This window comes from Ruegeria sp. YTSA105, from assembly GCF_059610225.1.
Genome location: NZ_JBXWNE010000020.1, coordinates 1 through 55,041, shown reverse-complemented (window position 1 = coordinate 55,041; position 55,041 = coordinate 1). Strand labels below are relative to the sequence as shown.

58 protein-coding genes (1 of these 58 only partly in view) are annotated in these 55,041 nt (G+C 58.9%); 25 read left to right on the top strand and 33 right to left on the bottom strand.

Going from position 1 to position 55,041, the window contains the following annotated elements; translation table 11 throughout:
• Positions 1-816 carry the 5' portion of a LysR family transcriptional regulator gene (locus tag AC2FH2_RS18750; protein ID WP_271952071.1) on the bottom strand. Its footprint begins 90 nt before the window's first position, so 816 of the gene's 906 nt are visible here — the first part of the coding sequence; it begins with the start codon at positions 814-816; its stop codon lies beyond the left edge, outside the window.
• 228 nt (positions 817-1,044) lie between these two features.
• Here AC2FH2_RS18750 and AC2FH2_RS18745 point away from each other — a divergent pair, with 228 nt between their 5' ends.
• Both AC2FH2_RS18745 and AC2FH2_RS18740 read left to right on the top strand, forming a co-directional pair.
• Positions 1,045-1,485 carry a DUF4399 domain-containing protein gene (locus AC2FH2_RS18745; RefSeq protein WP_496824804.1) on the top strand — a complete coding sequence of 147 codons (441 nt, stop codon included), beginning with the start codon at positions 1,045-1,047 and terminating at the stop codon, positions 1,483-1,485.
• 127 nt (positions 1,486-1,612) lie between these two features.
• The gene (locus tag AC2FH2_RS18740) at positions 1,613-2,221 is read left to right on the top strand and encodes a LysE family translocator (protein ID WP_496824802.1); all 609 of its coding nucleotides are present in this window, start codon (positions 1,613-1,615) and stop codon (positions 2,219-2,221) included.
• Between the two features lie 51 nt (positions 2,222-2,272).
• Here AC2FH2_RS18740 and AC2FH2_RS18735 read toward each other — a convergent pair whose 3' ends face one another.
• Positions 2,273-4,300: an FAD-dependent oxidoreductase gene (locus tag AC2FH2_RS18735; RefSeq protein ID WP_496707039.1), complete on the bottom strand. Its 2,028-nt coding sequence runs from the start codon at positions 4,298-4,300 to the stop codon at positions 2,273-2,275.
• A 138-nt stretch (positions 4,301-4,438) separates the two neighbouring features.
• Here AC2FH2_RS18735 and AC2FH2_RS18730 point away from each other — a divergent pair, with 138 nt between their 5' ends.
• Together AC2FH2_RS18730 and trhA are read left to right on the top strand one after the other, a co-directional pair.
• On the top strand, positions 4,439-4,924 hold the full coding sequence (locus tag AC2FH2_RS18730) for an RNA pyrophosphohydrolase (RefSeq protein WP_496702564.1): 486 nt from the start codon (positions 4,439-4,441) through the stop codon (positions 4,922-4,924).
• 1 nt (position 4,925) lies between these two features.
• Positions 4,926-5,573 (top strand): PAQR family membrane homeostasis protein TrhA, encoded by a 648-nt coding sequence (trhA, locus tag AC2FH2_RS18725; RefSeq protein ID WP_496707041.1) that lies wholly within the window; start codon positions 4,926-4,928, stop codon positions 5,571-5,573.
• Between the two features lie 55 nt (positions 5,574-5,628).
• Here the strand turns inward: trhA and AC2FH2_RS18720 are convergent, their stop codons facing one another.
• Both AC2FH2_RS18720 and nth read right to left on the bottom strand, forming a co-directional pair.
• Entirely contained in the window at positions 5,629-6,618 is a 990-nt protein-coding gene (locus AC2FH2_RS18720) for an adenosine kinase (RefSeq protein ID WP_142639987.1), read from the bottom strand.
• A complete protein-coding gene (gene nth, locus AC2FH2_RS18715; RefSeq protein ID WP_271952085.1) occupies positions 6,615-7,259 on the bottom strand; it encodes an endonuclease III in 645 nt (214 codons plus the stop codon). The genes AC2FH2_RS18720 and nth overlap by 4 nt, the downstream gene beginning before the upstream one ends.
• A 210-nt stretch (positions 7,260-7,469) precedes the next feature.
• Here nth and AC2FH2_RS18710 point away from each other — a divergent pair, with 210 nt between their 5' ends.
• From AC2FH2_RS18710 to AC2FH2_RS18700, 3 genes are all read left to right on the top strand, one after another.
• Positions 7,470-8,513: a heme-binding protein gene (locus AC2FH2_RS18710; RefSeq protein WP_496824799.1), complete on the top strand. Its 1,044-nt coding sequence runs from the start codon at positions 7,470-7,472 to the stop codon at positions 8,511-8,513.
• Positions 8,514-8,590: 77 nt separating this feature from the next.
• On the top strand, positions 8,591-9,442 hold the full coding sequence (locus AC2FH2_RS18705) for a bifunctional helix-turn-helix domain-containing protein/methylated-DNA--[protein]-cysteine S-methyltransferase (protein ID WP_496714236.1): 852 nt from the start codon (positions 8,591-8,593) through the stop codon (positions 9,440-9,442).
• Positions 9,443-9,518: 76 nt separating this feature from the next.
• On the top strand, positions 9,519-10,418 hold the full coding sequence (locus tag AC2FH2_RS18700) for a cation diffusion facilitator family transporter (protein WP_142639994.1): 900 nt from the start codon (positions 9,519-9,521) through the stop codon (positions 10,416-10,418).
• Between the two features lie 12 nt (positions 10,419-10,430).
• Here AC2FH2_RS18700 and AC2FH2_RS18695 read toward each other — a convergent pair whose 3' ends face one another.
• Complete coding sequence (locus tag AC2FH2_RS18695) at positions 10,431-11,870, bottom strand: aldehyde dehydrogenase family protein (protein ID WP_142639996.1); 1,440 nt, start codon at positions 11,868-11,870, stop codon at positions 10,431-10,433.
• Between the two features lie 207 nt (positions 11,871-12,077).
• Between AC2FH2_RS18695 and AC2FH2_RS18690 the strand changes: the two genes are divergently transcribed.
• Entirely contained in the window at positions 12,078-12,728 is a 651-nt protein-coding gene (locus tag AC2FH2_RS18690) for a peroxiredoxin (RefSeq protein WP_142639998.1), read from the top strand.
• 71 nt (positions 12,729-12,799) lie between these two features.
• On the opposite strand, the gene AC2FH2_RS18685 is transcribed toward AC2FH2_RS18690, so the two are convergent.
• From AC2FH2_RS18685 to rbfA, 14 genes are all read right to left on the bottom strand, one after another.
• Positions 12,800-13,531 (bottom strand): glycosyltransferase family 25 protein, encoded by a 732-nt coding sequence (locus tag AC2FH2_RS18685; protein ID WP_271952096.1) that lies wholly within the window; start codon positions 13,529-13,531, stop codon positions 12,800-12,802.
• A 48-nt stretch (positions 13,532-13,579) separates the two neighbouring features.
• Positions 13,580-14,110 (bottom strand): helix-turn-helix transcriptional regulator, encoded by a 531-nt coding sequence (locus tag AC2FH2_RS18680; RefSeq protein ID WP_271952098.1) that lies wholly within the window; start codon positions 14,108-14,110, stop codon positions 13,580-13,582.
• 23 nt (positions 14,111-14,133) lie between these two features.
• Positions 14,134-14,406, bottom strand: coding sequence for a PepSY domain-containing protein (locus AC2FH2_RS18675; RefSeq protein WP_142640003.1), 273 nt, complete (start codon positions 14,404-14,406; stop codon positions 14,134-14,136).
• A 173-nt stretch (positions 14,407-14,579) separates the two neighbouring features.
• Positions 14,580-16,730: a polyribonucleotide nucleotidyltransferase gene (gene pnp, locus AC2FH2_RS18670; RefSeq protein WP_281973783.1), complete on the bottom strand. Its 2,151-nt coding sequence runs from the start codon at positions 16,728-16,730 to the stop codon at positions 14,580-14,582.
• A gap of 236 nt (positions 16,731-16,966) precedes the next feature.
• A complete protein-coding gene (locus tag AC2FH2_RS18665) occupies positions 16,967-17,335 on the bottom strand; it encodes a DUF1761 family protein (protein WP_142640007.1) in 369 nt (122 codons plus the stop codon).
• Entirely contained in the window at positions 17,332-17,754 is a 423-nt protein-coding gene (locus AC2FH2_RS18660) for an SRPBCC family protein (protein WP_281973782.1), read from the bottom strand. The genes AC2FH2_RS18665 and AC2FH2_RS18660 overlap by 4 nt, the downstream gene beginning before the upstream one ends.
• The gene (locus AC2FH2_RS18655) at positions 17,735-18,088 is read right to left on the bottom strand and encodes an ArsR/SmtB family transcription factor (RefSeq protein ID WP_142640011.1); all 354 of its coding nucleotides are present in this window, start codon (positions 18,086-18,088) and stop codon (positions 17,735-17,737) included. The genes AC2FH2_RS18660 and AC2FH2_RS18655 overlap by 20 nt, the downstream gene beginning before the upstream one ends.
• 316 nt (positions 18,089-18,404) lie before the next feature.
• Positions 18,405-18,614, bottom strand: coding sequence for a hypothetical protein (locus tag AC2FH2_RS18650; protein ID WP_496703542.1), 210 nt, complete (start codon positions 18,612-18,614; stop codon positions 18,405-18,407).
• A 686-nt stretch (positions 18,615-19,300) separates the two neighbouring features.
• Positions 19,301-19,570, bottom strand: coding sequence for a 30S ribosomal protein S15 (gene rpsO, locus AC2FH2_RS18645; RefSeq protein ID WP_142640015.1), 270 nt, complete (start codon positions 19,568-19,570; stop codon positions 19,301-19,303).
• A gap of 145 nt (positions 19,571-19,715) precedes the next feature.
• Positions 19,716-20,729 carry a calcium-binding protein gene (locus AC2FH2_RS18640; RefSeq protein ID WP_496824795.1) on the bottom strand — a complete coding sequence of 338 codons (1,014 nt, stop codon included), beginning with the start codon at positions 20,727-20,729 and terminating at the stop codon, positions 19,716-19,718.
• A 94-nt stretch (positions 20,730-20,823) separates the two neighbouring features.
• Positions 20,824-21,327 carry a DUF1643 domain-containing protein gene (locus AC2FH2_RS18635; protein WP_496824793.1) on the bottom strand — a complete coding sequence of 168 codons (504 nt, stop codon included), beginning with the start codon at positions 21,325-21,327 and terminating at the stop codon, positions 20,824-20,826.
• Between the two features lie 21 nt (positions 21,328-21,348).
• Complete coding sequence (gene truB / locus AC2FH2_RS18630) at positions 21,349-22,254, bottom strand: tRNA pseudouridine(55) synthase TruB (protein ID WP_496824791.1); 906 nt, start codon at positions 22,252-22,254, stop codon at positions 21,349-21,351.
• 60 nt (positions 22,255-22,314) lie between these two features.
• Positions 22,315-23,052, bottom strand: a complete 738-nt coding sequence (locus AC2FH2_RS18625; RefSeq protein ID WP_496824789.1) for a phosphodiester glycosidase family protein — start codon at positions 23,050-23,052, stop codon at positions 22,315-22,317.
• Positions 23,049-23,444: a 30S ribosome-binding factor RbfA gene (gene rbfA / locus AC2FH2_RS18620; protein WP_142640024.1), complete on the bottom strand. Its 396-nt coding sequence runs from the start codon at positions 23,442-23,444 to the stop codon at positions 23,049-23,051. The genes AC2FH2_RS18625 and rbfA overlap by 4 nt, the downstream gene beginning before the upstream one ends.
• Before the next feature lie 91 nt (positions 23,445-23,535).
• On the opposite strand from rbfA, the gene dapB reads away from it, so the two are divergent.
• Entirely contained in the window at positions 23,536-24,345 is an 810-nt protein-coding gene (dapB, locus tag AC2FH2_RS18615; RefSeq protein ID WP_142640026.1) for a 4-hydroxy-tetrahydrodipicolinate reductase, read from the top strand.
• 25 nt (positions 24,346-24,370) lie between these two features.
• Here the strand turns inward: dapB and AC2FH2_RS18610 are convergent, their stop codons facing one another.
• From AC2FH2_RS18610 to tmpA, 3 genes are read right to left on the bottom strand one after another with little or no spacing between them, the layout of a single operon-like run.
• Positions 24,371-25,039, bottom strand: coding sequence for an ureidoglycolate lyase (locus tag AC2FH2_RS18610; RefSeq protein ID WP_496789853.1), 669 nt, complete (start codon positions 25,037-25,039; stop codon positions 24,371-24,373).
• Entirely contained in the window at positions 25,036-25,626 is a 591-nt protein-coding gene (gene tmpB, locus AC2FH2_RS18605; RefSeq protein WP_142640030.1) for a (R)-1-hydroxy-2-trimethylaminoethylphosphonate oxygenase, read from the bottom strand. Before tmpB ends, AC2FH2_RS18610 begins: the two co-directional genes overlap by 4 nt.
• The gene (gene tmpA, locus AC2FH2_RS18600; RefSeq protein WP_496824787.1) at positions 25,623-26,759 is read right to left on the bottom strand and encodes a 2-trimethylaminoethylphosphonate dioxygenase; all 1,137 of its coding nucleotides are present in this window, start codon (positions 26,757-26,759) and stop codon (positions 25,623-25,625) included. Before tmpA ends, tmpB begins: the two co-directional genes overlap by 4 nt.
• Positions 26,760-26,857: 98 nt before the next feature.
• Between tmpA and AC2FH2_RS18595 the strand changes: the two genes are divergently transcribed.
• On the top strand, positions 26,858-27,715 hold the full coding sequence (locus tag AC2FH2_RS18595) for a LysR family transcriptional regulator (RefSeq protein ID WP_496824785.1): 858 nt from the start codon (positions 26,858-26,860) through the stop codon (positions 27,713-27,715).
• Here the strand turns inward: AC2FH2_RS18595 and AC2FH2_RS18590 are convergent, their stop codons facing one another.
• Entirely contained in the window at positions 27,716-27,898 is a 183-nt protein-coding gene (locus AC2FH2_RS18590; RefSeq protein ID WP_142640036.1) for a DUF1674 domain-containing protein, read from the bottom strand.
• An 89-nt stretch (positions 27,899-27,987) separates the two neighbouring features.
• Here AC2FH2_RS18590 and AC2FH2_RS18585 point away from each other — a divergent pair, with 89 nt between their 5' ends.
• From AC2FH2_RS18585 to AC2FH2_RS18555, 7 genes are all read left to right on the top strand, one after another.
• The gene (locus AC2FH2_RS18585) at positions 27,988-29,244 is read left to right on the top strand and encodes an RsmB/NOP family class I SAM-dependent RNA methyltransferase (protein WP_271952129.1); all 1,257 of its coding nucleotides are present in this window, start codon (positions 27,988-27,990) and stop codon (positions 29,242-29,244) included.
• A gap of 90 nt (positions 29,245-29,334) precedes the next feature.
• On the top strand, positions 29,335-31,074 hold the full coding sequence (locus tag AC2FH2_RS18580) for a heparinase II/III family protein (protein WP_281973772.1): 1,740 nt from the start codon (positions 29,335-29,337) through the stop codon (positions 31,072-31,074).
• A gap of 22 nt (positions 31,075-31,096) precedes the next feature.
• A complete protein-coding gene (gene purH / locus AC2FH2_RS18575) occupies positions 31,097-32,686 on the top strand; it encodes a bifunctional phosphoribosylaminoimidazolecarboxamide formyltransferase/IMP cyclohydrolase (RefSeq protein WP_496824782.1) in 1,590 nt (529 codons plus the stop codon).
• Positions 32,686-33,156: a signal peptidase II gene (gene lspA, locus AC2FH2_RS18570; protein WP_281973770.1), complete on the top strand. Its 471-nt coding sequence runs from the start codon at positions 32,686-32,688 to the stop codon at positions 33,154-33,156. Before purH ends, lspA begins: the two co-directional genes overlap by 1 nt.
• A 50-nt stretch (positions 33,157-33,206) precedes the next feature.
• Positions 33,207-33,725: a DUF3035 domain-containing protein gene (locus AC2FH2_RS18565; RefSeq protein WP_271952136.1), complete on the top strand. Its 519-nt coding sequence runs from the start codon at positions 33,207-33,209 to the stop codon at positions 33,723-33,725.
• 81 nt (positions 33,726-33,806) lie between these two features.
• Positions 33,807-35,147, top strand: a complete 1,341-nt coding sequence (locus AC2FH2_RS18560; protein ID WP_496824779.1) for a M16 family metallopeptidase — start codon at positions 33,807-33,809, stop codon at positions 35,145-35,147.
• Positions 35,144-36,448: a M16 family metallopeptidase gene (locus AC2FH2_RS18555; protein ID WP_142640051.1), complete on the top strand. Its 1,305-nt coding sequence runs from the start codon at positions 35,144-35,146 to the stop codon at positions 36,446-36,448. The genes AC2FH2_RS18560 and AC2FH2_RS18555 overlap by 4 nt, the downstream gene beginning before the upstream one ends.
• Before the next feature lie 3 nt (positions 36,449-36,451).
• On the opposite strand, the gene AC2FH2_RS18550 is transcribed toward AC2FH2_RS18555, so the two are convergent.
• From AC2FH2_RS18550 to deoC, 3 genes are all read right to left on the bottom strand, one after another.
• Entirely contained in the window at positions 36,452-37,183 is a 732-nt protein-coding gene (locus AC2FH2_RS18550) for a Crp/Fnr family transcriptional regulator (RefSeq protein ID WP_142640052.1), read from the bottom strand.
• 177 nt (positions 37,184-37,360) lie between these two features.
• Entirely contained in the window at positions 37,361-39,694 is a 2,334-nt protein-coding gene (locus AC2FH2_RS18545) for an aldehyde dehydrogenase family protein (RefSeq protein ID WP_496824777.1), read from the bottom strand.
• Between the two features lie 11 nt (positions 39,695-39,705).
• The gene (gene deoC, locus AC2FH2_RS18540) at positions 39,706-40,704 is read right to left on the bottom strand and encodes a deoxyribose-phosphate aldolase (RefSeq protein WP_496824775.1); all 999 of its coding nucleotides are present in this window, start codon (positions 40,702-40,704) and stop codon (positions 39,706-39,708) included.
• Positions 40,705-40,902: 198 nt separating this feature from the next.
• Between deoC and AC2FH2_RS18535 the strand changes: the two genes are divergently transcribed.
• The 6 genes from AC2FH2_RS18535 (at position 40,903) to AC2FH2_RS18510 (ending at position 48,213) form a co-directional block, all read left to right on the top strand.
• On the top strand, positions 40,903-41,856 hold the full coding sequence (locus tag AC2FH2_RS18535; RefSeq protein WP_496824773.1) for a metal ABC transporter solute-binding protein, Zn/Mn family: 954 nt from the start codon (positions 40,903-40,905) through the stop codon (positions 41,854-41,856).
• A 3-nt stretch (positions 41,857-41,859) separates the two neighbouring features.
• Complete coding sequence (locus AC2FH2_RS18530; protein WP_496824771.1) at positions 41,860-42,663, top strand: metal ABC transporter ATP-binding protein; 804 nt, start codon at positions 41,860-41,862, stop codon at positions 42,661-42,663.
• Positions 42,664-42,666: 3 nt separating this feature from the next.
• Positions 42,667-43,872 carry a metal ABC transporter permease gene (locus AC2FH2_RS18525; RefSeq protein WP_281973767.1) on the top strand — a complete coding sequence of 402 codons (1,206 nt, stop codon included), beginning with the start codon at positions 42,667-42,669 and terminating at the stop codon, positions 43,870-43,872.
• On the top strand, positions 43,869-44,798 hold the full coding sequence (locus AC2FH2_RS18520; protein WP_496750590.1) for a metal ABC transporter permease: 930 nt from the start codon (positions 43,869-43,871) through the stop codon (positions 44,796-44,798). The genes AC2FH2_RS18525 and AC2FH2_RS18520 overlap by 4 nt, the downstream gene beginning before the upstream one ends.
• 282 nt (positions 44,799-45,080) lie before the next feature.
• Positions 45,081-46,931 carry a DNA mismatch repair endonuclease MutL gene (mutL, locus tag AC2FH2_RS18515; protein ID WP_496824768.1) on the top strand — a complete coding sequence of 617 codons (1,851 nt, stop codon included), beginning with the start codon at positions 45,081-45,083 and terminating at the stop codon, positions 46,929-46,931.
• Positions 46,932-46,983: 52 nt separating this feature from the next.
• Positions 46,984-48,213, top strand: a complete 1,230-nt coding sequence (locus AC2FH2_RS18510; RefSeq protein WP_496690444.1) for a DNA recombination protein RmuC — start codon at positions 46,984-46,986, stop codon at positions 48,211-48,213.
• Positions 48,214-48,273: 60 nt separating this feature from the next.
• Here AC2FH2_RS18510 and AC2FH2_RS18505 read toward each other — a convergent pair whose 3' ends face one another.
• Both AC2FH2_RS18505 and AC2FH2_RS18500 read right to left on the bottom strand, forming a co-directional pair.
• The gene (locus AC2FH2_RS18505) at positions 48,274-48,924 is read right to left on the bottom strand and encodes a ChrR family anti-sigma-E factor (RefSeq protein ID WP_142640070.1); all 651 of its coding nucleotides are present in this window, start codon (positions 48,922-48,924) and stop codon (positions 48,274-48,276) included.
• 10 nt (positions 48,925-48,934) lie between these two features.
• Positions 48,935-49,591, bottom strand: a complete 657-nt coding sequence (locus AC2FH2_RS18500) for a sigma-70 family RNA polymerase sigma factor (RefSeq protein ID WP_142640072.1) — start codon at positions 49,589-49,591, stop codon at positions 48,935-48,937.
• A gap of 147 nt (positions 49,592-49,738) precedes the next feature.
• Here AC2FH2_RS18500 and AC2FH2_RS18495 point away from each other — a divergent pair, with 147 nt between their 5' ends.
• Positions 49,739-50,515 (top strand): DUF1365 domain-containing protein, encoded by a 777-nt coding sequence (locus tag AC2FH2_RS18495; RefSeq protein ID WP_142640074.1) that lies wholly within the window; start codon positions 49,739-49,741, stop codon positions 50,513-50,515.
• 79 nt (positions 50,516-50,594) lie between these two features.
• A complete protein-coding gene (locus tag AC2FH2_RS18490; RefSeq protein WP_496824765.1) occupies positions 50,595-50,912 on the top strand; it encodes a DUF3775 domain-containing protein in 318 nt (105 codons plus the stop codon).
• A gap of 48 nt (positions 50,913-50,960) precedes the next feature.
• Here AC2FH2_RS18490 and AC2FH2_RS18485 read toward each other — a convergent pair whose 3' ends face one another.
• From AC2FH2_RS18485 to AC2FH2_RS18465, 5 genes are read right to left on the bottom strand one after another with little or no spacing between them, the layout of a single operon-like run.
• Positions 50,961-52,103: a saccharopine dehydrogenase family protein gene (locus tag AC2FH2_RS18485; RefSeq protein ID WP_496824763.1), complete on the bottom strand. Its 1,143-nt coding sequence runs from the start codon at positions 52,101-52,103 to the stop codon at positions 50,961-50,963.
• 22 nt (positions 52,104-52,125) lie between these two features.
• Positions 52,126-52,374: a SemiSWEET family sugar transporter gene (locus AC2FH2_RS18480; protein WP_142640081.1), complete on the bottom strand. Its 249-nt coding sequence runs from the start codon at positions 52,372-52,374 to the stop codon at positions 52,126-52,128.
• A 12-nt stretch (positions 52,375-52,386) separates the two neighbouring features.
• Positions 52,387-53,433 carry a saccharopine dehydrogenase gene (locus tag AC2FH2_RS18475; protein ID WP_496824762.1) on the bottom strand — a complete coding sequence of 349 codons (1,047 nt, stop codon included), beginning with the start codon at positions 53,431-53,433 and terminating at the stop codon, positions 52,387-52,389.
• A gap of 15 nt (positions 53,434-53,448) precedes the next feature.
• Positions 53,449-54,063: a glutathione S-transferase family protein gene (locus AC2FH2_RS18470; protein WP_496703581.1), complete on the bottom strand. Its 615-nt coding sequence runs from the start codon at positions 54,061-54,063 to the stop codon at positions 53,449-53,451.
• A gap of 21 nt (positions 54,064-54,084) precedes the next feature.
• The gene (locus tag AC2FH2_RS18465) at positions 54,085-54,735 is read right to left on the bottom strand and encodes a histidine phosphatase family protein (protein WP_142640087.1); all 651 of its coding nucleotides are present in this window, start codon (positions 54,733-54,735) and stop codon (positions 54,085-54,087) included.
• Positions 54,736-55,041: the final 306 nt, after the last annotated feature.

The following is a 55,041-nucleotide window of genomic DNA, read 5'->3' as shown; positions in this document are numbered from 1 at the left end:
GTAGACGGCATAAACGCCTTGGACTTCGTCGGGCAGCGACGGCATTGCGTCGACAACTTCGCCCGACTTCAGCGCCTCGGCATAGAGATAGCTGGGCAGATGCGCGATCCCAAGCCCCGAGACCGCAGCGTTCAACAAGGATTGCCCATCATTCACGCTGAGCCACCCGGCGGTGCGGACCTGACGTTTTTCACCCGAAGGTGCGGTCAGTTTCCACACATTGCCCGAAGACTGGCTGGAATAATGTAACAGCTTGTGTTCGTTCAGGTCGTCGATCTTTTGCGGACGCCCGAATTTCTCGATATAGGTGGGCGCGGCGACCATCCGCTTGACGGTTTCGGTCAGCTTGCGGGCGCGCAATGTGCTGTCTTCCAGCTCACCAATCCGCACGGCAACGTCGAACCCTTCCGAGATCAGCTCAACATAGCGATTGTTCAGCACCATATTCACCGTGATGTCGGGATAGGCAGCTAGAAATCCCGACAGAACCGGAGACAGGTGATTCACGCCGAAATCTGTCGCCACACTGATCCGCAGCAGACCAGAGGGGGCAGATTGCATCGAGGTGACCAGCGCATCAGCCTCGCCCGCGTCATTCAGAACGCGGCGGGCCCGATCATAATAGGCCAGCCCGATTTCGGTTGGTGACACGCGGCGCGTCGTGCGGTTCAGCAGTCTTGCGCCCAGGCGTGCTTCCAGGCTGGAAACGTGCTTGGACACAGCCGATTTTGAGATGCCCATTTTCTTGGCCGCGTCGGTGAAACCGCCTTGGTCCACCACGTTGGCGAAGGCTTCCATTTCGGTCAGTCGGTCCATTCTTGTTCCCCAGGTGTAGGTTCTTTAGCTGATCTTTACGTCAAATCTGGGCGGAAACAGGGCGGACATGGGATAATATCAGGGATTTGAATCGGATCGTTTGCGCTGGGGAAACTCTGAAACAGTGGTTTCCATATGGGCCACAAGCCTTTTGACAACGGGTATCCTCGATTTCGGGCCGAAACATGCTACCATGAGGATGGCAAATTTGTGACAACGGAGAAGATTATGAAAGCTGTTTTAGCTATTGCCGCAACCTGCCTGTCGGCGACATTTGCTCTGGCCGGGGGTGAAACACCATCAAACCCCGAAGCGCAGGTCTATTTTGTGAAATTGTCTGACGGCGACGTTGTCCAATCTCCGGTCACCGTGGTCTTTGGCCTCAGCGGCATGGGGGTCGCGCCGGCGGGTACTCAAAAGGAAAACACCGGGCATCATCATCTGCTGATCGACCGACCGCCTTTGGGGCAGGGAGAGGACGGTGCGGATGAGTTGTCTTATGGTCTGCCCGCGGATGACAATCATATCCATTTTGGCGGCGGTCAGACCGAGGTGACGCTGGAAATGGCTGCAGGCGAACATACGCTTCAGCTAGTGCTGGGCGATGCAGGTCATGTACCGCATTCCACGCCCATCGTGTCTGAGGTGATTACGATAACCGTTGAATAAGCGATAAGGGACTTCTGCTGTTAGTATCCGGCGGGCTTTCAGGAATGTCGCCGGGCCACAGTGATGTATGGCGTTTACTTTTCCTTTCGAACCGGAAATTCTGCGTGCTAGGAAAGGGAGGGCTAGGATGTCGACAGAGTTCCTACTGACGTCTCTGATCGTTGTGCTTTTACCGGGCACCGGCGTGATCTATACGCTTGCGGTTGGGTTGGGGCGTGGCTTTTGGGCCAGTTTTGCGGCGGCGATTGGCTGTACCATAGGGATCGTACCTGCTGCGCTGGCCAGTATCGTCGGTCTTGCGGCCCTGCTGCATACCAGCGCGCTGGCCTTTCTGGTGCTAAAATACCTTGGGGTGCTGTATCTGTTTTACATGGCCTGGGGGATCGTCCGGCAAGGCGGAGCATTGGATGTACAGAGCCAGAAACCCGCAAAAGGGTATGTGAAGATTGCACTCACAGGCACCTTGATCAATGTGTTGAACCCCAAGCTATCTTTGTTCTTTCTGGCCTTTCTGCCGCAATTCATTCCCGCCGGTACAGGTGCCGCCGAAGCAGAGCTGATCAAGTTGGCCTTGTCCTTCATGGTCATGACCTTTGTCGTCTTTGTTGGCTATGGCGCTTTCGCGGCGGTGGCACGCGACTATGTGATCCAGCGGCCCACTGTCATGGCTTGGGTCAGGCGCTGTTTCGCCGGCGCCTTTGGGGCATTGGGTGCAAAGCTGGCGCTGGCCGACTGACCCCAGTACCAGCAGAGTGATTGGCCCGGTTCTGGACCGGGCCAAGGCATATCAGAAAGTGGTTGCCAGCCGCGTGCCCTGATTGATGGCCCGTTTGGCGTCCAATTCGGCTGCAACATCCGCGCCGCCGATCACATGTGGGGTGATGCCACGTTCGATCAACGTATCGGCCAGGCTGCGGTCCGAGATCTGGCCCGAGCACAGAACAATCGTATCCACCGCAATTACTGTCGGGTTCTCGCGTGCTTCGCCGAAACTCACATGCAGCCCGTCATCGTCGATCCGCTCATAATTCACGCCACCGACGAAATTGACGTTTTTCATCTTCAGCGTTGCGCGATGAATCCAGCCGGTGGTCTTGCCCAACCCTTTGCCATGGGCTTGCGCCTTGCGCTGCAGCAAAGTCACCTGGCGCGCGGGGACGGCAGGTTGTGGCCCTTCAGGTGCCAGCCCCGAGCGATGCTCGGCCGGGTCGGTAACGCCCCATTCCTTCATCCAGGCAGGCAAGTCGGTGGTGATGCTGTGGCCTTCTTCCAGCAGGAATTCGGACACGTCAAAGCCAATCCCACCTGCTCCGATCACGGCCACTGATTTGCCAACCGGGGTCTTGTGGCGCAGGACGTCGATATAATCGACGACATTGTCTCGGTCCTGACCAGGGATTTTCGGATCACGCGGAACGACACCGGTGGCAATTACCACCTCGTCATAACCAGTCAGATCGTCGGCGCCCACTTCGCGCTCAAGCACTACCTTAATGCCCAAATCGGCAATCATGGCGCGGTACCAGTCGACCAGACCCCAGAATTCCTCTTTGCCCGGAACCTGCTTGGCCATGTTCAACTGGCCGCCGATCTCACGGGCACGGTCAAAAATGGTCACGTCATGGCCACGCTGCGCGGCGGTCATTGCGGTGGACAGGCCTGCCGGGCCCGCCCCTACGATGGCGATTTTCTTCACGCTGTCGGCCTGTGTGATCACCAGTTCGGTTTCGTGACAAGCGCGCGGGTTTACCAGGCACGAGGTCAGTTTGCCCTGGAATGTGTGATCCAGACAGGCCTGGTTGCAAGCGATGCAGGGTGCAATCGTCGCCGCCTCAGCAGCGATGGCTTTGTTAACGAAATCCGCATCTGCCAGCATCGGGCGGGCCAGCGAGACCATGTCGGCGCACCCCGTGGCAAGAACTTCTTCGGCGACCTCCGGCGTGTTAATCCGGTTTGACGTAATGACCGGGATCGAGACCTTGCCCATCAGCTTTTTGGTCACCCAAGCAAAGGCCGCGCGCGGAACGCTGGTGGCAATGGTGGGAATCCGCGCCTCGTGCCAGCCGATGCCGGTATTGATGATCGTGGCGCCAGCCTCTTCGATCCGCTGCGCCAGTTCCACAACCTCATCATGAGTAGATCCGTTGGGAACCAGGTCAATCATCGACAAGCGGTAGATGATGATGAATTCCGTGCCGACGGCCTCGCGCGTGCGGCGCACGACCTCAATCGGCAGGCGCATCCGGTTCTCGTAAGAGCCACCCCAACGGTCCTCGCGCTTGTTGGTGTGAGTCACCAGAAACTGGTTGAGGAAATACCCTTCGGACCCCATGATCTCGACCCCGTCATAGCCCGCCTTCTGGGCCAGGACCGCGGCATTCACGATATCGCTGATCTGTTTCTCGATACCCTCTTCGTCCAGCTCGGTCGGCGGGAAAGGAGAGATCGGAGATTTCACTGGGCTGGGTGCGACACATTTCGGCCCGTAGGCATAGCGCCCCGCATGCAGGATCTGCATCGCGATCTTGCCACCGGCCTCATGCACCCGTTGGGTGACGATTGAGTGGTTTGCCACTTCTTTGTCGTTGGTCATCATTGATGCCCCCGGCAGTACCGAACCTTCAAGATTTGGTCCAATCCCTCCAGTCACCATCAGCGCCACGCCACCGCGCGCGCGGTCGGCATAGAACTCGGCCACCCGATTCCAATCGCCGGTCTCCTCAAGCCCGGTATGCATCGAGCCCATCAGCACGCGGTTCTTCAGCGTGGTAAAGCCCAGATCCAGCGGGGCCAGCATGTTTGGGTATGCAGTCATCCAGAACTCTCCCTTATAGAATTTGGCTGCCAGATTGACCTTCGCGTCATCTTTGTCACGCGAAACCTAACGTCATACCCTTTGCCTTGGGCCCGCTGCTTGTTACAGACGCTCCAAAGCATGTTCACGAGGCCGCGTATGACCCCCGAAGAGATTGCCAAACTGCCCTACCGCCCCTGCGTCGGGCTGATGTTGATGAATGCCGAGGGTAAGATATTCGTCGGCCAGCGCAACGACCGCCACAAGGACGCCTGGCAGATGCCTCAGGGTGGTGTGGACCAGGGTGAAGACCCGCTCGATGCGGCGCTGCGCGAGCTGTGGGAAGAAACCGGCGTCACGGCAGATCTGGTCGAGATCATCGCCGAGACCGAGGGGTGGTTGCCCTATGATCTGCCGCATGACATCGTGCCGAAGATCTGGAAAGGTCGGTATCGGGGTCAAGAGCAGAAATGGTATCTGATGCGGTTCTCTGGCCGCGACGATCAGATCAACATTCAGACTGAGCATCCCGAATTCACCCGCTGGAAATGGCAGGAACCGGAACAGCTGGTTGCCGAAATCGTGCCGTTCAAACGCGACGTGTATGAACGCGTGGTTGCAGCGTTTTCGGATCACCTGAACTGACATGATCCCACAGACCTATCCCAGTCCGGACCCATGCCACCGCCGCGTCGATCTGGTCGTGCATCTTATCGGTCTGGCGTTGATTTTGACCGCTGGCGGAGCGCTGATCCGCAAATCGTACCTGATGCTCGACAGCGGGCTTATTCTTGCGGTTCTGGTTTATGTAGCCTGTGCGTTGGGCTCTAATCTGGCCTCGTGTTTTTATCACTTTTCCCGCTGGCACCAGCGTCGGCAGCTGCTGCGACGCATAGACCATGCCGCAATCTATTCCAGTATCTGCGGCACCTTCACACCCTTTTTCCTGCTGGCCGGTACCGGCTGGACCATGACTTTGCTCTGGTTGTGCTGGGGGCTGACTGTGGTGGCCATCTGGAACAAGATCGCCAACAAGACGGTCAAGTCCCGATGGTCAACAGCATCCTATCTGGGTCTGGGCGCGCTGGGGCTGTGCGCCATACCCGATCTGAAAGATGTCCCCGTTTCAGTCCTGTGGTGCATTCTGGCCGGGGCGGCAAGCTACGTGATCGGCACAGTCTTTTATGCCCGCAAGACACTGCCTTTCCGCTATGCGATTTGGCACGCTTGGGTCAATCTTGGCGGCATATTCATGTTCGTAGGCATCTGGATCGCCCTATTCGTGCAGGGATAACCGTGAGGGGAGGGGCTCTGCCCCTCCCACAAATTATAGGCCAGTCCTGATCCGATTAAAGCAAGCCGCCCTGCTTGAGCAAATCGATCATATCCGCCTTGGGGCGCGGGCCGATATGGCTGATCACCTCACGGGCGCAGACATTGCCCATCTTGGCGCAGGTTTCATAGTCCCGCCCAGTGGCCATGCCAAACAGGAACCCGGCTGCGAATTGGTCGCCTGCGCCGGTGGCGTCGACGGGAACGATTTTTTCCACCGGAATGTCAAAGCGCTGACCTTCATTCAGCACAGTTACCCCGTCGCCTGACCGGGTGCAGACCACCAGAGGGCAGATATCGGCGGTTTTCGCCAGTGCATCCTCAAGATCGTTGGTTTCGAACAGGGATTTGATCTCGGCCTCGTTGCCGATCACAAAATCCAGTTCATTTTCGATCAGCAGCAGGAAATCGACCCGGTGCCGTTCAACACAGAACGGGTCAGAAATGGCGATCCCGGCCTTGCCGCCGCCCTTGTGGCAATCCCGTGCGGCCTGAAGGAACGCAGCTTTGCCTTTTTCCTTGTCGAACAAATAGCCTTCAAGGAACATGATCTGGCTGTTTCCCGCGACCTCGGCTGACACATCCGCCGAGGAAAGCTCCGAGGAAATCCCCAGATAGGTGTTCATCGACCGTTCACCGTCGGGTGAGACAAAAATCATCGAGCGCGAAGTCGGAAGCTCTCCACCCGGTACGGGCGGATTCACGAAATCCACACCGTCCTCGTGCATCGCCTCTGCGTAGAATCGTCCCAACGCATCATCATGTACGCGTCCGATAAAGGCTGCGCTCAGTCCCAGTGCGCCGGCACCGGCAATCGTGTTAGCAACGGATCCGCCCGGCGTTTGCACGCGGCCTTCCATAGCGGCGTAAAGAAGTTCACCCCGCTCCTGTTCTATCAGCTGCATGATGCCCTTCTCGATGCCCATCAGTTCCAGAAAACTGTCATCGGCCTGAGAGATCACGTCCACAACGGCGTTTCCAATACCGGTGAGCTGGTAGGTTTTCATAGGTTCTTGTCCTCGAATTGGCAGAGATCGCGGATGATACAGGTTCCGCACATAGGTTTGCGTGCTTTGCAGTGATACCGGCCATGCAAGATAAGCCAGTGATGTGCGTGCAGTTGGAAGTCGGTCGGGATGTTATCTTCGATTGCGCGTTCAACCGCATCCACATGTTTTCCCGGGCAGATGCCTGTTCGGTTTCCGACACGAAAAATATGCGTATCCACGGCCTGCGCCGGATAGCGCCACCACATGTTCAACACCACATTGGCGGTCTTACGCCCGACGCCCGGCAGCGATTGCAACGCGGCGCGGGAATTGGGAACTTCGCCGTCATACTCTTCGACCAGAATACGGCTGAGCTTGATAACGTTCTTTGCCTTTTGGCGGAATAGACCGATGGTTTTGATATGCTCGATCAGGCCATCTTCGCCCAGATCCAGCATCTTTTGCGGGGTGTCAGCGGTTTTGAAAAGGGCGCGCGTAGCCTTGTTGACGCCGACATCGGTGGCCTGTGCAGACAGCGCCACCGCTACGACCAGAGTATAGACATTCACATGCTCTAGCTCACCCTCAGGTTCCGGGTCAGCCTGCTGAAAGCGGGTAAAAATCTCTCGGATAGTGTGGTAATCAAGTTGCTTGGCCATGCGGCGACGTATGCACGTATTGCGGCGCAGGGCAAGCCGATGGCTCGGGTAACCACACAAGCAAGAATCTGCTTAGCGGATAGCTGTGGGTTTTGGATTACGTAGGGTAAGCCTGATTCGTGCTATTCTCGCGATGCGCAGCCTATTTTTATTTCAGCGCATTTTTCCCGCATTGGCGGATATTTTATTTAATTATTGAAAGGTTGATCCATGGCGAACCCAAGTCTTGCCGCAAAACTGCAGTCCCGTTATCGGTCTGTTGAGCTGGCCCATCAAGGCGACGAAGACCTCGGCCCCCTGAAATTATTGCCCGGAGTTTGGAAGAACGGCGACAGCACGCGCGGACGTGGCTGGAACATGATCGCGCTTCCGTTTGCGACCGAGCCTGGCAGCCGTCTCAACTACCGTCTGCTGGTTAATCAATTCGAGGAAACGCTTCAATTCACGACCGTTGACAAAGCGGTTCCAAACCGCGGGATTGAGCGTCCGAACCCGGCCTCAGGAGACCCGACCATTAACACCGATCAGTTTGTGGTTACGCTGGATTATCAGCAGTCCATCGCGCAGCTCTCGGCTGAAGATCGCCCCGACAGCGGACTGGCTGGACCTGCCGATCTGGCCATCCATCACGAGCCCGGTCTTTTCCTGCATATGACCAATCTGACCACAAACAATCTGAACGTTGCACGTTTGGGAACGGTGCCACATGGCGACTCGTTGTTAGGTCTTGGAGAAGCGAGCGAGATCGATGGACCGCCAACGATTCCGGTGGTGGACGGGCTGCCCGAAGGGGCCACAAAGGACCTGAACAGCGGATATCTTTCGCCCTACAAACATTATCACGATAATCCGTTCAACGGCGTTGTGACTGCCCCGGGGTTCCCAGGCTTCGACCCTGTGCACCCGCATCTGTTGCTGGCAGCTGGAATACCGAACAATGTGAAAAAAACCACGATATTGCCGTTCAACACCGCGCTTGAGGATGCCGGGATCGTCAACATTCCGTTTGTTGTCAAACAAGCCAACGCGGCGGTGATGGATTCGATCTTTTGGATCATGGAGCTGGACGAGCCGGGAATTGGCGGTGAACCCAAGCTGCTGATGATGTATCTGCAGAATGTCGGTCTGGATTTCTTCCCACGCTTTGACGGGAAGCCCGGTCTGATCCGCTGGCCGCATGTCAGCATCAACGTCATGGAAAAGGTTGCACCCCCGGAAGAGGCGGCACCTTATACCGTTATCCCGCAGGTCTAAGCCCGCGGATAGCGCAAGAATCGGGTCGCACTCTGATCGGTAACAGGCCATCTTCTGTCTATGGAAGGAGTGCGACCATGAATGTCCAGACCCCAGAAAGCGGCTATCATTATAATGTCATGCGCCGGGCGATTGACTTGATTGATCAGGGCGGAGAGGCCCTGAGTCTTGATGAACTGGCACAGCAGATGGATATGAGCCCGGCGCATTTCCAGCGCCTGTTCTCACGTTGGACCGGGGTATCGCCCAAGCGGTATCAGCAATATCTGACGCTGGGCCATGCCAAGGCGTTGCTGCGCGAGCGGTTCACGACACTGGAAACCGCCCTGAATGTGGGCCTGTCCGGCAGCGGTCGCCTGCATGATCTGTTCCTGAAATGGGAATCCATGAGCCCCGGCGAATACGCCCGCAGGGGTGCCGGTTTGACCATCTATTGGGGATGGTTTGAATGTCCTTTTGGTCCGGCTTTGGTGATGGGCACCGAAAAGGGCATCTGCGGAATGGCCTTTGGGGCCGAAACCGGCGAAGAAAATGCCATGGCGGATATGCTGTCGCGTTGGCCCAATGCCAATTTCGTCGAGGACCCGATGCGCCTGCGGCCCTGGGCGCTCAGTGCATTTGGCGCGGTGAGCGACCGATTGGAACCAACGCCTCTGTATTTGATTGGCTCGCCCCTGCAGATCAAAGTGTGGGAAGCGCTGATGCATATCCCTTCGGGCCAGGTCACAACCTATTCCGAGATCGCGCAACGGGTGGGATCACCGCAAGCTGTGCGCGCCGTCGGGACGGCCGTGGGTCGAAACCCGGTCAGTTGGCTGATCCCTTGCCACCGCGCGCTGCGAAAATCCGGGGGGCTGGGTGGGTATCATTGGGGCCTGCCGGTGAAACGCGCCATGCTGGCCTATGAGGCGGCACAAGCAGACGCTTGATTTCTGATCAGAAAAAGCCATACGGATCGTCGAACAAAGTGATAAACCTTTGCTGAGGTTGCAGGACACCAAAGCGATGATCCAGAAATTTGCCCTGTGGTCGATCCCGATTTCCATCGCGGTTCTGGCCTTGAAACTGTTGGCCTGGTGGCTGACGGGCTCGGTCGCCTTGTTGTCCGATGCGATGGAATCCGTGGTCAATGTGGTCGCGGCCTTGCTGGCGTTCTTTGCGGTTTCGATCGGCGGCAAACCTCCTGACGATAATCACCCCTTTGGGCACAAGAAAGCCGAATACCTGTCTGCTGTTGTCGAAGGTGTGCTGATCGTGCTGGCGGCGCTTCTAATCCTGCGAGAGGCCGTTGCCGCGCTGTCATCGTCGCATCTGGACCAGGCCCCGCTGACCGGGGTGGCAATCAATGTGCTGGCAACCGCTTTGAACGGTGCCTGGGCCTATATGTTGCTGCGGGTCGGGCGGCAGTACGCCTCTCCGGCGCTTGAGGCCAGCGCAAAGCATATCTTTACCGATGTGTTCACCTCGGTGGGCGTTGTCATCGGATTGGTTTTGGCCCTTGCCACCGGCTGGCTGATCCTGGACCCGATCCTGGCCATTCTGGTCGCCCTGAACATTCTGTGGGAGGGATGGAAGGTCATTCGCAAGTCGATTGACGGTCTGATGGACGTGTCCCTTACTGATCCCGAACTGGATGAGGTGCGGAGCATCATCGATGCGAATCTGGGCCGGGCGCTGGAATATCACGACCTGCGGGGCCGTCGATCCGCCAGCATGATCTTTGTCGAGTTCCATCTGGTCGTTGACGGTGGCATGAGCGTGGCGACGGCCCATGATATCTGTGACGATATCGAAGACGCTTTGACCGATCAGTTCCCCGGATCGGTTTTTGTGATTCATCTCGAGCCGGATTCAGAGTCTAAAGGGCCCGGCGCAGATAGCGCACGGGCCCCGAAAACAGGTTAGACGGCAGGTGGGTTACTCGGCAGCCCAGCCGCCGACGGCCTTGACCTCAAGGAAATCCTCCAGCCCCCAGACGCCGCCTTCGCGCCCGTTGCCGGATTGTTTCATGCCGCCGAACGGGGAACCCGCGCTGCGGGATTTGCCATTCATCTCGACCATACCCGACCGCAGAGCGCGGGCCATGCGGTTGGCACGGACGTTATCCTGTGTCTGGACATAGTTGGTCAGCCCATAAGGTGTGTCATTGGCGATTTCGATGGCCTCTTCCTCAGTATCGAAGGGGATCATGGTCAGAACCGGTCCAAAGATCTCTTCGCGGGCGACGGTCATCTGGTTGTTGACGTCGGCAAAGACCGTGGGCCGCACGTAATAGCCCTTGTTCAGCCCTTCGGGCCTGCCAGTGCCACCAGCGACAAGGCGCGCGCCTTCGTCGATACCCTTTTGGATCAGGTCCTGAATCTTGCCCCATTGCAGCTCGTTCACAACCGGGCCGATATGGCGGCCTTCTTCCATCGCCGGGCCAACGGTGACACCTTTGGCAACCTCAGCTGCGGTTTCCACCGCCGCGTCATAGATGGGACGCTGAACCAGCATCCGGCTAGGGGCGTTACAGCTTTGACCGGTGTTGTTCATCATGTGCAGCACGCCACGTTTGACGGCCTTTTCATCCGCATCGGCAAAGACCACATTTGCACCCTTGCCGCCCAGTTCCAAATGCACCTTCTTCAGCGTATCGGCTGCGGCTTTGGAAATCGCCGTGCCCGCGCGGGTGGATCCCGTAAAGCTGACCATATCCACATCGGGGTGCGTGGACAGCTGAGATCCGACGCCAACCCCGTCACCGTTGACAAGGTTGAAGACACCGGGCGGGAATCCGGCCTCATCCATCAGCTCGGCAAAGATCATCGCGTTCAGCGGGCTTTGCTCCGAGGGTTTCAGAACCATTGTGCAGCCCGCAATCGCAGCCGCACCCACCTTCAGCGTGACCTGGTTCATTGGCCAATTCCACGGTGTGATCAGGGCGGCGACACCGACGGCCTCATAGATGATTTGGTCGTTGGGAGCGTGATCGCCCAGCGGCCGCTCAAAAGGAAACGCTTTGGCAGCGCGGATGAAATTTGCCAGGTGCCAACTGCCTGCTCCGACTTGCTGGCTACGCGCCATGTCGATCGGGGCGCCCATCTCCAACGACATTGCCTGGGCCAGATCCTCGGACCGTTCGGCATAAAGCGCGATCAGCTTTTCGACCATCGCGATGCGGGTTTCCGCCGGGGTTTCCATCCAGCCGGGCAACGCCGCCTTGGCCGCTGCAACAGCTGCGTCCGTATCGGCCTGATCGCCCAGCGAAATCACGGCACATGGTTCTTCGGTCGAGGGGTTGATGACCTGAAAATCATGCGTAACCGATGGGGCAACCCACTGACCGTTGATGTAAAAATTGCGTTTCTCGATCATGGTGCATCCTCCTGACCATGCGACGGGGATTCTTGGTTCGGCGCCACTGTGTCAGGCCTTCAGGAAACCGGCAAGCGCGATTTGATCAAATGAGATTTTGAGGTCTGGCCTAGGGCTAAAGTGACTTGCTGACGGTTTAACATCGGCGCAAAGTGATTAGGTTCTGAACAACCAACTCGGTTTTGTAATTAGCAAAGGAGATGCTTCATGGGTTTGCGCATCAACGACACAGTCCCCAATTTCACTGCAGAAACGGATCAGGGCACCATTCAGTTCCACGACTGGATTGGGGATAGCTGGGCCATTCTGTTCTCGCACCCAAAGGATTTCACTCCTGTCTGCACCACCGAGTTTTCGGCCGTCGCGCAGCTAAGCGATGAGTGGGCCGCGCGCAACACCAAGGTCCTGGGCGTTTCGGTTGACGGCGTCGAAGACCACAAGAAGTGGAAAAAGGATATCGAGGCCTATGGCAACGCGCATCCCGGTTTTCCAATCATTGCCGATGATGGTCTGGCCGTTTCAAAGGCCTTCGACATGCTGCCCGCCGAGGCCTATTTGCCGGACGGGCGTACCCCGGCCGACAGCGCGACCGTGCGGTCGGTCTTTATCATCGGGCCGGATAAGCAACTGAAGCTGTCGATGACCTATCCTATGACTGTGGGACGTAACTTTGCCGAGATTCTGCGTGCACTGGACGGGTTGCAGATGTCGTCGAAAGGCGTGGCTACCCCGGCGAACTGGGTGCCTGGCGAAGACGTAATCATTCCGCCTGCTGTCTCAAACGACGACGCCAAAGCAAAGTTTGGCGAGTTCGAGACCATCTTCCCCTATCTGCGCAAGACCAAGGCGCCGTCGTAAGACGGCCCAGGTCAGGGGGGCTGTCTGCCCCCCATCGCGCCTCGCGGCGCGATTCCCCCCGGAAGGTATTTTCAGCCAGATGAAGCAGGCGGGCGCTGCGGGTGCAGGTGCAGCTTGGCGCGGTAGGCTGCGCGCTTGAACTCTCGGGTTAATTTGTCTGACAGGGGCGGTTTTGTCTGAATGGTCGAGCCGCCGATTTCCTGGGCCACTTCCTGATTTCCGCTGCCTTGCAAGGCGTGAACCGGCTGGTCTGTCAGCCAGTGCATCTGCAAGAAGGTATCGACAGGGCGGTCGATTTGGTCGGTGGTCGCCAAAAGGCGTTCGGCGGCGTTTTTCCCCACCATCTGACATACGCATTGCAGGCCGATCACCTTGGGTAGGATCAGCCGCAGGCCGTCTTGTTCTGCCAGGACCTGTGCCGGTACTTCGCGCTGTTTTACGGGGATGCGGATATAGTGATCGGGGGTGGCGATTGAGGCCAGCAACCCAAGCGCCTGTTCCATTCGCGCCCGATCTATGCGCAGGTCATCCTCGGAGATGATGGCCAGGTCGATATCGTCCTCGACCAGCTTGCGCCAGATGCGTCGATGGCTTTCGAACACGCCGATTTCTGCGGGTCGCAAGGGGAATGGGTAATGCGGGCGGTGCAGATTTCCGGAATGCAGTTCGACACCGGAAATCTGGTCAGGGTCGCGGCCATTTACGGCCTCAAACAGTTCAGCATTGGGCAGGGCCGCGCAGAGCTGATCAGCATTGGGACGGCGCGCGGTGCTCGAGGACATATGGATGACAAAAGATCGCATACCCCGTGCATAGAACACCGCGTCAGGCGGGGAAAGAGCAACCGTGGATCAAGCCTGGCCCTGGTCGGCGGGTTCTGACGACGAGGACGTGTTGACCAGGGGTTCGGACAAAAGCTCTTCGACAAAAAAGCTGAGCAGTTGGAGCCGCCCTGAGACACCCGCCTTGCGGTAAATCGCAGCGCTTTGTGCCTTGATAGTCCCTTCTTTCGTCTGTCTCAGCTCGGCGATTTCTGCGATCGACAAACCCTTGATGGACAATATTGCGACATCGCGTTCCGCATTGCTGAGCTGCCACTGCGTGAATTGATTTTCGATGACCTGCGAAAACGCGCCCTGCGCCACGCCCAGTTGACGCTGCATGTCCTGCACGCGCAAGCTCTGAGCCCGGATCAGGGTGATTGTCGCCACCAAACCACCGATCAGAGCCAGGGACAGGAACAATTCGAACTGGTGCAAATGCCGAAACCCGGCAGTTTCGCCACCAAACCAATCGAGCGCTGCATCGGTTAGGAAAAAGGTGGCGCAGACAGCCTGCACCACCAGAAGGAGCCAGAGTAAAGACGTCTGTGAAATCTTCATAGCGCTCCTTTAAGATTGTCTGGTCAGTCGTCGTCCTCTTCAAGCTCGATCGCGGTGACAACGCCATCGGTCTTGTTCAGGACCAGTTCAGTTTCCACGCCATCCTTGACGAGTTCAACCTCGATCTCGCCATCTTCGAATTCGATCTCTTCGATCTGGTATCCCTGCGCCTCGAGAGTGGTGCGGATATCGGTCTCGGTGGTGCCCAGCTTGTCCCCGACTGTCACGTTGGCAAAAGCCAGCACCGGGGCGGTCGCGATCAGTCCGGTCAGAGTCAGCATTTTGAAAGTCTCCATTTCGCATCTCCTAGATTTGTTGCGTCGATGTAGGAGACGTGGGTTCACCTGGCCGGTGGTGCGATTGGATTTCGGTTGAATTGGGCGGAATTGGTCCAAGGTTTATGCTGACAGAACAAAAAAAGACCCCGGACAAAGCCGGGGTCTTTCGAGAAATCAGAGGGGCGAGCAGATTATTCTGCGCCTTCCTCTTTCTTTTCTTTCTTCTCAGGTGCGATCTCTTCGCCGGTTTCCTGATCGACGATTTTCATCGACAGGCGCACCTTGCCGCGGTCGTCAAAGCCCAGCAGCTTGACCTTCACTTCCTGGCCTTCCTTCAGAACATCCGACGGATGGTTCAGGCGACGGTTTTCGATCTGGGACACATGGACCAGACCGTCGCGCTTGCCAAAGAAGTTCACGAAAGCACCAAAGTCGACGATCTTGACCACTTTACCGGTGTAGATCTGGCCTTCTTCGGGTTCGGCAACGATCGAATGGATCATCTCATAGGCCTTCTTGATCGATTCCCCATCGGGCGAGGCGATCTTGATCACGCCATCGTCGTTGATGTCGACCTTGGCACCCGAGACTTCGACGATTTCGCGGATGACTTTGCCGCCGGAACCGATCACTTCACGGATCTTGTCGGTGGGGATGTTCATGGTCTCGATGCGCGGTGCGTGGACCGAGAAATCATTGGTCTCGGACAGGGCTTTGCCCATCTCGCCCAGGATGTGCATCCGGCCGTCCTTGGCTTGCGCCAGGGCTTTCTCCATGATCTCGGGCGTGATACCCGCAACCTTGATGTCCATCTGCAGAGAGGTGATGCCGTTTTCGGTACCCGCAACCTTGAAGTCCATGTCGCCCAGGTGGTCTTCGTCACCCAGAATGTCCGACAGGATCGCGTAATCGCCGTCATCTTCCAGGATCAGACCCATGGCAACACCGGCAACCGGTGCTTTCAGCGGAACGCCCGCATCCATCATCGACAGCGAACCGCCGCAAACAGAAGCCATCGAGCTTGATCCGTTGGATTCGGTGATCTCGGACACGATGCGGATCGTGTAGGGGAAGTCGGTTGCCGCAGGCAGAACCGCCTGCAACGCGCGCCATGCCAGTTTGCCGTGACCAATCTCACGACGTCCCGGAGGGCCCACGCGACCCGCTTCACCAACCGAATAAGGAGGGAAGTTGTAATGCAGCAGGAAGTTCGATTTGAAGTTGCCGTGCAGGGCGTCGATGAACTGCTCATCATCACCGGTGCCCAGCGTGGTTACAGCCAGCGCCTGTGTTTCACCACGGGTGAACAGGGCCGAGCCGTGTGTCCGCGGCAGCATCGAGGTTTCTGCAACGATCGAACGGATATCGGTGGTCGAACGACCGTCGATCCGCTTGCCGCCTTTGACGACGTCGCCGCGCAGGATGCCTGCTTCCAGCTTTTTCATCGCCGAGCCAAGGTTCGCGTCTTCCAGCTGTTCCTCAGTCAGGGCTTCCTTGATCGCATCGCGGGCAGCGGAAACAGCGGCAGTGCGCTCTTGCTTGTCGGTGATTGCGAAGGCGGCGCGCATCTGCTCTTCACCTGCGGCCTTAACGGCAGCAGACAGCTCAGAATAATCGGGCGCTTGGAAATCAAACGGCTCTTTTGCCGCGTCTTCGGCCAGTGAAATGATCAGGTCGATCACCGGCTGAATCTGCTCATGTGCGAATTTGACCGCACCCAACATCTCGGCCTCGGACAGCTCGTAGGCTTCCGATTCAACCATCATCACGGCGTCTTTGGTGCCGGCAACAACCAGATCCAGACGCTGTTCAGGGTTCAGACGCAGGTCCTGCATGTCGTCCACAGTCGGGTTCAGAATGTATTCGCCATCCTCGAAACCAACGCGGCAACCAGCAATCGGGCCTCTGAACGGTGCGCCGGAAATGGTCAGCGCGGCAGAGGCTGCGATCATCGCCACCATGTCAGGGTCGTTGACCAGATCGTGGCTCAGCACGGTGCACATCACCAGAACTTCGTTTTTGAAGCCGTCAACAAACAGCGGGCGGATCGGCCGGTCGATCAGACGCGCGGTCAGCGTCTCTTTTTCAGTCGGGCGCGCCTCGCGCTTGAAAAAGCCACCCGGAACTTTACCGGCGGCATAATATTTCTCTTGGTAGTGGACGGTCAGCGGGAAAAAGTCCTGACCGGGTTTTTGCTTCCGCGCAAAGGTCACGTTTGCCATCACGCTGGTCTCGCCCAGCGTGGCAATCACACTGCCGTCCGCCTGACGGGCAACCTTGCCGGTTTCCAGTGTCAGCGTCTCTTCGCCCCACTGAATTGATTTCTTTGTTACATCAAACATTTGCGTATCCTAGAAGGGAGCACTCCCGCCCCTGCGGGTCTCCCGTTTGCGTGGCGGCCCCATTGCCGCCGACCCCACTTTATCTTCCATTCGAGTGCCGGGGTCAGAGCACAACGTCTCAGATGGACCGCCCATACAGCAGTTTGGGGGCTTTGGAAAGGCAGGAGTTCCGAGGAAGGGTAAGGGTATAAAGGGCGCATGCCCGATCCATCGAGGATCGGGCAGACGCGGCGATCCTACAGGATCGCGTGGGCCAGGATCATGACGATACCACAGCCCAGCGCATAGCCGGTGTCGACCGCAATGGCGAAGCCGCTTTTTTGCGCCCATGTCCCGACCGAGGCTGTCTGCGCCGCCACCGCAAGGATTGCAAGCAGGGCGACGCCCAGGCTATTGGTAGTCTCGGTCACCGCGATTACCGCAGCCAGCAGGATCAGGAACACGATCTGTGTGGCCATCGCGCCCAGTGGCGGGGTTTCGGGCGGCGTCGGGTCGATGCGGGTGCCTTCTGCCCAGCGTTTCTGAAAGCCCATAGGGCCGTAGACCAGCCAGCCCAACAAAAAGGCAGCGACCACCCCTGCACCGAGAGCCAGCCAGTTGATCATAGTGCCGTCTCCAGCGCCGCAAGGATAGCGGTCCAGCCGCCCTCGTGATTGTCCCGGCTTTCCTGCGAGGGAAAGCGGATGTGGTGCAGCCGCAGCTCGGTGCCCTTTTCGGTGGGTGTGAAATCCAGTGTGACCGTGGAATCGTCTTGGCTGTAGGGCGAATTCCAGGTGAATTGCAGACGGTTGGGGCGGTCGATGACCTTGTATTCGCCCTCATGCGGCAGATCGCCAGCCTCGGGCGCGCGCATGATGATTTTGAACCTGCCGCCGACCTTGGCGTCGGAATGCGCTTCGGGCACGGTCATGCCCGGTGCCGGCAGCATGAATTTTGCCAGCATCTCGGGGTTGAGCCAGGCATCAAACACCTTTTCGGGTGGATGTGGAATGGCGCGCGTTATTTCAAGTGACAGGTCCGTCATCTTCTGGGTCCTCCAAAGCAGTTTCCAAGGCGTCCAGCCGAAGCGCCCAAATCGAACGCAACCCGGCAAACCAAGAATCAACGGCTGATAAAGGAGCCATCTGAACCTCGATCAGATGTTCGCGCCATTCGGTCCGGCGCTGCACCAGCTCGGCGTTTTCCAGCACCTTGATGTGCTTGGAGACCGAGTTGAGGCTCATATCGAATTGCCGCGCAATGTCCGTCACCCGCAATGGTCCCTGCTGCGCAAGCATCGTCAGAATAGCGCGGCGGGTCGGGTCGGACGCGGCCTTCAATATTGCATTGAGGTCATATCGACTCTCTCGTTCAACCATTTGGATGAATTACAACCTTATTCTGCTTCAGTCAACCATTTGGGTGAATAACATGTTGAAACCCTGATTGACCAGTCGCCAAATGCACCCTGTTGGATAAGGGTTTGGCCCTGATCGGTGCAGATGTGTCCGAATACAGTCTGAGTCAGGTAAAATTTGGGGAGGACATGTGTGGCAAACGATTTTGGTGGAGCCACTGACTACAGGTGAGATCGGACCGTATTGGCCGCGTCTCCAGCTTAAAGAAGATGATCCATTCTATTATGATCGTGCAGAAAGCGGATTTCATATATCCGGGATCAAAGCGGGTCTGGGCCTATTGCAACGAATCTTCTTTGCTACGCGGTTGGGGAAACCCCAATTCTTCTTCTTTCAATATGCCGCGGAGGATTGCGGCAGTTTCCACCTCGGACATTCTTTTTACGATGCCATCTGTGCCAGAGACCATAGTTGACTTTTTTTCTGATTTAGGAGCCTGGGAAAGGTTTGCTGCAAAAACGCGGTTCAAAACTGATTTCAGAGGCATTGTTTAACTCCAGTAAAATAGTCGTCAGACACTGTCGCTGCGGGCCAGTCCGAACCACGAGGGTGGGAGGGCTCAAAGACCGATTGCCGTGAGTGTGTACCCGCAGCGACAGGCGGCATTTAGGAACTGACCGATCCTGTGCAAAGGGGGAAGATAATGGCCTTTCGCGTCATTTTTTGACTCTCTGATAAAAACCTCGACGTTGCTTACGTTTACGTCAACTTTCTAAACCAGCGCTGAGATTCTGCGACGCAACGTCACAATTTGACACCTGTTCATCACGGGCAAATTCAACGGTCCTGAAGGCAAAAAGCGGCCGTCTTTAGGGGCGATTCTATCGTGCAAGCAGGCGGAACCGTGGCTCCCAACAAAAACGGGCGCGCCCATTGTGGGCGCGCCTTGAAAAGGGAGGACTATGAAAAACCTAACGCTCGAAAAAAAATAAGCGCCTACTCACTACAGTTCCTAGACTGCAGCGATTTGAGCAGCTTGTCGGTGAAGTGGATCACACGGCGCGAAAAAGTTTCCATCGTCCGAGATGTTGTCGTGATCGGTCATCGAGAAGGCAGCGAAAGGCTTTGCTTCAAGGTCGGAGAGAACCCCAAAACCAAATACGCCCGCCGAATGGCGAGCGTATCATGATCTATAGGCTTTTCAGCCTCTGTATCAAAAACAGCAGCGCGCGCTTAGCGGCGGATGCCCAGCTTTTTGATCAGGTCCTGGTACCGTGCTTCTTCTTTGCCTTTCAGATAGTCCAGCAGCTTACGGCGCTGGGCAACCATCTTCAGAAGACCACGGCGACCGTGGTTGTCTTTCTTGTGGGTCTTGAAGTGCTCGGTCAGGGTGGTGATACGCGAGGTCAGGATGGCAACCTGGACTTCTGGCGAACCGGTATCGCCGTCCTTGGTTGCGAATTCTTTCATGACGCGATCTTTTTCAGCGGCAGTAATCGACATCGGGGTCTCCTTTGAAAAGGTTAGGGTTGATGGCACAGGCCGGGATGTCGTCCAGCGCAGGCCCATGGAGAAAACCGCATCGATTCCGACACGGATGCGCGCGTATAGGCGCATTTGCGGTCAATGGCAAAGGGATTCTGGAAATTCAGCCCAGCGCGCTGAGCTGCGCCAGATCGCCTGAGGATATCAGTTGAATGTCATCGGCGCTGACTCCGTCTGCCCCGATCAGCTGCACCACGTTCTGCCCGTCGACAATTACATGGGTCAGGTTCTCGTCTTCGGTGTCTGTCTTGATCTGAATGTCCGGGTTTTCCTGACCTTCCCATGAGATCAGCAGCTTGTCTTGACCGGGCTGAAAATCCATGACGGTGACGGCGTCATCATCCGCTTCGGGCGAAACCACGATGTCATCGTCACCTTCGCCCCCGGTTACGATATCACCGCCTTCGGCAAGGATCGTATCATCCCCGGCGCCACCGTTCAGGAAATCCAGCGCGTTGGTGTCCTCTCCATCCTGACCGTCCAGAATATCGTCGCCATCACCGCCGAACAGCACGTCCTCGCCTTCGCCACCGCTCAACCGGTCATCACCAAACCCGCCATGCAGTGCGTCATCGCCCTCACCGCCGATCAGAATGTCGTCATCCTGCCCGCCATACAGCTCATCCTCGCCCATCCCGCCGTCCAGGTGATCTGCGCCGAAATGCCCGTAAAGTGCATCATCCCCCTCATCGCCCGAGATTTGATCGTCGCCCGCCTCTCCGTGAAGGACATCCTGGCCAGCGCCGCCAAAGATCGTATCAGCGCCTCCTCCCCCATGCAGGGTGTCATCGCCTTCGCCACCATAAATCGTGTCATCCCCCGCATATCCATTGATCTGATCGTCGCCGTCCTGGCCGGTCAGGATGTCCAGATCCTCGGTACCCGCGATGATCATGTCGCCCTCGATTTCGGATATGATCGTCCCGGTCGAAATCTCGGGCGCTTCGGGTTCCTCGACATTCTCACCGACGTCAAGGAATTCGCCGGTTTCGACCGCAGGAGGCTGGTCGTCGACGACATCGTCCTCACCGGGATCTTCATCTATGTCAAAGACATCGCCGATGGCATAGGCCACCCCGCCGACAGCCGCCAGACTAAGCAATCCGATCAGAAACATGACAACCTCCTTGAACGCATTGCTTCGAGGGTGAAATGTCCCATGCGATCAGGGCTTTGGTCAAAGCCTAGCTGAGCTTGTGGTTAACCCTTTGTCACCAGGGTTCGGGGTTTTGCGTGTAAGCGATATAGAGCGGATGCTTGGGGTGGCCGTCCTTGGTAAGCCCAAGGTGGTACATCGGCTGACCGGTGCCGCGCAGCAGGGTTTCGACGGCGGTGCCTCGATCCAAATGCGCGCCATGGGTGCCCCAGGCAGCGATGACCTGATCGGCCCAGTCCACGCCATTCAGAATGGCCATGTCATTCTCTGGCCCCACCGGATCGGCAGTGGCCCGCATCTTGCGTGGATCAGTATCGCGCCATGCAAAGATATTAGTGACCTGAAACGCGCCGAACCCCAGTGCGCGCGCCCGGCGTTCGCAGCGTTCCACCGTCGGATCGTTCTGCACCTCGGTCGCCGTGGACGGATTCAGCATCACAAACAGCGCCTTGCGCCCGGCCGGATCCCAGATACGCGTCAGGCTATAGCGGTATCTCTCGCAATCTGAATAAACAGCGGTCGAGGGCGCGTCGCCCTTGGTATGTGTGCGCGTGATCATGGGTTTCGACTAGCACGCAGATTACGTGACGAACACCCGGCTGGGATGCAATTCGCCGGATTTATAGATGCCGACCGCCACAGCCTGACCATCCAGCGAGGCCCAGGCCTCATCCCCGTATTCCACATCGGACGCCAGAACCATACCAGGGTTGCCGTTACGCAGACGGGTCGCACCTTCGGGGGTGCATTTCAGTTCGGGCAGGTCCGATAGGCCAGTTTCCAGCGGGTGCAGGAAATCATCCAGCGCGGTGGTTTTGGCCATCTCGTCGATCTGTTCAATGCTCAGCCCGTCTTTGGTCTCGAACGGGCCGGACCAGATACGGCGCAGTTCGCGGACATGGCCGTAGCACCCCAGCGCAGCCCCCAGATCGCGGGCGATCGATCGGACATAACCGCCCTTGCCGCAAGTCATTTCCAGCATGACGTGGTCGTCGTCGGGGCGGTCGACTAGAACCAGCTCTTCGACCCACAGAGGACGCGCAGCCAGTTCCACATCCTCGCCATCGCGGGCCAGCTTATAGGCACGCTGCCCGTCGATCTTCACCGCCGAGAATTTCGGCGGGACTTGCATGATTTCACCGATAAAGGGCGCGAGGGCCTCTTTGATGTCATCATCCGAAGGGCGCGCATCGCTGCTTGCGATTACCTCGCCCTCGGCGTCATCGGTATTGGTGGCCTGACCCAGTCGCACGGTGAAGGTATAGGCCTTGAGTGCGTCGGTGATATAGGGAACGGTTTTGGTCGCCTCACCCAAAGCCACGGCCAGAACGCCGGTGGCCTCGGGGTCCAGCGTGCCCGCATGGCCCGCCTTCTTTGCGTCCATTGCCCAGCGCACCTTGTTGACCACGGCGGTCGAGGTCATGCCCGCTGGCTTGTCCACTACCAGCCAACCGGAAATGTCGCGACCCTTGCGTTTGCGTCCCATTCTGCACCTTGTTCTTTGCCGAGGCGCGCGAGTTAGCGGATCGGTCGGGCCCTGTCAATTTCAGGGCGTGTCTTCGACCACACCAACAATCGGCCCCAGTGAAAACCCGACATCGGATCGATTATTCACCCGGTCATACATACGTGAGATATTGCCATCAAAGAACAGCGCATTCGGGGTTTCCAATACCTCGCGAAACAGGCTGCCGAATTCGTGGAAGGTGACGTAATCCTCGGAAATGGCAAACAGTGCGCGGGCGCCATCATCGCTGGTACCCACACCATTGCGAACATAAACCGACGTCGAATCGGACAGGAATCGAGGGTGCAGTTCCCCGTCGATCACCAGCATCGGGCCGGATTGGCTGGCAAACCGGCAATCCGGGGCTTGATCTATAAAGTCCAGCGTCTCGAACACGTCGGCGCGGCCCTCGCGGATGCAGAACACCCCGTTGGGCAGAAGGCCGAAATTTCCGGGGCCGGGGTTCGGGATTACACGCATCTGCTCCTGCCCGTCTTCGACATAATGGCCAACGGGAGAGCGGTCGTCGTGATACATGCCTGCGTTCATCGCAAAGGCCAGACGCTTGCCATCGGGCTCCAGCGCCTCATTCACCGCCGAGAAATGCCCTAGCAGGTCGCCATTCTCGTCGTTGAGGAACAAGCGCATGTCCTCATTCGCGGCATCCACCTCGCAGACAGTGTAGCGTTTGTCACTATGCGTGACCTTTTCGCATGTCACTGCCCCGGTTTGTGCCGCCCACAGGAAAGCGCCCAAAGTGACAAATGCCCGGATCACTCGTCGAGATCGCGGCGCACCGCGTCCTGATCGAACATGCGGCGGGTGTCATCCAAACGGTCGAATGTGTCATCCAGCCGGAATCGCAGATCGGGGGAGAATTTCAGCCCGACCTTTTTACCAACCATGCGCCGCAGCTCGTGCTTGTTGCGGGCCAGCAATTCGATCACATCCTCCTGCCCTTTGCCGCCCAGGGGCAGCACAAAGGCGGTGGCGATCTTCAGATCGGGCGAGGTGCGCACCTCACCCACAGTGATTGACATGCGATTCAGGTCGGGATCGTGGACATCTCCGCGCGCCAGAACCTCGGACAGGGTGCGGCGGATCAGTTCGCCGACACGCAGCTGTCGTTGGGACGGGCCGGGGCCATCGTGGAATTTGTTCTTAGCCATATCCCCGATCTAAGCGCAAAGCGGGGCTTTGCCAAGCGGGTGCGAACCGGGTAGGAGGCTTTGAGCCAATCAATGCGAAAGGACCAGCGCAATGACCCATATTCCGGGGATCGTCATCACAGGGGCTTCGGGCCGTATGGGTCAGATGTTGATCAGGACCGTGACCGACAGTGATCAGGCCCGCCTGGTCGGCGTGGTCGAGCGCACGGGTCATGATTGGGTTGGGCAGGATGTGGGCGTGGCCATGGGCGGTGCAGCGCTGGGCGTCACGGTGACCGACGATCCGCTGGAGGCCTTTGCCCAGGCGCAGGCCGTGATTGATTTCACCGCACCCGAGGCGACGCTGGAATTCGCCGCGTTGGCGGCGCAGGCGCGCTGTGTGCATGTGATCGGCACTACCGGGATGAGTGACGAGCAGATTGCCGCTCTGGAGCCGGCCTCACGTCATGCGGTGATCGTGCGGGCGGGAAATATGAGCCTGGGTGTGAACCTGCTGGTACAGCTGACCAAAAAGGTCGCTGCCGCGTTGGATGAAGATTTCGATATTGAGGTGATCGAAGGGCATCACCACCACAAGGTCGATGCGCCCTCGGGCACCGCGCTGATGCTGGGCGAGGCTGCTGCGGAAGGGCGTGGTGTAGATCTGGCTGAGGTGTCCGATCGGGGCCGCGATGGTATGACCGGCGCGCGCAAACGGGGCGATATCGGGTTCCATGCCATTCGCGGCGGCGACATCGTGGGTGAGCATGACGTGCTATTCGCGGCACCGGGCGAACGCATCGTGCTGCGCCACCTGGCCACTGACCGCGCCATTTTCGCGCGCGGCGCCCTGAAAGCCGCACTTTGGGGGCAGGGTAAAGCGCCTGGCCAATATGACATGGTGGACGTTCTGGGGCTTTGACACCGCCCGGGAGCCGACAGACCGACTACAACTCTCGGATCTTATCTGCGCGCAAAGGGCAGGCGAGATAGACGCCGAATTCTTTGCCGATATCCGCACTGACCCGCGCGTGAACCTTGCCCTGCCGATCCAGAAAACGCTGATTGTCCTCGACCGGGAATATCCCCTCGTGCCAGATGCCAGGATGGATATACAGCCCGCGTGACCCATCACACCAAAAGGCCACCACCTTTTCCGGTGTCAGATTGTCGCCCGGCAATGCGGCAGGGATGATGAAAGGCTTGTTGTCGATCGGCCAGAACATCTGTCCGCCATCGGGGTGATAGTTCATGTGCCAAAGCAGAACTTGATCACGCGGAGCAGTTTGCCGGTTGGCGTTGGCCTGTTGCGGATCAGTGGACCAGCCGAGGACATAGTGGCCGTTGACCGCTTCGTTCTCACCGTAAAGGACGTCCCCTTTCCACTCACCATGAAATGTGCCTTCGACCCAACCGGCCTCATCACCGGTACCTTCGTCGATGGACCGCCAACCCTGTTGCGGCCAACGGACGATTTCAATTTCGAATTCTTCGGGGTCGTCGACCAGACAGCCATAGTCCTTGACCGACTTGTCTGTAGCACGGATCAAGGGGACCTCGTGCCAAGGCAGGGAGGGTTTGGTGTTGGCCTCAAAAATGTATTCTGGGGCGTTCATGTGAGCTCCTGATATTTTTCGACCATTCGCTGCACCATCGGCGCAAAATGGTTGAAATCAGGGGTTTCCATGTCTGCACGTTTACCTGCTTCGTCCAGATAACGCACCTGAATGATCTCTTTCAGGTTCGGGTTCTGCTCGAATTCGGCAACTTCTCTGGCACTCATCGGCCCGCCTTGCAGTTCCAGTGTATGAACCGAAGCCGTGGACAGGCGGTTGAAATATTCGGGCTTGGTAGCGCAAAGATACCGTTTGGCCGCCACGTGATAGCGGCAGCAATCGGTGATAACAGACGGAAAGAACTGTTCCAGCACCTCGGCGCCTGCATCTTCGTGATGGCGGTCTTCGGTGTCGTCGGGGTGGTACGTGCCGAATTCGGATGTGAAATGACCGATATCGTGCAGCAATGCCCCTACGATGATCTCTTCGGGCATGCCGTTCTGTTCGGCAATGGTCGCGCCCTGCAGCATGTGTTCTGCCATGGTGACGGGTTCGCCCAGATATTCCTCGCCTCCGCGGCGGTCAAAGATATCCCCGATGAAGGCCACGATATTGTCGGGGGTCAGGGTCGAGAAATCAGGTTTCATTCCGCCGCCTCCAGTGTCGCCAGTTCCATCGCCGCCAGCGTTGACAGTAAGCCGTCCTTGTCGGCATAGCAGCCTTGCAACCACCGCGACCCGGCGCCGGAATAGCCCAGACGCGCGTGCAGGACGCGGGTGTTGTCAACGATGAAGCTTTCGCCCGGCTCCAGCTTGAACGACACGCCCATGGCCGGATCGTCGATTATCTCACCCAACTGGCGATAGGCGGCGTAATAGGCCTCCATCAGATCGAAGGGGATGTCCACAAACGGAGCCGACGAGCGGTTGTTAAAGCGGATACCGATCAACTCGCCGTCGGGCGATAGCTCAATCATTGGGCGGCGCGACCGCAGGCAGACCCCGTCCGAGCCCTTGTATTCGAACCGCGCCGGGAAACCTGCCAACAGGGCAAATCCATCGGGGTCCTGATCGCGCAGTTTTTCCGCCGCCCGGAACCCGTCCACAACAATGGAATCGCCACCCTCGGCGCTGTTTTCCAGGCAGTACAGGATCTGCAATGTCGGTACCGGGTCGCGATAGGGGTTGTCCGTGTGCGCCTGAAGGCCAAGCCCTGTAAAGGCCAGGTTGGTCGGGTTCACTTCGGTTCGAACCTCGAAATAGGGGCCATAGTTGGTCTGACGGACGTATCCGAACAGATCAGCCACCTTCAACAGGGATTCCGGTTCGGTCGGGCCACTGGTCAGTTTGGCAAACCCGTATTCGGCGACCATTGCCAGCCAGCCGCGCTTGGCTGCGGGGTTGGCGTGGACGTCGCTCCAGTCGGCGCTGGGCGCGTCGAGCCCTTGCTCCCAGGTGGTGATCCCGGGCGCGGTGCGGCCAAAGGTGCGGCTGTCCTCTTGGTCATAGCTATGCGCAGCCAGCCAATCGGCGGGGAAAGTGACAGTCTTGTTTTCGGGTTGAAATGTGACGGTGAGGTCGCCGTTGGCCACTGAGGCAGCGCTGACCATGGTATCGGCGGGGATATCGCCAATGGTGATCAGGCGCTGTCCGTTGCCCGGTGCCCGTGTGTCAGGATCAAGCGCGTTGTCGCGTAGCCAGATGGCGTGAAAGCGGGCACTCGGGCCTGTATCGAATTCCACGGTGACGATTGACGGAGTATGGGTGGCAGAGCGCAGCATGGGGTTTCTCCTGTTCGCGCGGGCTTTGCTTGAGGATATACGCCCCCTGTGGCATTACGACAATTAATCCTTGTTGCTGCTGAGGCCTGGAAAAACTTATGGATAAAAAGAAGATCGGCTTGCCCCCGCTGGACTGGTTGCGCGTATTCGAAGCGGCGGGGCGGTTGGGTGGATTCTCGGCAGCGGCGCGCGAGTTCGGGCTAACACAGGCTGCCGTCAGTCAGCGCATCGGCAACCTTGAGGCCTGGTTGGGCCGCACGCTGTTTGTGCGCGAGGCGCGCGGTGTATCGCTGACCGTCGAGGGCGAAAGCTATCTGCCGCTGGTTCAGGACAGCTTGCAGGCGCTCGAGCGCAATACCGAAGACCTTTTCGGAAAATCCCCGCGCGAATTGCGGGTGGCTGGCCTGTCTTCCCATATTAAGGCCCTCGTCATACCCGCTCTTGCACGTTTTCACGACCTGCGCCCCAAAGTGCGGGTGCTGACAGATTCCGTGGCGCGACGGTCTTCGCTGGATGAAGAGAGGACTTGGCTTCAAATCCGCTATGGGCGTGGGGCGTGGCCCGGGAGAGATGCCGAACTGATTGCCGCCGAAGTGCTGGTGCCGATGGCAGCGCCGGGTGTGGATTGGTCCGCGCCCTTGATTGATCTGCGCGGTGAAAGGCCCGGCTGGCGTGATTGGGCGAAAAACACCACTCAGACCGACCTGCCAACCTCGAAAATGAGCTTCGATTCGATGGAACATGCGATTTCGGCGGCTCGGCAGGGTTTGGGCGTTGTGTTGGGATCCATGCCTTTGGCGCAATCGGACTTGCGAGCGGGGCAGTTGCGTCGACTGGATTTGCCCGAATTGAACGCAAAAGATGGCTATTGGCTGACCTGGCCCGAAGAGCGTGCGAAATCCAATAAGCAACGGGCGCTCATCGCGGATTTTCTGCAGGCCCTGCGCGGGGATTGATCAGAAATCTATCGCGATGCCTTTCTTTTCCCAATCGCCATAACGTGCAGGATCGGGGCCGTCGCGTCCGCCCAGCTCTTTGGGTCGCGCTTTTGCGTCGGCTTCGGCCTTGCGACGGCGGTCCTCCGCCTCAGCCAGCGCGCGTTGTGCGGCAGGCGGCAGGTCTTTGGGCTCGTCACTCATGACATCGGGTTCCTTTCAGTGCATTGGCTTGATATACGCCCCCGTCCGCCCTTGGCAATGCGGACGAGGGTCACATCAAAGGCGATTCAATGTCCGATAACGCAACGGCCGCGCGACGCAGCGCAATCTACCTTCTGGATCAGATCTTGGGTGAGGGGCGGCTGATGTCAGAATGTCTGGCTGCAGGTGCGCTGGAGCGATTGGCACCAGAAGACCGGGCGCGGGCACAGCGGCTGGCGTTGCAAACGCTGCGTGGGCTCGAACGCGCCGACCGTCTGTTGGACAATCACCTGAACCGCACTCCCGCCCTGACCGTGCATAATGCCCTGCGTCTGGGAGCGGTTGAGCTGTGCCATGGCGAGGCTGCGCATGGCGTCGTAAATTCCATGGTTGAGATTGTCGGTCGCTCGCGCAAGCATGGGCGGCTTAAGGGGTTGGTGAACGCGGTTCTGCGCAAGGTCGCGGCGGAAGGGCCAGAGGCTTGGCCGAAAATGCGCGTGCCTCGCCTACCCGAGTGGCTGCGCGATCCGTTGATCATGGCCTGGGGTGCCGAGGCCGTGACCGGCATGGAGCTGGCGCATTTCGAGGGCGCGCCGCTGGATCTTTCGGTCAAGCCAGGGGCAACTGCGCCGGGTGAGGAACTGCCGACCGGATCAATGCGGATAAAGGATGCCGGGCAGGTTTCGGCCCTGCCGGGATATGATCGCGGCGATTGGTGGGTTCAGGATGCCGCCGCCGCGCTGCCCGCCCGTGTTCTGGCACCCAAGGCCGGAGAGAAAATTCTGGACCTATGCGCCGCGCCCGGCGGCAAGACGCTGCAGCTGGCGGCTGCGGGGGCGGATGTAACCGCACTCGATATCTCGGAATCGCGGCTGGAACGGGTGCGCGAGAACCTGACGCGCACCGGGCTGAAGGGCGAAGTCATCGCAGGCGACGCGCTGGAACACCAGGGCCAGTATGACGCCATCCTGCTGGACGCGCCCTGTTCTGCAACCGGCACGATCCGCCGCCATTCCGATCTGCCCTTTGCCAAGGATGGTTCGGAATTCGGCGCACTGATCGAGCTGCAAACGCAGATGCTTGCCCATGCCTGGACCTTGCTGAAACCCGGCGGGCGGCTGGTATACTGCACCTGTTCCCTGCTGCCGGATGAGGGCGAGGTGCAGGTCGAAGAGGCGCTGCAGATGTATCCGGACATGCAGGTGGACCGGGCCGCTTTGCAGGTCGCAGGGATCGAAACCAGCTGGATCACGGAAGAGGGCGGTTTGCGTCTGCGGCCTGACTATTGGCCGGGCACGGGCGGCATGGACGGGTTCTATATCGCCTGTCTGACGAAATCGACCTAAAGGCACGCTTTTCGATGACTTGACGATTGCTCCGGTCTATCGTTGGGTCTCAGGCGCCAGCAGAGCGCAAGGGGCAGAGTAACGAGCGTCATGTCAAATTCGGACACCATGGCAAACCGATGGTCGCGGTTTCAGAACCGGCTTTATGCGCGGCTCAGTCAGCGGCGCAAGGCCGTTACCGGATTTGTGGGCGATCCGGAACCACGCACGGTTGGATCATTTGCGCGCGGGCGTCAGTTGGTGGCTGGGAACCTGCTGTTCTCGGGCTATCTGGTTGAGGCGCAGGATACAGGCTTATGGGATGTCACCGCGCCCAGCACCGGATTCGATGATGAACGCCACGGTTTTGCCTGGCTGGATGATCTGGCGGCTGTTGGCGACATCCGGGCGCGCGAAAAGGCGCAACGCTGGGTCTGGGGCTGGATCGAAGCACATGGGCGCGGGCACGGGCCCGGTTGGGCACCTGATCTGACAGGCCGGCGAGTGATGCGTTGGATCAATCACGCGATCTTTTTGCTGCGCGGTGTGGATGAGCAACAAAGCAAGGTCTTTTTCAGTTCGCTATCTCAGCAGGCCTGGTTCCTGTCGAAACGCTGGCATGCTGCGACGCCTGGCCTGCCCCGGTTCGAGGCGCTAGCCGGTCTGGTGCAGGCTGGTTTGGCTTTGGAAGGGCTTGAGCAGATGGCAGAGCCCGCCCTGCGCGCTCTGGCGCGGGAATGTGACAGTCAGATAGATCAAAAAGGTGGTATCTCCACGCGCAACCCCGAGGAGCTGCTGGAAGTCTTCACGCTGCTCGCCTGGACATCGGCAGCACTTAGCGATTTGGGGCGGGGTACACCTGGGGCGCAGGCGAATGCGATTAAACGGATGGCCCCGACCATGCGTAATCTGCGTCATTCGGATGGTGCACTGGCCCGTTTCCACGGGGGCGGGCGCGGGGTCGAGGGTCGTCTGGATCAGGCTCTGGCGCAAAGCGGCGTCAGACCGCAGAGCGAGAACGGCCTGTCCATGGGATTTGCCCGTCTCTATGCGGCACGGACCAGTGTGATAATTGACGCCAGTTCGCCGCCCAAAGGGGATGCGTCATATAACGCACATGCGTCGACCTTGGCGTTCGAGCTGACCTCGGGCCGCCGACCTCTGATTGTGAATTGTGGGTCTGGGGAAACCTTTGGGCTGGAATGGCGTCGGGCCGGGCGCGCCACGCCGTCGCATTCGACACTTTGTCTTGACGGCTTTTCAAGTGCGCGTCTGACCTCAGCTGTTCCTGGTACGGAACGTGAAGGGCTGGTGGACGCGCCAAAGGATGTTCCGGTCGAGTTCGAAGACGCGTTCGAGGGAACCCGGTTTATGGCCGGGCATGATGGCTATACCAAAGTGTTCGGCCTGACCCATGCCCGAACGTTCGAGCTGCGCTTTGACGGGCGGGAGCTGACCGGCGAAGATATTCTGCTTACCACAAGTGACAGGGCCAAGCGGCAATTTGACAAGGCGCTGGATGCGTCGAGCCTGACTGGTATCGGCTTTGACATACGGTTCCATCTGCATCCGGACGTGGATGCGGCGATAGATTTGGGCGGTGCGGCGGTGTCCATGGCGCTCAAAAGCGGTGAGATTTGGGTGTTCCGCCATGATGGTGTGGGGAAATTGTCAATCGAGCCAAGTGTTTATCTTGAAAAGGGTCGTTTGAAGCCACGCGCGACAAAACAGATCGTTCTATCTGGCCGCGCAATGGAGTATGCGACGCGCATCCGGTGGACGTTGAGCAAGGCGCAGGATACAGCCTTTGCCGTGCGCGACCTGCACCGGGACGAGCCCGAGTTTGACTGACGCCAAAAGGACCTTTGGACCCATGACCGATCTTCACCCCGTGCGCCGCGCGTTGCTTTCCGTATCCGACAAGACCGGGCTGATCGAGCTGGGTAAGGCGCTGGCCGACCGCGGGGTCGAGCTGTTGTCGACCGGCGGCACAGCTAAAGCACTGCGCGATGCGGGGTTGGAGGTGAAGGATGTCAGCGAGATCACCGGTTTCCCCGAGATGATGGATGGCCGGGTCAAGACGCTGCACCCGATGGTGCATGGCGGCTTGCTGGCCTTGCGTGACAATGACACCCATGTCGCCGCGATGAACGAACACGGCATCGACGCGATCGACCTGCTGGTAGTGAACCTCTATCCGTTCGAGGCGACCGTGGCTAAAGGCGCTGGCTATGACGAATGTATCGAGAATATCGACATCGGCGGCCCAGCGATGATCCGTGCCGCGTCCAAGAACCACGCGTTCGTCAATGTCGTGGTCGATGTCGAGGATTACTCGTCGCTGTTGGATCAGCTGGACGAGAATTATGGCAAGACCGCATATGGTTTCCGTCAATGGCTGGCCCAAAAGGCGTATGCGCGCACCGCTGCTTATGACACCGCCGTGTCGAACTGGATGGCCGATGCGCTGCAGCTTGAGGCCCCCAGACGCCGCGCTTTTGCGGGCGAGTTGAAACAGACACTGCGCTATGGCGAGAACAGCCATCAGACCGCTGCATTTTATACCGACGGTACCAACCGACCCGGTGTGGCGACCGCCCTTCAGCATCAGGGCAAGGAACTGAGCTATAACAACATCAACGACACCGATGCGGCGTTTGAGCTGGTTGCGGAATTCGATCCCGTCAAGGGTGCGGCCTGTGCCATCATCAAACATGCCAACCCGTGCGGCGTTGCGACAGGAGGCACGCTGCTGGACGCCTATAAGGCCGCGTTCGACTGTGACCGTACCTCGGCCTTTGGCGGGATCGTGGCCCTGAATCAGACGCTGGACGCTGAAACCGCGCAGGAGATCACAGGGATTTTCACCGAGGTTGTGATCGCGCCTGGCGCCTCGGATGAGGCCAAGGCGATCTTTGCCGCCAAGAAAAACCTGCGCCTTCTGACGACCGAAGGCCTGCCGGATGTGACCGCTGGTGGCAAAACCGTGCGTCAGGTCGCGGGCGGTCTGTTGGTGCAAGACAAGGATAACGGATTCGTCGGCATGGATGACCTGACGGTTGTCACCAAGAAGGCCCCGACGGATGAACAGATGCGCGACCTTCTGTTTGCCTGGAAGGTGGCAAAGCACGTGAAATCCAACGCCATCGTCTATGTTAAGGACGGCGCGACCGTGGGTGTCGGCGCTGGCCAGATGAGCCGCGTGGATTCGGCCCTGATCGCGGCTAAAAAGGCCGAGCGCATGGCCGATGTTCTGGGTCTGCCACAGCCGCTGACCATCGGCTCAGCGGTGGCGTCGGACGCGTTCTTCCCCTTTCCCGACGGTTTGATGGAGGCCGCAGAGGCCGGGGCCACCTGCGTGATTCAGCCTGGCGGCTCGATGCGGGATGACGACGTGATCGCCGCCGCAGATGAGGCCGGTCTGGCCATGGTCTTTACCGGCATGCGGCATTTCCGTCACTGATGCGTGCCCGATTGCTCCTCTGGGCGGCGCTGACCGCGTTTCTGATCGACCAGATCAGCAAGTACCTGGTCGTTCATGTGATGCGCGTGGCCGAAGGGCCGATCAGCGTTCTGCCGCCCTTTCTGGTGTTCAGATATGGCGAGAATCGCGGCATCAATTTCGGCCTGTTTCAGGGCAATGGCGACGCCGCGCGCTGGGCTCTGATCGGAGTTTCGCTGGTGATTTCAGTGGGCGTGTTGATTTGGTTGATGCGCACGGCCCCCTCAAAGCTCATGTTGGTCTGTGGCGGCCTGCTGATCGGCGGTGCGCTTGGCAATGTGGTGGACCGCGTGTTGTACGGATATGTGCTGGATTTTCTGAACATGTCCTGCTGTGGATTCGACAACCCCTATGTGTTCAATCTGGCCGATGTATTCATATTCGCAGGTGCGTTCGGGTTGGTGCTGTTTGATAGGAAAAAGCCCTCGTGACGCGGGTTTGGAAATACGATAAAAGCGCCTGAAACAGGCTGGAGACTTTCATGCGGTTGCCGCGTTCCATATTTGTTGTGACTATGAGTCTTGCGGTTGCGGGATGTTCGGATATCGGTCTGCGCCACCTCGAGCCGCCGGGCCCGGGCCCGGACGAGTTTGCGATTTTGCCGGTCAAACCTCTGACCCAGCCCGAGAACTACAACTCTTTGCCCGCACCGACACCGGGTGGCACCAACCTGACCGATGCCAATCCCACAGGGGATGCTATTGCCGCGCTGGGCGGGAATCCGGCTGCTTCGAATCCAAATACCGCTGTGCCTGCCTCTGATGGCGCGCTTGTCACGGCCTCTAGCCGATATGGCGTTCCGTCAAATACACGGCAAGTCGTCAACCAAGAAGATGCGGATTTCCGCAAGCGTCAGGGGCGTTGGACCCGTCTGCGGCTGTTCAACGTAGACCGATATTCGCAGGTTTACCGTCGCTGGGCTATAGATCCGAACAAGCAAACCCAGGCTGCGCGGAACGCTGGGATCGAAACGCCATCGGCGCCGCCGGTCAATGAATAATTCTTAACTTTCCGTCATCGGGGTTGAACCCGCGCGGCACCACCGTAGTTTGAACACCAGAAACGAAACGGAGGATGCCCCATGGTTCGGGCTCTGGCACTGTCGGCTGCTCTGATCGCCGCCACCCCGGTTTTTGCCGAAGTTGGGCACGAGGCGGTCACCACCTTTACGCTGGATAACGGTATGGACGTTGTCGTGATCGAGGATCACCGCGCCCCAGTCGTGCAGCACATGGTCTGGTATCGCGCCGGATCGGCGGATGAGCCAGTTGGCTCGTCCGGTGTGGCGCATTTTCTGGAACACCTGCTGTTCAAGGCCACCGACACGCTAGAGGCGGGCGAGTTTTCTGCCACCGTCGCGGCCAATGGCGGCAATGACAACGCGTTCACCTCGTATGATTACACCGCCTATTTTCAGCGTGTTGCTGCCGACCGGCTTGAGCTGATGATGCGGATGGAGTCAGACAGGATGCGCAATATCCGCCTGTCCGATGATGACATCGCCACCGAGCGCGACGTGATCCTGGAAGAACGTAACCAGCGTACCGAAAACAACCCGCGCGCCCTGTTCAGTGAACAGGTCAGCGCGGCGCAATACCTCAACCACCGCTATGGTGTCCCCGTTATCGGTTGGAAACATGAGATGGAAACGCTGGACCTGGACGATGCACTGTCCTTCTATCAGATCCACTATTCGCCAAATAACGCCATCCTGGTGGTGACCGGCGATGTTGAGCCAGACGAGGTCAAATCCCTGGCCGAGCAATATTACGGGGTAATCCCGGCAAACCCGGACCTGCCCGAACGGGTGCGATCACAGGAGCCGCCACAAACCGCTGAACGCCGCCTGACCTTTAAGGATGCGCGCGTATCGCAGCCCTATGTTCAGCGCAGCTATCTAGCACCCGAACGGGACGCAGGTGCGCAGGAAAAAGCCGCCGCCCTGTTCCTTCTGGCTGAATTGCTGGGGGGCAGCACGACGTCGTACCTGAATGAAAAACTGCAGTTCGAGCAGCAAAAGGTCGTCTATACCGGCGCGTTCTACCGAGGCGTGTCGCTTGACGATACCACATTTGATCTGCTGGTTGTTCCGGCCGAAGGCGTGTCGCTGCAAGAGGCCGAGGATGCGATGGATCAGGCCGTGACCGATTTCATCGCCGAAGGTGTGAATGAAGAGGATCTGGATCGGATCAAAATGCAGCTGCGCGCCGCGCAGACCTATGCGCGAGACAATGTGGACGGGATCGGCAATCGCTATGGCCGTGCCCTGACCAGCGGGCTGACGGTCGAAGATGTACAGGCTTGGCCTGATGTCCTGCAGGCGGTGACCGGTGATCAGATCATCGCCGCCGCGCGCGAAGTGCTGCAGCCTGAAACCTCGGTCACGGGCTGGCTGATGCGAGACGATGAGGTAACGCAATGAAGCGGATATTTGTAACTCTGATAGCTTTGGTCATCGCAGTTCCTGCATGGGCCGAGATCGAGATTGAAGAGGTCACCTCGCCGGGTGGCATCACCGCATGGCTGGTCGAGGATCACTCGATCCCCTTCACCGCCCTGGAGCTGCGGTTCCGCGGTGGCACGTCGCTGGACGACCCGACAAAGCGCGGCGCGGTGTATCTGATGAGCGGCCTGATAGAAGAAGGCGCTGGCGAAATGGATGCCCGCACCTATGCGCGCGAGCTGGAATCTCTGGCCGCGTCGTTCGGGTATAGCGCCTCAGACGATTCAGTGTCGATCTCGGCACAGTTTCTGACCGAAAACAGGGATGAGGTGATTGACCTGTTGCGGACCACGATTCACGAACCGCGTTTCGATCAGGATGCTGTAGACCGTGTTCGCGCTCAGGTTCTGTCGGGTCTGCGGTCAGATCAGACCAGCCCCAGTGACATTGCCGGGCGCAGCTTCGCGGAAATGGCCTATGGCGATCACCCCTACGGTTCCGAAGGCAAGGGCACGATCGAAAGTGTCAGCGCCTTGACCCGCGATGATGTGGTCACGGCATATGAGAACGTGTTTACCAAGGATCGTCTGTATGTAGGCGCGGTCGGCGATATCACCCCAGAGGAACTGGGCGCGGTGCTGGACGAGCTCTTGCTTGATCTGCCGGATACCGGCAAACCGATCCCTAAGCGGGCCGATGTGACGATCACTGGCGGAGTGAGTGTGATCGAGTTCGATACGCCGCAATCGGTGGCTCTGTTCGGCCATGCCGGGATCGACCGCGACGACCCGGATTTCTTTTCCGCCTATCTGTTGAACCACATTCTTGGCGGCGGAGGTTTCGAAAGCCGCCTGATGCAGGAAGTGCGCGAAAAACGCGGTCTGACCTATGGCGTGGCGACCTATCTGGTGCCAAAGGATCTGGCCTCTGTGTATCTTGGGTCGGTGTCCTCGGCCAATGACCGTATCGCCGAAGCCGTTGATGTGATCCGCAGCGAATGGGCGCGCGCCGCATCCGAAGGGGTCACTCAGAAAGAGTTGGACGACGCCAAGACCTATCTGACCGGTGCCTATCCGCTGCGCTTTGATGGCAACAGCCAGATCGCCGGGATCATGGTGGGTATGCAGATGGAGGATTTGCCTATCGACTATATCGCCACTCGCAATGACAAGGTGAATGCAGTGACGCTTGAGGATGTGAACCGGGTGGCGTCCGAACTGCTGGACCCAGATGGTTTACACTTTACCATCGTTGGCAAACCCGAAGGTCTGGACGGCTGACCCTTAGGCCGCTGCAGGTCTTCTCTGGGCCTGCAGCGTGTGCTTGTTGCTGTTCAACAGCTTTTGCCGTGTATGTCGGAAATGCGCTGCTTTCAATGCATCGTCGATATGGCGGCTCCGCCGCAGCAAGCGCATCAGGCTGATATTGTCGAAGACCAGGCATTTGGTGGGTTCGGTGGCTATTACCGTGGCTGTGGCAGGCAGCCCAAGGCCAAAGGTCAGCTCTCCCAAAATCTCATCTTCTCCACATTGGTTGATGACCCGGCCGTTTTTCAGGATCGTGGTCCGCCCCTTTAAGACAAAGCCCAAAAAGTCGGTTGTCTTGCCTTCTTCGATCAGGATGTCACCGTTTTCATAGGTCTTGACGGCGGCGGTGTTCAACAGTTTCCGGGCTTGGTGGGGTTTCAGCGATTCAAGGTGCAGGGCGATGAACTGACGTTCGTCATCTGAAAACCGAAGCAAATGCCGGGACAGAAACCCGCGCAGCAGGCCCAGGATCGAGATCGAGATATATGCCAGCTGAATGATCGAGCCCGCGAGGTTGAATTCTTCCGACATGCTGAACAGAACACATCCGGCTGCGGCGATCACAAGCAGGGGGTAGAGGCTGCCGTTGCCCCGGATGATCCCCATCTGCAGCAGAAAATAGCCGGTGATGTAGAGGCCCGCGCCAAAGACGCCGATCATCGTGGCGACCTGTACCAGTTCAGGAAACTCGTATGGAAAACTCAGCATGGACCGATCCAACCTTGTTAAGACTGGGTCCAAGCTGAGGGATAGTGGCGGCGCTGTATATGAACAATGTCACATGTTAATCATCGTTATGTTCATTCAATGGTCACTCTATGCAGCAGCGCGCCATCTGTACCCGAACAAACTGTTTGCACCCCTGGGTTCTCCAGGGCTGGGTCCCTACTCGCCGTAGGGCACCCAGATGTTTTTAACCTCGGTCGCAGCCTGCAAGAAACGGCGAGTCTGATCCTCGTGCCATTCGGTTGCCATGGCGTTATTAACCCAACTCCGTTTCAGGTTCCCGGCCGAAGCCCGCTCGATCTCGGCCGACAGATCGGTAGACGAGAATGACCAGATCGCATCCACATTCAGATGCGAAGCCAGCGGCTTCGCCAGTTCCGTGTGGCTGCCAGTCAGGATGTTGACCACGCCAGCGGGCACGTCAGAGGTTTCGAGGATTTGGTAGAAATCCGTCGCCGCCAGCGGGTAAGGCTCGCTTGCCGCAAGAACCACCCGGTTGCCCATCGCAATCGAAGGGGCCATGGCCGAGACCAGACCCAGCAGCGGCGCCTCGTCAGCACAGAGCGCGCCGATCACGCCGACAGGTTCTTTCATGGCAATGGCCACGCCCCGGATCGGAACGCCGTGCACCTGGCCGTCATACTTGTCGGCCCAGGCAGCGGCGGTGAACAGGCGCTGGATCGAGGCTTCGACCTCTTTCGCGCCGTCTTTCCTGCCGGTCATGGCATCAAGGCGCGCAGCGAATTCACCCGCGCGGGCCGAGAGGTTTTCGCCGATGTAATACAGTATCTGTGCCCGTAGATGGCCGGTGGTCTTGGACCAACCCTTGGCCCCCGCTGCGGCCTCGACCGCGTTGCGGACGTCTTTGCGGTTGGCCAGACCCACATGGCCCAGCAGGCCAGGCTTGCCCCAGACGGGTTTCGAATATCCGCTGTCAGGACGGGCCTGTTTGCCGCCGACATACATTTTGGCAGTACGGTCAATCGGATCGACCGGGGCACCTTCGCCCATCGCGGCCTCGGCCTTGGCCAATGGTTTGCCTTTGCCTTTGGGCTTGGTGTAGGCGGTCAGACCTTCCCAGCCACCTTCGCGGCCAAAGCCGCTTTCGCGCACACCGCCGAACCCGGCTGCGGCATCGAACAGATTGGTGGCATTCACCCAGACAACGCCCGCGACCAGCTTCGGTGCGATATCCAGTGCAAGGTTCACGTTCTCGGTCCATACCGTCGCCGCCAGCCCGTAACGGGTGTTGTTGGCCAGCTCAACCGCCTCTTCCGGAGTACGGAAGGTCGAGGACACCAGCACCGGACCGAAAATTTCCTCCTGCATCAGTAGATCAGAGGTTTCGAGGCCCGAGATCAGCGTTGGCGGGTAGAAACAGCCATTTTCGGGCAGCGCGCCAGCCGCCTGATAAACGTGACCCGCGGTGTTGTTGTCGACCATGCTCTTGATGGTCTGCAACTGGACCGGGTCGACCACAGCACCCACGTCGATGCATTTGTCCAATGGATCACCGATGCGAAGAGTGTCCATTCGGGCGCGCAGTTTCTCGTGGAACCGATCGGCGATGCCTTCCTGAACCAACAGACGCGAACCCGCGCAACAAACCTGACCCTGATTGAACCAGATCGCGTCGACCAGCCCTTCGATGGCGGAATCGATATCGGCGTCGTCAAAGACGATATAGGCGGACTTGCCACCCAGCTCCAAAGTCAGCGCCTTACCCGAACCGGCGGTCGCCTCACGGATGCGCCGCCCCACTGCGGTTGAGCCGGTAAAGGCGATCTTGTCCACGTCCGAGGCCACGATCATCTCACCTACCGCGCCATCGCCCGTGACGATGTTGACCACACCCTTGGGCAGCCCGGCCTGTGAGCAGATATCGGCAAACAGCAGCGCGGTCAGAGAGGTATATTCGGCAGGTTTCAGAACGACCGTGTTACCCATGGCCAGCGCCGGAGCAATCTTCCAAGCCAGCATCAGCAGCGGGAAGTTCCAAGGAACGATTTGTCCACACACTCCCAGCGCTTCGGCGTTGGGTAGTTCGCTTTCCATCAACTGCGCCATGCCGGCGTGGTAGTAAAAGTGACGCTGTACCAGAGGGATGTCGATGTCGCGCGATTCACGGATCGGCTTGCCGTTATCCAAGCTTTCCAGCACTGCAAACAGGCGCGAGTGCTTTTGCAGCAGGCGCGCGATGGCATAGAGGTAGCGCGCACGACCCGCACCGCCCATCTTCTCCCATTTTGGCTGCGCCTTGCGGGCGGCGGATACGGCGGCGTCGACATCGGCTTGCTTGGCCTGGGTCAGCTTGGCCAAAACCTCTCCGGTCGCCGGGTTGCGGCTGTCGAACCCCTTGCCCGGTTTGGTGAAGGTCCCGTCGATATAGTGACCAAAATTGTCACCCTGATCGACCAGCCAGGCCAGCGCTTCGGCTGAGCTTTCGGGGGCAGGGCCGTAATCCATGGTCTCGAAAATCTCTTTGACTGTCATTGTTTTCGTCCTCAGCCCATCGAGTGCCTGTAACCGGCGGAATAAGCACCCGTTACGAAATGTTCTAGCTGCCGTTCGATATCGCCCAAAAGCGACGACGCGCCAAAGCGAAACAGGTCCGGCTCCAGCCAACGGTCGCCCAACTCATCCTTGATCAGCGACAGGTAAACTAGTGCGTCCTTGGCTTTGGAAATCCCGCCTGCGGGTTTATATCCGACACGATACCAGGTGCGGTCATAGTAATCGCGGATCGCCCGGATCATCACCAGCGACACGGGCAGCGTGGCGTTGACGCTTTCCTTACCGGTCGAAGTCTTGATGAAATCCGCCCCCGCCATCATGCAGACCAGCGAGGCGCGCGCCACGTTGCGTAGGCTACCCAGTTCGCCGGTTGCAAGGATGGCTTTGACATGCGCGTCGCCACAAGCCACGCGGAACGCTTTCATCTCGTCATACAAGGCCTGCCAGTCGCCCGACAGCACATGACGCCGAGAGATTACGATGTCGATTTCCTCGGCTCCGGCTTTGACGCTTTCTTCGATCTCGGCCACGCGCAGGTGGAACGGGGACAAGCCTGCAGGGAATCCGGTCGATACGGCGGCCACCGGAATCCCGGTACCCCTCAGCGCATCCACAGCGGTTTCGATCATGTCGTGATAGACACAGACCGCGCCGGTGGTGATCGGTGGCATGTCCAACGCCTGAAGTGTTGCAGAAGCCACGGGTTGCCGCGCTTTGGCGCACAGGCGCCGGACACGGCCGACGGTATCGTCTCCCGATAGGGTGGTCAGGTCGATCAGGGTGATCGCCTTGAGCAGCCACGCCGCCTGGTAGTCCTTTTTCACCGAGCGCCGACCCGGCAGGGTGGCTGCGCGGCGCTCAACGGCCGAGGTGTTGACCTGTACGGCCCGCACCCAATCCAGATCAAGCTCCATTCCAGGGTTCCGGGGCTCGGTCACTTGCGGCAGATGCGCGGTGCGCACGGGGCTTTCTGAGCTCTGCGTTTCCATTTTCACATCCTTTGGGAGGTTTGTATCAAATTCGCACGGGTAAGATGCAAATGGAAGGCCATCCGGCATTGGAAGGGTAAATTTTTTGACCAAATGGACAAAATAGGCGTTTTCTTGCGAATAATTCTCAATAGCATTGACTTAGTTGCGAGCGGTTCTCATATTCATCTTAGCAAGATACCATTTCCGGGGTCTGATATGATTCGTCGTAGTTTCCTTGCAGCGCTGGCATTCGCCGCTGTATTCCCATTCTCGGCCTGGGCCGATGCGCCGCTGAAAGTGGTGGCCACGACCGGTATGATTGCCGATGCCGCCCGTCAGGTCGGAGGTGATCAGGTCGAGGTGAAGGGCCTTATGGGCCCCGGCGTCGACCCGCATGCCTATCGTCAGACCCGCAGTGATATCGTCGCTATGACCAGGTCCGATCTTATCCTGTGGCATGGTCTGTATCTTGAGGCGCAGATGGAAGAGTTCTTCCATGACCTAGGGCGTAAACGCATGGTCGTTGCGGTAGCCGAAGGCGTTGATAAGTCAAAGCTGCACGTGCATGACAATTATGCTGACAAATACGATCCCCATCTTTGGATGAGCCCGGCCCTGTGGCGCGATGTCGTGGTCGAGGTGCAAAAAGCCCTGACACAAGCGCGCCCCGAGGCCGCGGACACCTTTGCGGCAAACGCAGAGGCCTTTCTTGCGCAGATCGCGGAACTGGAGACTTATGGCAAGCAAGTGCTTGCAGCGGTCCCGGAAAACAACCGTGTTCTGGTGACGGCACATGATGCCTTTGGGTATTTCGGTGCTGAATACGGGTACGATGTGCTTGGAATTCAGGGTATTTCAACCCAATCCGAGGCGGGACTGAACCGGATTAGCGAATTGGTCGATACGCTGGTTGACCGGCAACTGACGGCAGTTTTCGTGGAAAGCTCGGTCTCGGATCGGTCGATGCGTGCGCTGATCGAGGGCGCAGCGGCCAGGGGACATCAGGTCGAAGTCGGTGGACAGCTTTATTCGGACGCGATGGGCGAGCCCGGCACCTATGAGGGTACCTACATCGGGATGCTGGATCACAATATCACAGTAATCGCAGGCGCTCTGGGGGCTGATATTCCCAAAACTGGCATGAGCGGCAATCTGTCGGCGGGGTTTTGAGAGATGCTGGAACTGGCGGCACATCAGGGCATCCCCCTTTCGGAAAACGACATTGGAGAAAGTCCACTGGCCATTCGCGGCCTGACCGTCTCGTACGGGCAGAAGCCGGCGGTTTTCTCGGTTGATATGACCGTGCAGCCGGGTGCAATGACGGCGATCATCGGGCCGAACGGTGCAGGCAAATCGACACTATTGAAGGCTGCGTTGGGGATTGTGTCACCCCTGTCCGGGCAGGTGACAGTGTATGGTGATCGGCTGGACCGGCAGCGGTCCCGGATTGCATATGTACCGCAACGGGCCAGCGTGGACTGGGACTTCCCGACGCGCGTGATTGACGTGGTTCTGATGGGCTTGTCGCGCGAGCTGGGGCTGTTGGGACGGGTGCGCGCCCGGCATAAGGCGCGGGCGATGGATTGTCTGCACCGTGTAGGGATGCGTGACTTTGCCGACCGGCAGATCGGCCAGTTGTCAGGCGGCCAGCAGCAGAGGGTCTTTCTGGCGCGCGCCTTGGCGCAGGCCGCCGATCTGTATCTGCTGGACGAACCTTTTGCCGGGGTTGATGCGGCAACGGAAAAGGCCATCATTTCGGTCCTGAAATCGCTGAAAGAGGCGGGCAAGACCGTGGTTGCGGTGCATCATGACCTGGCGACCGTCACCGACTATTTCGACCATGTTTTCCTGATCAACACGCGCAAAGTCGCCGAGGGGCCCGTGGCCGAGGCTTTTACGGCCAAGACATTGCAATCTGCCTATGGCGGCCGTCTGGCTACGGCGCAGATCGACCAGATCTCACGCGCGCTGGGGTGAGTCATGCATTGGGATGCTCTGACCCTTCAGCTTGGCTATAACGCCACGCTTGTCGCAATCGGCGCAAGCCTGCTGGGCATTTCCGCCGGGGTGACCGGCACATTTCTGTTCTTGCGCAAACGTGCACTGGTCAGCGATGCGATCAGCCATGCGACATTGCCGGGTGTGTGTCTGGCCTTTATGGTACTTGTGGCCCTCGGTGGGGACGGCAGAAACCTGATCGGCCTGCTCGTCGGGTCGGCAATATCCGCTTGGATCGGCCTTTTGTGTATGAACTGGCTGACGCGGCACACGCGGCTGGCCGAGGATGCCGCGATCGGAGCGGTCCTATCTGTATTCTTTGGTTTCGGCATTGTGCTGCTGACGGTGATCCAGACCATGGGTGTGGGCCGACAGGCGGGGCTCGAAGGGTTTCTGCTGGGCTCGACCGCAGGAATGCTTTGGACAGATGCGATGATCATTGCGATCGGAGGCGCGGCAACGCTGGCGCTTGTCATGATTATCCGCCGTCCAATGACGATCGTGGCCTTTGACCCTGAATTTGCAGCAGCCAGGGGCCTGCCGGTGCATCGCATCGACCTTGCAATGATGGGTCTGGTTATGGCCGTCACAGTGGTTGGCCTGAAAGTTGTCGGGTTGATCCTGATCGTTGCGCTTTTGATCATTCCGCCGGTGACAGCCCGGTTTTGGACTGAGCGGTCCGAAAGAGTAGTGTTGCTGGCGGGTCTGATCGGGGGCGTCTCGGGTTATATCGGTGCGGCACTGTCGGCGGCGGCTCCCAATCTGCCGACGGGTCCGCTTATCGTTCTTGTCAGTTTTGCCGTGTTTGTCCTGTCGTTGCTGTTGGCACCGGTTCGCGGTGTTCTGGCGGCGGTGTTGCGGCACCTGCAATTCCAGCGTCGGGTTCATATCCGGCAGGGCTTGCTTGCGTTGGCACAAGGGCAGAAAATCTATGAGCCGCTGACCCTGCGTTTGTTACGCCGGGCCGGGTTGGCCCGCCCCGACGGCGTGGCAACCGAGGCTGGCAAGGCCCGCGCCGCCAAAGCCCTGCGCGACGAAAAGCGGTGGGAGGTCGTTCGCACGGACCAGGCCCACGAAGCAACGGCGGCGCTTTATGACGGGCTGCGCGATATCGAAACCGTGCTGACCCGCGACCAGATTACCGAGATCGACCGCCAGATCGGCGGCCCGCAGGGGATAGCACCATGAGCGGCGAAGAATTCGTTCCCCTGTCACTGACACCGCTGCTGATCGGGACATTTGCCGCCATCGCCTGCGCCCTTCCGGGGAACTTTCTGGTTCTGCGCAAACAGGCGCTGATTGGGGATGCCATCAGCCATGTAGTGTTGCCGGGCATCGTGGTGGCCTTTCTGCTGACCGGCGCGATCTCGACCTGGCCGATGATGCTGGGCGCGGCGGGTGCTGCCGTGGTTGCCGTTGTGATGATCGAGGCGATCCGCAGGTTGGGTCAGATCGAACCCGGTGCGGCAATGGGCGTGGTCTTTACTACCCTGTTTGCGGCGGGTGTTCTTTTGTTGGAGCAGACGGACACCTCGACCGTGCATCTGGATGTGGAACACGCGCTGTATGGCAATCTCGAAAGTCTGATCTGGCTGGACGCAACGGGATGGGTCTCGCTGTGGGACCCGGCAGCGCTTGCAGGGTTGCCCCCGGAATTGCCGCGTATCGCGCTGACACTTGCAGGGGTTTCCCTGTTTACCTGGATATTCTGGCGACCATTGAAGATTTCGACCTTTGACGAAGGTTTTGCCAGCACGATCGGTATTCGGACCGGTCCTTTGGGGTTTGCGCTGGTGATCACAGCGGCGATAGCTGCCGTCGCAGCCTTCGACGCGGTTGGCTCGATCATCGTGATTGCCATGTTCATCTGCCCCCCCGCTGCGGCGCGGTTGATGACCAACCGATTGGAAACTCAAATCGCATGGAGCGTTGTATTTGCCGTGGTTTCGGCGGTGATGGGCTATGTTCTGGCGGGCTATGGCCCATTATGGCTGGGTGCCCGCGATGCCGTGAGTGCCGCCGGAATGATCGCAACGGTATCGGGTGTGATTCTGGCGCTTGCGGCTGTTTTCGGCCCCTGCCGGACCCGCGCGGGCGCTCCAGGCACTGTCTGATCCGGCAAATTCCTGCTGTTGGCTGATGCCGTATTTCGGCTGAACTTTGCCAACGCGAACAGCACGGCCAGAGTTAATGAGCCTTAATCTGCAGATCGTGCTAAGGTTGTTGTATTGTTAAGCAACTGACCACCACTCACCCCGGCTTGTTCGGGCAATCGTGATCAAGGTCGTCGCCTTGCAGGCCGACATGGCGCGATTGTCCGAACGCCCCCCTCTTGCACAAAATCTGAATACCATAGCGGTGGCAGAATCGTGTGCGCATGTGCTAGGTCTAGGGGTATGGAGCAGGCAAAGCCCAATATCAGCGAGTTTCGACCGGTAATTCGGCAGTTGGACGATGCTGCAATCAACCGGATCGCAGCCGGCGAAGTGGTCGAGCGACCGGCCTCTGCGGTCAAGGAATTGATCGAGAACGCCATTGATGCAGGTGCCACGCGGGTTGCGATAGAGATCGCCGATGGGGGCAAGACGCTGATTCGCGTCACCGATGACGGCTGTGGTATTGCGGCGGCGGATTTGCCGTTGGCTTTGTCCCGCCACGCAACCTCGAAAATCGACGGGTCGGATCTGCTGAACATTCATACTTTCGGATTTCGCGGTGAGGCGTTGCCGTCGCTGGGCGCGGTCGGGCGTTTGACCATAACCAGTCGTGTTCCGGGGGCGGATGCGGCGCAGATTCAGGTCGCTGGTGGCACAATGTCCGCGGTGAAACCCGCGGCTCTGCGCGCGGGTACCGTGGTCGAGTTGCGCGATCTGTTCTTTGCCACGCCTGCGCGTCTGAAATTCATGCGTACCGACCGCGCCGAGACACAGGCTATCGCCGATACGGTCAAACGTCTGGCCATGGCCGAGCCCTCGGTCACCTTTACCCTGCGCGATGTCTCGGGCGGCGGCGAGGGGCGCGTGACCTTCCGGGCTGACCGCGAGAATGGTGATCTGTTTGACGCGTTGCATGCCCGACTGGCCCGCGTGATCGGGCGCGAGTTTGCCGAGAACGCGTTGCAAATTGACGCCACGCGTGAGGGTATCCGGTTGTATGGCTATGCCGCTCTGCCGACCTATTCTCGGGGCGCAGCGGTGGCGCAGTACCTGTTCGTCAATGGACGGCCTGTGCGTGACAAGATGCTGACCGGTGTATTGCGGGCGGCCTATTTCGACTTTCTCAGCCGTGATCGGCATCCGGCGGCGGCTCTGTTCATCGACTGTGATCCGACGCTGGTGGATGTGAACGTGCATCCTGCCAAATCCGAAGTGCGGTTCCGCGACCCTGGCGTGGCGCGCGGGCTGATTGTCTCGGCTCTGCGGCACGCGCTGGCAGAGGCCGGGCATCGGGCGTCTTCAACCGTAGCGAACGCGACCCTCGGCGCGATGCGGCCTGAATCACCGCAACCCATTCCGGCGCGGGTGTATCAGATGGATCGCCCCTCACCCGCCGCGCGCCAGATGGCTTATCAGGCGCAGGCGCCGGGCTTTGCTGAACTGACCCACAATTACAGCGGCAGCGTGGTTGAGCCGATCGCGGAACCCGCTTCCGAGGCGCCGACCGAAGACCTGCCTTTGGGGGCCGCGCGCGGGCAGGTGCATGAAAACTACATTATCGCCCAGACCGTCGATGGCATGGTGATTGTCGATCAGCACGCCGCGCATGAGCGGTTGGTCTATGAAAAGCTGAAAGCCCAGATGGCTGCGAACGGCGTGGCGGCGCAGGCGCTGCTGATCCCCGAGATCGTAGAGTTGTCTGAAGGCGACTGCACGCGACTTATGGCGGTGGCAGATGATCTTTCGCGCTTTGGCCTGACGCTCGAGCCCTTCGGCGGCGGTGCGGTTGCCGTGCGTGAAACCCCGGCCATTCTGGGTGAGGTCAACGCCCGCGCAATGATTCTGGATATTCTGGATGAGCTGTCCGATCAGGGTGAAAGCCAGATGGTGCAGGCGCGGATTGAGGCGATCCTCAGCCGTGTCGCCTGTCACGGTTCGATCCGCTCGGGCCGCCGAATGCGGGCCGAAGAGATGAACGCCCTGCTGCGCGAGATGGAGGCGACACCCCATTCCGGCCAGTGCAACCATGGGCGGCCAACTTATGTGGAACTGAAACTGGCCGATATCGAACGATTGTTCGGACGCAGTTGATCCCGCGGGGTGCGCGGGATATGAAGAATAAAACAAGAACACCTGAGGCAAAATGATCGAGATTGCAGGAACCCAATTTGCATTGAACGACCCCGTGATCCTGATCGTTGGCGGGGTGGTGGCATTGATCCTGTTGCTGCTGTTCCTGTCTTTGCGAGCGGCCAACCGGTCAGCCAGGATGGCCGAGCCTCTGTCACGGCAAATGGCCCATCTGGGCCAGCATGTGCAGCAGTTGGGGCAGGGGCAAGAGCAGCTGCGCGGCGGGCTGCAGCATGTCTCGGACACGCAGGCCAATGCGCAGGTGCAGGTGATCCAGACGGTTGAATCGCGCCTGTCTTCGGTGCAGCAGCAGATGAACGATCGGCTGGCAGATAATGCGATGAAATCCGCACGTGCGCTGGCCGAGATGCAGGAGCGGATGAAGGAATCGCTTCACGGCTCGTCGAAACAGACGGCGACGTCACTGACCCAGTTGCAGGAGCGTTTGGCGGCCATCGACAAGGCGCAGGATAACATCACCAAACTGTCGGGCGATGTGCTGTCGCTTCAGGATATTCTGTCGAACAAACAGACGCGCGGTGCGTTCGGAGAGATTCAGTTGAACGATATCGTCTCCAAGGCGTTGCCCTCGGACAGTTTCAAGCTGCAGGCGACCTTGTCGAACGGGCGTCGGGCGGATTGCCTGATCCACCTGCCCAACCCACCCGGCCCCATTGTGATCGACAGCAAATTCCCGTTGGAAGCGTATGAGGCGCTGATCGGGTCGACCAATGATACGGAGCTGAAAGCTGCGGTGCAGATGTTCCGAACAACTGTGCGCAAGCATATCAACGACATCTCCGAGAAATACATTCTGGACGGGGAAACCGCCGATGGCGCGTTGATGTTCCTACCTTCCGAAGCGGTTTATGCCGAGTTGCACGCCAAGTTTCCCGAATTGGTGCAGGAGAGCTTTACCAAACGCGTTTGGATCGTCTCGCCCACCACCTGCATGGCAACGCTGAACACGATGCGCGCGATCCTGAAGGACGCAAGGATGCGGGAACAGGCGGGTGCTATCCGCAAAGAGCTGGGTCTGCTGCACAAGGATGTAGATCGCCTGGGCGATCGGGTTTCCAATCTGGACCGTCATTTCGGGCAGGCGGCCAAGGATATCTCGGAAATCAAGATCAGCGCTGAAAAAGCAGGGCGCCGGGCGCAGCGACTGGACAATTTCGATTTCGAAGAGATCGCACCTGACGACACGCCGGGCGTTGTACCGCTGGCGCGGCACGAAATCTGACAAGCCGTTCGATGCGACATTGGCCGGAATTGGCCAGCGCACCGCGTCAGGTCCCAGAGATCAGATACGCAGGAAGGGCTGGAACAAGCGGGGCATGAGCTTGGTGAATTTCAGCGGCGCGTCGGTAACGGCCAGACAGATGCAATCTGCGGTAATGTCTGCGGTCGGGGTGTGATGCAGATCTTCATCGGCAATCTCGACATCGCCGCGTGCAAAGTGATCAACTTCATCCGAAAACGCACCCTGCAGAACCATGGTCAATTCCATACCGTTATGGCTGTGATCCGGAACTGCGGTTCCGGCTGGAATGAACAGCAGACGTGCCGAAGCGTCGCCGCTCGTCGGCAATATAGCTTGTCTGACGCCCATTCCGATGGGCCGCCATCGGATGTCATTGACGGTGCCTCCGACGTAGTCCTGCAGGGGGGCAGGTAGCACGGCGCAGCCCTTGTTCACGGGCTTGGGGGTCGGTGCGCCTTGGGCGATCAGCGCCATCGTCGCAGCCAGCGCGCTGTCGTTCATTTGGGCAGGATAGGGCAGCGCGTCCAGTATCTGTCCGCCAACCGCATCAAAGCTTTCAGCCTGCGCGCGGCAATGGTCACACAGCGACAGATGGGTCGCGACCATCAGATCGAACGCTTCGGGCAGGCTGCCGGCGGCATATGCCATCAGCAGATCTTCCGTCAGGTGATGCTTAATCTGTTTGCTCATCGTCTCTGTCTCAGTTCATTGCGTGGCGCAGGCGATCCAGCGCCAGCCTAATTCTTGATTTGATCGTTCCCAGAGGCAATCCAGTCTGAGACGCAATTTCCCGGTGACTCAGGTCTCCGAAATAGGCCTTTTCGATCAAGTCTCTTTGCGCGTCAGGCAACGCCTTCAAGGCAGTGCGCAGCTGCGCGGTTTCTTGTTGCAAGACGATCACGTCGTCCTGATCAGGTTCGGACTCGGGGCCCCAGCCCAGTTCTTCCGGTTCGGGGCGCCGTTGCTTGCGCAGGGCGTCGATGCGTTTGTTCCGTGCGATGGTGAACACCCATGTGGCCACCGTTGCCCGGGTCGGATCGAACAGATGGGCCTTGTGCCACAAGGTCGCCATCACTTCTTGCGCACATTCCTCGGACATGGTCGCGTCCGAGCCCGACTTCATCAGGAACGCCTTGATCCGCGGCGCAAAATGCTGGAACAGCTCGGCAAAAGCCGCCTGATCCTGCGCATCCCGAATGCGCCTGACATGGTCCACCCACTCAATCCTGGTGTCGCAACTGCTTTGTGTTCCGTTCACCTGTCTACCCTTGATGCGTTTTCTTGTGCGCCAAGGCTTGAGGACGGCGGGTGTAGCCGCCGGCTCGTCCAAGGTCACGGTGTCTATCTCGGTAAACATAACCACAATACGGTTGGTGTCCCAAGCCGGATCACTCTGAAGCGATATTTTTGATCCAATCCTGGCTGGATGCCGTATTCTAAGTAACAGAAACCTTCAGAAAACCACGCCCCTCCGGGCGGTTACAAGCGGGTCGGACCATATCGAATGACACAGACCGTTGATCATGTTGCGGGCCATACCTTTCACGGGCGCAAGGGGGCGATCGAAAACGCCTTCCGCTATTCGGTCGACTACATTCTTCTGAACCCTGAACGCGATCTGACCACTCCGGCGCTATTTTCGGTGAACCGGGCCAATCTTGCCAACTGGCGGTCGCAGGATCACGGGGGTGAGCCGGGCCAGGGCGACGGTGCCGCCTGGCTGCGCGCGCGGTTTGATCAGTTGCAGGTGGCGCAACCGGCGCGCCTGATGTTGCTGACGCAGCCTCGGGTTCTGGGGCATGTGTTCAACCCGGTCAGCTTCTGGTTCTGTTTTGATGGACAGGATGTGCTTAATGCGGTGGTGGCCGAGGTGACCAACACCTATGGCACGCGCCACAGCTATCTGTGCCACAAGCCCGGTTTTGCGCCCATCGAAGTGACAGACAGGATGGTGGCTGACAAGCTGCTGCATGTTTCGCCCTTCCAGAAGATCGAGGGCAGCTATACCTTCCGTTTCGACTATCGCCCCGAACGTGTTGGCGTTTGGATCGAGTATACCCGCCCCGAGGGCGGATTGATCGCCACCCTGACCGGGACACGCCGTCCGCTGACCAACCGGGTGATCCTGTGGTCGCTGCTGCGCCGCCCATTTGGTGCGCGGCGGACCTTTGCGCTGATCATCTGGCAAGCACTTAAACTTTGGGTGAAAAAAGCCACCTTTCGCCCGTTCAGAACCGCACCGGTGCCGGATCAGCCGGTTTCGCGTGTGCGCCTGCGCTAACGCGTTTGTTCAAGATCAAAGACTCGGGCTCTGCCTAGTGGTTGTTTCATTCGAAAGCCGCGAACACAGGAGTCGGGTCATGTTGGAAATTTCAGCAAGAAAAGTTGCTCAGGTTGCGCTGATGGGGCGCGAGCTGAATCGGGCCGAGGGCGAGTTGCGCGCGTTCATTGATCACATGAGCGAGGACGAACAGGCCGAACTGGTGGCTATCATGTGGATCGGGCGTGAAAGCTTCTTCGCCGAGGATCTGGTCGAAGCCATCACCACCGCAAGGGCCGAAGCCTCAACCCCCTGTGCTGATTACCTGATCGGAACGCCGCACATGTCAGATCATCTGGAAAATGGTCTGGATGCGCTAGGGGTATCGGCCGAGGACGTGGAAAATGATCTGATGTAGGCACCAGTTTTATTGCCGTCACGCCACCTGATTGGCGTGACGGTCATCTCAGTTGGAATGGTCAATGATCGCGAGGTGCTGCGCCAGCCGGTCGATTTCAGCCATCCAACTCTGCACCAGCTTTGGATCATTGGGGGCCGCATGAACGCCTGCCGGGATAGCGCGGTTCAAGACGGCTTCGACAGCCAGTGAAACGGGGACCGAGACCAGCCGCGCCATTGCCGTGCCGCGGTCGTCACCCCAGGCATCCATCACATAGGTTTTGTGCCAGACCGGAACGCCGTCTTTTTCCGCCTTCAGGCCCACACACAGAACCACACGGTCCGGCTCACCCTCGTCATAAGCATTTTCAGCCCAGAACTGGTCCGACATCTCCTTCAGGCGTGCATCGCCTTCGGGGCCGGACAGGGTTTCGATTTCGGCAAACACACCCGACCACGCATCGGCCCAGCCATTCAGACGCAGCGTACCGCGGACGAATTCCTTGACCGGCCAGTGATCCTCGAAATGGTACTGCGCCATGAACGGGATCGAGTCGCGGTTCGGATAGACCTCAAAGCTTTCGGGTGTGGGCAGGGGTGCGATATAGCTGGTAATCGCATCCCATGGGCGCGCCACGTCCAGCGGAGCATAATTGCGAATTGATTTCGATGGTGAACGCAACGCCTTGAGCACACCCAGCGGTGACCAGCTGAACTTGTACCGGAACGGGTTCGGATGCTTGGGGATGCCACCGCAATAAGAGATGAAACTCAGGTGGTTCTGCGGGTCGAACGCGTCCGAAGCGCGATAGTCGTCGATCAGTGCATGAGCCATCAGGTGATCGATGCCCGGGTCCAGCCCGACCTCGTTGACCAGCGCCACCCCGGCTTCGCGGGCCGCCTCGTCCAACGCGCGCATCTCGGGGGCGATATAGGAGGATGAGACGAAATTCGCCTGTTTCGCGATTGCAAGCTCGGCCAAGGGCACGTGCCAGTCGCCGGGCAACATCGAAACGATGACATCGCCCTGTTCCAGCACCGCCGCCAAGGCGTCGATGTCAAAAACGCGGATATCGCTGGTCAGGTCACCAACTTCGGCCTTGGCCTTTTCGATTGTCCGGTTCCAGACCGTGACCTCGTGCCCGCCTTCGATCAGGCGGCGTAAGCCGGGAATGGCCGACAGGCCGGTGCCACACCAGTGAATCGTCATGTGAAAACTCCTTTACGGCTGTTCAGCCAAACCTCAGTTTTGCAATCACGATCGCGCTGACAAGCAGGATCGATATCACATTACCCAATATCAGCGGCCATGCCGCAATCATCACTCCGTAAATCAGCCACAGGCTCAACGTGGCCAGAATCAACAGGTTCGCCGGCATAGACAGATCCTTGGTCTCGCGGGAGCGCCAGGTCTTTAGGGTTTGAGGAAGCCAACATACAGTGCCCAGCACCGCAGCCGCGCCCCCGATCAGGTGTTCCATGCGTGGCTACTCCTAGACATGGTTGTCGAACGTATCGCGGGCCCGGCCCCAGACGCCGCTGTTCAAGTCGGTCAGGGTCAGCAGAGAAGGCAGAAGCTGTGCTGCATAATCTTCCGAGCTTTCGACCGGTAGCATCGACGGCAGATTGTCGATAGCAACTACATCAAGAACCGGATTGGTCGCCACGCGCAGGGCAGGTGCGTCCCAAGTGGTTGCTCGGTCATAAACCGGAACGGGGTTATAATCGCTGTCGGGGTCACAGGCGACATCGCCGATGGCGGTCAGCTTGCGGTCAGCGGCCAGTGCCTCATGCGGGACAAAAACCGGCGTGCCTGGGCGCGCGAAGATACAGTTCAGGAACAGGTCGTGGTCGAGGATTTCAGGGAACGGCCCGCCGCTGGCGGTTTCGGCCATGTCCCACTTGGTGACACTGACACCCATCGCCGTGCAAAGGTCGCTGGCGCCGGTACCCACGCGGCCAAGAGCACCGATGACGATGGCCCTTGGTTTATTGGCCTCGATGGCATCTAGTTCAGCCAGAAGCTCGGAATTCAACGCGTCCTTGCTGGGATAGACACCAACCGGAGGGCATTCCGCGCCCCGCTGCTGCGCGGCCCAAGTCTTGAGTGTCACCGCAGCCCCGGCATAGCCGGCCCAATAGCCAAAGGCGGCGACTCGGCGGCCGTTTTCCTCGACAAGATATTCCAGATCATACAGCGTTCCGCCCCCGGCCTTGAACCGTTCTAGCAGCGCCCGGCCGGAATGCTGACCCTTATAGGCATGGCCGAACATGATGTGGCGGTGGGGCAGGGGCGTGCCATCCTCGGGCAGTTCCTTGAGGCCAAAGATGATCGCGTCATTAGGTGCATCTGGCCAGGAATTCTCGGGCGCGATCTCGCAGCCAGCAGCCTTGTAACCGTCGATGGGGATGGCGCGAACATGGCTTTCCTCGACCGTTACGCGGATGCCAGCAGCGATCAGAGCCAAAGCGCCTTCAGGGGTCAGCCCGACCCGTTCTTCGTTCGGGCGCTGTTCGGCCCGGACCCATAGATGCGTCATATTTTGTCCCCTTTATCAGAGCATTCCGGCGGCACGTACGGCTTTCAGCGAAGCGCGCGCCTCTGCCGCCTCACGAAAGGCGACGATCTTGGGGTAGGCTGCGATGTCGACGCCGTCGCCTTCCAACCAACTGCAAACCACATACAAATAGGCATCGGCAAGCGAGAACGCCTCGCCCAGCACAAACGGTCCACGCAGACCGTTCGAACAGATATAGTCGCAGGACGCTGCCATGGTCTGCGCGACTTTTGCCGTCATATCCTTCCAGCTGGATTTCTTGTCGGCCCACCGTGCGCCGCGCAGCTTATGGGCGTGGTTCACATGCATGGTCGAGGCAAGGTAATACATCACCTCGCGCATCCGGGCGGCCATGATCGGGTCCGCAGGCACCAGCCCGGCCTTCGGAGCCATTGCTGCGATGAACTCCAAAAGTGCCCCGGTTTCGGTCAAAATCCCACCGTCTACCACCAACGCCGGAACCCGGCCTTTTGGGTTGATCTGCTTGTAGGCGGATTTGGTTTGCTCTCCACCGGCAAAGTCCAGTTGGATGGCCTCATAGTCCAGCCCGGCCTCTTCCAGTGCAATCGCAACGGCGACCGAAATCGTGCGAGGGGCATAGTAAAGTTGCATCACAAAGCCTCTGGTTTGGGGTTACAGGTGGGTCTGTGCAAACTGCCGGTCTGGTGCTTCCAGATGCGGAACGGCATTGAACAGAACCGGGCTGAGCTGTGTACCTATCGGGTATAAACGGTGCATTGATGTGTTCATGATGGCAAGAGCCACCCGCGCCATGGCCGGGATATCCAGCCCCATCGCCTGCCGGACAACCATCGAAATCAATCCGCCCGAGGTCACAACGATGGCAGGGCCGCCTTCGGTTCCGATATCGGTCAGCGCGTCGCGCACCCGGGTTTCGAATTCCTCGAAGGTTTCCGGTGTGTTTTTGATGGCGCCATCGGCCCAGGCGGCAAAGGTGCGGGGCAGATGCTCGACAAAACCTTCGCGATCAGTGGGCACTTTCACTCCGTGCTGTTCCTCGAACAGCTGCGCGATGGTGAAATACTCGATCTCGTTCAGCCGCGGATCGCGGATCGGATCAGTCAGCCCCATGCTGGCGGTGGTCTCGGCGTGGCGGATCAGGGTGCCGCAATAGACCCGGGGAAAATGGCTGCGTGTGTCCTGGAGATGCGCCCCCAGCCAGCGGGCCTGCTGATGTCCCAGATCGCTGAGCTTGTCATAGTTCTTTTCGTCGCGCGCGGTGGTATTGGCCTGCCCGTGACGCACCAGTGTGATATGTGACATGTCGGTCCCTCTTGCGTGGCAAGTCTTAGGACAGGTCTAGGTCCGGGGCCAGAGCCGTTCGTTGCGGTTTGGAAATTATTCTCGCTCACCCCCGAATCTGGCCGGGCGGTATTGTTGTTGACTCGCAAGACCGTCCACAGGAACCTTGGTGATATCAGACTGTCCTGCAAATTCATCGTTGCAAGCTATTCGATGACCTCGGAAAACTGGCTTGGGAAAGGATTTATTTATGACGGATATTAGGCGCACACCTTTGCATGGTTTGCATGTTGAGTTGGGTGGGAAGTTGGTTGATTTTGCGGGCTG

Bases quoted from the DNA above. Each gene is read 5' to 3' on its own strand.
- pnp (WP_281973783.1), bottom strand. From the start codon at position 16,730: ATGTTTGATGTAACAAAGAAATCAATTCAGTGGGGCGAAGAGACGCTG.
- AC2FH2_RS18710 (WP_496824799.1), top strand. From the start codon at position 7,470: ATGGCGAACCCAAGTCTTGCCGCAAAACTGCAGTCCCGTTATCGGTCT.
- tmpA (WP_496824787.1), bottom strand. From the start codon at position 26,759: ATGCTGCGCTCTGCCACCCATACTCCGTCAATCGTCACCGTGGAATTC.
- AC2FH2_RS18635 (WP_496824793.1), bottom strand. From the start codon at position 21,327: ATGATCACGCGCACACATACCAAGGGCGACGCGCCCTCGACCGCTGTT.
- truB (WP_496824791.1), bottom strand. From the start codon at position 22,254: ATGGGACGCAAACGCAAGGGTCGCGACATTTCCGGTTGGCTGGTAGTG.
- AC2FH2_RS18655 (WP_142640011.1), bottom strand. From the start codon at position 18,088: ATGGTTGAACGAGAGAGTCGATATGACCTCAATGCAATATTGAAGGCC.
- AC2FH2_RS18730 (WP_496702564.1), top strand. From the start codon at position 4,439: ATGACCCCCGAAGAGATTGCCAAACTGCCCTACCGCCCCTGCGTCGGG.
- AC2FH2_RS18545 (WP_496824777.1), bottom strand. From the start codon at position 39,694: ATGACAGTCAAAGAGATTTTCGAGACCATGGATTACGGCCCTGCCCCC.
- AC2FH2_RS18745 (WP_496824804.1), top strand. From the start codon at position 1,045: ATGAAAGCTGTTTTAGCTATTGCCGCAACCTGCCTGTCGGCGACATTT.
- AC2FH2_RS18550 (WP_142640052.1), bottom strand. From the start codon at position 37,183: ATGCTGAGTTTTCCATACGAGTTTCCTGAACTGGTACAGGTCGCCACG.
- AC2FH2_RS18580 (WP_281973772.1), top strand. From the start codon at position 29,335: ATGTCAAATTCGGACACCATGGCAAACCGATGGTCGCGGTTTCAGAAC.
- AC2FH2_RS18720 (WP_142639987.1), bottom strand. From the start codon at position 6,618: ATGAAAACCTACCAGCTCACCGGTATTGGAAACGCCGTTGTGGACGTG.
- AC2FH2_RS18700 (WP_142639994.1), top strand. From the start codon at position 9,519: ATGATCCAGAAATTTGCCCTGTGGTCGATCCCGATTTCCATCGCGGTT.
- AC2FH2_RS18685 (WP_271952096.1), bottom strand. From the start codon at position 13,531: ATGCGATCTTTTGTCATCCATATGTCCTCGAGCACCGCGCGCCGTCCC.
- AC2FH2_RS18680 (WP_271952098.1), bottom strand. From the start codon at position 14,110: ATGAAGATTTCACAGACGTCTTTACTCTGGCTCCTTCTGGTGGTGCAG.
- AC2FH2_RS18465 (WP_142640087.1), bottom strand. From the start codon at position 54,735: ATGTCACATATCACACTGGTGCGTCACGGGCAGGCCAATACCACCGCG.
- AC2FH2_RS18705 (WP_496714236.1), top strand. From the start codon at position 8,591: ATGAATGTCCAGACCCCAGAAAGCGGCTATCATTATAATGTCATGCGC.
- AC2FH2_RS18535 (WP_496824773.1), top strand. From the start codon at position 40,903: ATGATTCGTCGTAGTTTCCTTGCAGCGCTGGCATTCGCCGCTGTATTC.
- tmpB (WP_142640030.1), bottom strand. From the start codon at position 25,626: ATGAAACCTGATTTCTCGACCCTGACCCCCGACAATATCGTGGCCTTC.
- AC2FH2_RS18490 (WP_496824765.1), top strand. From the start codon at position 50,595: ATGTTGGAAATTTCAGCAAGAAAAGTTGCTCAGGTTGCGCTGATGGGG.
- rpsO (WP_142640015.1), bottom strand. From the start codon at position 19,570: ATGTCGATTACTGCCGCTGAAAAAGATCGCGTCATGAAAGAATTCGCA.
- AC2FH2_RS18660 (WP_281973782.1), bottom strand. From the start codon at position 17,754: ATGACGGACCTGTCACTTGAAATAACGCGCGCCATTCCACATCCACCC.
- AC2FH2_RS18475 (WP_496824762.1), bottom strand. From the start codon at position 53,433: ATGACGCATCTATGGGTCCGGGCCGAACAGCGCCCGAACGAAGAACGG.
- AC2FH2_RS18510 (WP_496690444.1), top strand. From the start codon at position 46,984: ATGATCGAGATTGCAGGAACCCAATTTGCATTGAACGACCCCGTGATC.
- AC2FH2_RS18520 (WP_496750590.1), top strand. From the start codon at position 43,869: ATGAGCGGCGAAGAATTCGTTCCCCTGTCACTGACACCGCTGCTGATC.
- deoC (WP_496824775.1), bottom strand. From the start codon at position 40,704: ATGGAAACGCAGAGCTCAGAAAGCCCCGTGCGCACCGCGCATCTGCCG.
- AC2FH2_RS18735 (WP_496707039.1), bottom strand. From the start codon at position 4,300: ATGACTGCATACCCAAACATGCTGGCCCCGCTGGATCTGGGCTTTACC.
- AC2FH2_RS18585 (WP_271952129.1), top strand. From the start codon at position 27,988: ATGTCCGATAACGCAACGGCCGCGCGACGCAGCGCAATCTACCTTCTG.
- AC2FH2_RS18480 (WP_142640081.1), bottom strand. From the start codon at position 52,374: ATGGAACACCTGATCGGGGGCGCGGCTGCGGTGCTGGGCACTGTATGT.
- AC2FH2_RS18665 (WP_142640007.1), bottom strand. From the start codon at position 17,335: ATGATCAACTGGCTGGCTCTCGGTGCAGGGGTGGTCGCTGCCTTTTTG.
- AC2FH2_RS18500 (WP_142640072.1), bottom strand. From the start codon at position 49,591: ATGTTTACCGAGATAGACACCGTGACCTTGGACGAGCCGGCGGCTACA.
- AC2FH2_RS18640 (WP_496824795.1), bottom strand. From the start codon at position 20,729: ATGTTTCTGATCGGATTGCTTAGTCTGGCGGCTGTCGGCGGGGTGGCC.
- nth (WP_271952085.1), bottom strand. From the start codon at position 7,259: ATGGCCAAGCAACTTGATTACCACACTATCCGAGAGATTTTTACCCGC.
- AC2FH2_RS18590 (WP_142640036.1), bottom strand. From the start codon at position 27,898: ATGAGTGACGAGCCCAAAGACCTGCCGCCTGCCGCACAACGCGCGCTG.
- AC2FH2_RS18485 (WP_496824763.1), bottom strand. From the start codon at position 52,103: ATGACGATTCACTGGTGTGGCACCGGCCTGTCGGCCATTCCCGGCTTA.
- AC2FH2_RS18495 (WP_142640074.1), top strand. From the start codon at position 49,739: ATGACACAGACCGTTGATCATGTTGCGGGCCATACCTTTCACGGGCGC.
- AC2FH2_RS18695 (WP_142639996.1), bottom strand. From the start codon at position 11,870: ATGATCGAGAAACGCAATTTTTACATCAACGGTCAGTGGGTTGCCCCA.
- AC2FH2_RS18470 (WP_496703581.1), bottom strand. From the start codon at position 54,063: ATGCAACTTTACTATGCCCCTCGCACGATTTCGGTCGCCGTTGCGATT.
- dapB (WP_142640026.1), top strand. From the start codon at position 23,536: ATGACCCATATTCCGGGGATCGTCATCACAGGGGCTTCGGGCCGTATG.
- AC2FH2_RS18595 (WP_496824785.1), top strand. From the start codon at position 26,858: ATGGATAAAAAGAAGATCGGCTTGCCCCCGCTGGACTGGTTGCGCGTA.
- AC2FH2_RS18525 (WP_281973767.1), top strand. From the start codon at position 42,667: ATGCATTGGGATGCTCTGACCCTTCAGCTTGGCTATAACGCCACGCTT.
- trhA (WP_496707041.1), top strand. From the start codon at position 4,926: ATGATCCCACAGACCTATCCCAGTCCGGACCCATGCCACCGCCGCGTC.
- AC2FH2_RS18555 (WP_142640051.1), top strand. From the start codon at position 35,144: ATGAAGCGGATATTTGTAACTCTGATAGCTTTGGTCATCGCAGTTCCT.
- AC2FH2_RS18505 (WP_142640070.1), bottom strand. From the start codon at position 48,924: ATGAGCAAACAGATTAAGCATCACCTGACGGAAGATCTGCTGATGGCA.
- AC2FH2_RS18560 (WP_496824779.1), top strand. From the start codon at position 33,807: ATGGTTCGGGCTCTGGCACTGTCGGCTGCTCTGATCGCCGCCACCCCG.
- AC2FH2_RS18610 (WP_496789853.1), bottom strand. From the start codon at position 25,039: ATGAACGCCCCAGAATACATTTTTGAGGCCAACACCAAACCCTCCCTG.
- mutL (WP_496824768.1), top strand. From the start codon at position 45,081: ATGGAGCAGGCAAAGCCCAATATCAGCGAGTTTCGACCGGTAATTCGG.
- AC2FH2_RS18650 (WP_496703542.1), bottom strand. From the start codon at position 18,614: ATGCCTCTGAAATCAGTTTTGAACCGCGTTTTTGCAGCAAACCTTTCC.
- AC2FH2_RS18690 (WP_142639998.1), top strand. From the start codon at position 12,078: ATGGGTTTGCGCATCAACGACACAGTCCCCAATTTCACTGCAGAAACG.
- purH (WP_496824782.1), top strand. From the start codon at position 31,097: ATGACCGATCTTCACCCCGTGCGCCGCGCGTTGCTTTCCGTATCCGAC.
- AC2FH2_RS18740 (WP_496824802.1), top strand. From the start codon at position 1,613: ATGTCGACAGAGTTCCTACTGACGTCTCTGATCGTTGTGCTTTTACCG.
- AC2FH2_RS18675 (WP_142640003.1), bottom strand. From the start codon at position 14,406: ATGGAGACTTTCAAAATGCTGACTCTGACCGGACTGATCGCGACCGCC.
- AC2FH2_RS18565 (WP_271952136.1), top strand. From the start codon at position 33,207: ATGCGGTTGCCGCGTTCCATATTTGTTGTGACTATGAGTCTTGCGGTT.
- rbfA (WP_142640024.1), bottom strand. From the start codon at position 23,444: ATGGCTAAGAACAAATTCCACGATGGCCCCGGCCCGTCCCAACGACAG.
- lspA (WP_281973770.1), top strand. From the start codon at position 32,686: ATGCGTGCCCGATTGCTCCTCTGGGCGGCGCTGACCGCGTTTCTGATC.
- AC2FH2_RS18530 (WP_496824771.1), top strand. From the start codon at position 41,860: ATGCTGGAACTGGCGGCACATCAGGGCATCCCCCTTTCGGAAAACGAC.